The organism is Janthinobacterium sp. GW458P (assembly GCF_002127585.1).
In the GTDB taxonomy this organism is placed as follows: Bacteria; Pseudomonadota; Gammaproteobacteria; order Burkholderiales; family Burkholderiaceae_D; genus Janthinobacterium.
This window is the reverse complement of the sequence record NZ_NEGZ01000018.1, coordinates 1-56332: the sequence shown is the minus strand read 5'-3', so window position 1 is coordinate 56332 and position 56332 is coordinate 1. Positions and strand designations below refer to the sequence as shown.

General features: G+C 64.4%; 54 protein-coding genes (1 of these 54 cut by a window edge). 32 read left to right on the top strand and 22 right to left on the bottom strand.

Features of this window, described 5'->3' with window-relative positions; genetic code table 11:
- The 5 genes from CBW50_RS12740 to CBW50_RS12720 all read right to left on the bottom strand — a co-directional run.
- Positions 1-1898 carry the 5' portion of a S9 family peptidase gene (locus CBW50_RS12740; RefSeq protein WP_226935444.1) on the bottom strand. The gene continues 79 nt to the left of window position 1, outside the view, so only the first 1898 of its 1977 coding nucleotides appear in the window; it begins with the start codon at positions 1896-1898; its stop codon lies beyond the left edge, outside the window.
- A gap of 161 nt (positions 1899-2059) precedes the next feature.
- Positions 2060-4108, bottom strand: a complete 2049-nt coding sequence (locus CBW50_RS12735; RefSeq protein WP_086145899.1) for a sodium:solute symporter family protein — start codon at positions 4106-4108, stop codon at positions 2060-2062.
- Positions 4105-4419 (bottom strand): DUF4212 domain-containing protein, encoded by a 315-nt coding sequence (locus CBW50_RS12730; RefSeq protein ID WP_086145898.1) that lies wholly within the window; start codon positions 4417-4419, stop codon positions 4105-4107. The genes CBW50_RS12735 and CBW50_RS12730 overlap by 4 nt, the downstream gene beginning before the upstream one ends.
- Positions 4412-5950, bottom strand: coding sequence for a sensor histidine kinase (locus CBW50_RS12725; protein WP_253251932.1), 1539 nt, complete (start codon positions 5948-5950; stop codon positions 4412-4414). Before CBW50_RS12725 ends, CBW50_RS12730 begins: the two co-directional genes overlap by 8 nt.
- Entirely contained in the window at positions 5947-6687 is a 741-nt protein-coding gene (locus CBW50_RS12720; protein WP_086145897.1) for a response regulator transcription factor, read from the bottom strand. Before CBW50_RS12720 ends, CBW50_RS12725 begins: the two co-directional genes overlap by 4 nt.
- Before the next feature lie 241 nt (positions 6688-6928).
- Between CBW50_RS12720 and recA the strand changes: the two genes are divergently transcribed.
- From recA to CBW50_RS12685, 7 genes are all read left to right on the top strand, one after another.
- Complete coding sequence (gene recA, locus CBW50_RS12715; RefSeq protein WP_086145896.1) at positions 6929-8032, top strand: recombinase RecA; 1104 nt, start codon at positions 6929-6931, stop codon at positions 8030-8032.
- A 136-nt stretch (positions 8033-8168) separates the two neighbouring features.
- Positions 8169-8624, top strand: a complete 456-nt coding sequence (gene recX / locus CBW50_RS12710; RefSeq protein WP_086145895.1) for a recombination regulator RecX — start codon at positions 8169-8171, stop codon at positions 8622-8624.
- A gap of 223 nt (positions 8625-8847) precedes the next feature.
- The gene (locus CBW50_RS12705; protein WP_086145894.1) at positions 8848-10386 is read left to right on the top strand and encodes a class I SAM-dependent methyltransferase; all 1539 of its coding nucleotides are present in this window, start codon (positions 8848-8850) and stop codon (positions 10384-10386) included.
- Between the two features lie 267 nt (positions 10387-10653).
- Complete coding sequence (locus tag CBW50_RS12700; protein ID WP_086145893.1) at positions 10654-11214, top strand: DUF2889 domain-containing protein; 561 nt, start codon at positions 10654-10656, stop codon at positions 11212-11214.
- A gap of 75 nt (positions 11215-11289) precedes the next feature.
- A complete protein-coding gene (gene sucC, locus CBW50_RS12695) occupies positions 11290-12459 on the top strand; it encodes an ADP-forming succinate--CoA ligase subunit beta (protein ID WP_086145892.1) in 1170 nt (389 codons plus the stop codon).
- A gap of 13 nt (positions 12460-12472) precedes the next feature.
- On the top strand, positions 12473-13354 hold the full coding sequence (gene sucD / locus CBW50_RS12690) for a succinate--CoA ligase subunit alpha (RefSeq protein ID WP_034746085.1): 882 nt from the start codon (positions 12473-12475) through the stop codon (positions 13352-13354).
- A 211-nt stretch (positions 13355-13565) separates the two neighbouring features.
- On the top strand, positions 13566-14030 hold the full coding sequence (locus tag CBW50_RS12685) for a pilin (protein ID WP_086145891.1): 465 nt from the start codon (positions 13566-13568) through the stop codon (positions 14028-14030).
- Between the two features lie 15 nt (positions 14031-14045).
- Here the strand turns inward: CBW50_RS12685 and CBW50_RS12680 are convergent, their stop codons facing one another.
- Positions 14046-14768, bottom strand: a complete 723-nt coding sequence (locus CBW50_RS12680) for a flagellar brake protein (protein WP_086145890.1) — start codon at positions 14766-14768, stop codon at positions 14046-14048.
- 163 nt (positions 14769-14931) lie between these two features.
- Between CBW50_RS12680 and CBW50_RS12675 the strand changes: the two genes are divergently transcribed.
- Positions 14932-15309, top strand: coding sequence for a DUF6713 family protein (locus CBW50_RS12675; RefSeq protein ID WP_086145889.1), 378 nt, complete (start codon positions 14932-14934; stop codon positions 15307-15309).
- 18 nt (positions 15310-15327) lie between these two features.
- Here the strand turns inward: CBW50_RS12675 and moaC are convergent, their stop codons facing one another.
- The gene (gene moaC / locus CBW50_RS12670; RefSeq protein ID WP_086145922.1) at positions 15328-15834 is read right to left on the bottom strand and encodes a cyclic pyranopterin monophosphate synthase MoaC; all 507 of its coding nucleotides are present in this window, start codon (positions 15832-15834) and stop codon (positions 15328-15330) included.
- Positions 15835-16141: 307 nt separating this feature from the next.
- Here moaC and CBW50_RS12665 point away from each other — a divergent pair, with 307 nt between their 5' ends.
- Entirely contained in the window at positions 16142-17611 is a 1470-nt protein-coding gene (locus tag CBW50_RS12665) for a M48 family metalloprotease (protein ID WP_253251933.1), read from the top strand.
- Between the two features lie 3 nt (positions 17612-17614).
- On the opposite strand, the gene CBW50_RS12660 is transcribed toward CBW50_RS12665, so the two are convergent.
- The 4 genes from CBW50_RS12660 to CBW50_RS12645 form a co-directional block, all read right to left on the bottom strand.
- The gene (locus tag CBW50_RS12660) at positions 17615-18205 is read right to left on the bottom strand and encodes a DUF2946 family protein (protein WP_086145888.1); all 591 of its coding nucleotides are present in this window, start codon (positions 18203-18205) and stop codon (positions 17615-17617) included.
- Positions 18198-19211, bottom strand: coding sequence for a YheT family hydrolase (locus tag CBW50_RS12655; RefSeq protein WP_086145887.1), 1014 nt, complete (start codon positions 19209-19211; stop codon positions 18198-18200). Before CBW50_RS12655 ends, CBW50_RS12660 begins: the two co-directional genes overlap by 8 nt.
- An 11-nt stretch (positions 19212-19222) precedes the next feature.
- Entirely contained in the window at positions 19223-19648 is a 426-nt protein-coding gene (locus CBW50_RS12650) for a nuclear transport factor 2 family protein (protein WP_086145886.1), read from the bottom strand.
- A 78-nt stretch (positions 19649-19726) separates the two neighbouring features.
- Positions 19727-19921 (bottom strand): zinc-finger domain-containing protein, encoded by a 195-nt coding sequence (locus tag CBW50_RS12645; protein ID WP_070220739.1) that lies wholly within the window; start codon positions 19919-19921, stop codon positions 19727-19729.
- A 257-nt stretch (positions 19922-20178) separates the two neighbouring features.
- Here CBW50_RS12645 and CBW50_RS12640 point away from each other — a divergent pair, with 257 nt between their 5' ends.
- From CBW50_RS12640 to CBW50_RS12590, 11 genes are all read left to right on the top strand, one after another.
- Positions 20179-20913: an AzlC family ABC transporter permease gene (locus CBW50_RS12640; RefSeq protein WP_086145885.1), complete on the top strand. Its 735-nt coding sequence runs from the start codon at positions 20179-20181 to the stop codon at positions 20911-20913.
- The gene (locus tag CBW50_RS12635) at positions 20906-21256 is read left to right on the top strand and encodes an AzlD domain-containing protein (protein ID WP_086145884.1); all 351 of its coding nucleotides are present in this window, start codon (positions 20906-20908) and stop codon (positions 21254-21256) included. The genes CBW50_RS12640 and CBW50_RS12635 overlap by 8 nt, the downstream gene beginning before the upstream one ends.
- Positions 21257-21333: 77 nt before the next feature.
- The gene (locus tag CBW50_RS12630) at positions 21334-22545 is read left to right on the top strand and encodes a phosphoglycerate kinase (protein WP_086145883.1); all 1212 of its coding nucleotides are present in this window, start codon (positions 21334-21336) and stop codon (positions 22543-22545) included.
- Positions 22546-22661: 116 nt separating this feature from the next.
- Positions 22662-24110, top strand: coding sequence for a pyruvate kinase (gene pyk / locus CBW50_RS12625; protein WP_086145882.1), 1449 nt, complete (start codon positions 22662-22664; stop codon positions 24108-24110).
- 195 nt (positions 24111-24305) lie between these two features.
- Positions 24306-25370, top strand: a complete 1065-nt coding sequence (gene fba, locus CBW50_RS12620) for a class II fructose-bisphosphate aldolase (RefSeq protein ID WP_086145881.1) — start codon at positions 24306-24308, stop codon at positions 25368-25370.
- A 108-nt stretch (positions 25371-25478) separates the two neighbouring features.
- On the top strand, positions 25479-26372 hold the full coding sequence (locus CBW50_RS12615) for a phosphoribosylaminoimidazolesuccinocarboxamide synthase (RefSeq protein WP_086145880.1): 894 nt from the start codon (positions 25479-25481) through the stop codon (positions 26370-26372).
- Position 26373: 1 nt separating this feature from the next.
- Entirely contained in the window at positions 26374-26871 is a 498-nt protein-coding gene (gene purE, locus CBW50_RS12610) for a 5-(carboxyamino)imidazole ribonucleotide mutase (protein ID WP_070311667.1), read from the top strand.
- Between the two features lie 15 nt (positions 26872-26886).
- Positions 26887-28086, top strand: coding sequence for a 5-(carboxyamino)imidazole ribonucleotide synthase (locus CBW50_RS12605; protein ID WP_086145879.1), 1200 nt, complete (start codon positions 26887-26889; stop codon positions 28084-28086).
- Positions 28083-29102: an L-threonylcarbamoyladenylate synthase gene (locus CBW50_RS12600; RefSeq protein ID WP_086145878.1), complete on the top strand. Its 1020-nt coding sequence runs from the start codon at positions 28083-28085 to the stop codon at positions 29100-29102. Before CBW50_RS12605 ends, CBW50_RS12600 begins: the two co-directional genes overlap by 4 nt.
- 244 nt (positions 29103-29346) lie before the next feature.
- Positions 29347-30738, top strand: a complete 1392-nt coding sequence (locus tag CBW50_RS12595; protein WP_086145877.1) for an SGNH/GDSL hydrolase family protein — start codon at positions 29347-29349, stop codon at positions 30736-30738.
- 99 nt (positions 30739-30837) lie between these two features.
- Positions 30838-31524, top strand: a complete 687-nt coding sequence (locus tag CBW50_RS12590) for an OmpW family protein (RefSeq protein WP_172404749.1) — start codon at positions 30838-30840, stop codon at positions 31522-31524.
- A 42-nt stretch (positions 31525-31566) separates the two neighbouring features.
- On the opposite strand, the gene CBW50_RS12585 is transcribed toward CBW50_RS12590, so the two are convergent.
- On the bottom strand, positions 31567-32073 hold the full coding sequence (locus tag CBW50_RS12585; RefSeq protein ID WP_086145876.1) for a flavin reductase family protein: 507 nt from the start codon (positions 32071-32073) through the stop codon (positions 31567-31569).
- A gap of 176 nt (positions 32074-32249) precedes the next feature.
- On the opposite strand from CBW50_RS12585, the gene msrA reads away from it, so the two are divergent.
- A complete protein-coding gene (msrA, locus tag CBW50_RS12580) occupies positions 32250-32783 on the top strand; it encodes a peptide-methionine (S)-S-oxide reductase MsrA (RefSeq protein ID WP_086145875.1) in 534 nt (177 codons plus the stop codon).
- 34 nt (positions 32784-32817) lie between these two features.
- Here the strand turns inward: msrA and CBW50_RS12575 are convergent, their stop codons facing one another.
- The gene (locus CBW50_RS12575) at positions 32818-34053 is read right to left on the bottom strand and encodes a cyclopropane-fatty-acyl-phospholipid synthase family protein (RefSeq protein ID WP_086145919.1); all 1236 of its coding nucleotides are present in this window, start codon (positions 34051-34053) and stop codon (positions 32818-32820) included.
- Between the two features lie 127 nt (positions 34054-34180).
- The gene (gene pdxH / locus CBW50_RS12570; RefSeq protein ID WP_086145874.1) at positions 34181-35389 is read right to left on the bottom strand and encodes a pyridoxamine 5'-phosphate oxidase; all 1209 of its coding nucleotides are present in this window, start codon (positions 35387-35389) and stop codon (positions 34181-34183) included.
- A gap of 113 nt (positions 35390-35502) precedes the next feature.
- Here pdxH and tcdA point away from each other — a divergent pair, with 113 nt between their 5' ends.
- Positions 35503-36351: a tRNA cyclic N6-threonylcarbamoyladenosine(37) synthase TcdA gene (gene tcdA / locus CBW50_RS12565; RefSeq protein ID WP_226935443.1), complete on the top strand. Its 849-nt coding sequence runs from the start codon at positions 35503-35505 to the stop codon at positions 36349-36351.
- Here tcdA and thpR read toward each other — a convergent pair.
- Entirely contained in the window at positions 36348-36866 is a 519-nt protein-coding gene (thpR, locus tag CBW50_RS12560) for an RNA 2',3'-cyclic phosphodiesterase (RefSeq protein ID WP_157792349.1), read from the bottom strand. The genes tcdA and thpR overlap by 4 nt on opposite strands.
- Positions 36867-36961: 95 nt before the next feature.
- On the opposite strand from thpR, the gene CBW50_RS12555 reads away from it, so the two are divergent.
- Positions 36962-37426 (top strand): FKBP-type peptidyl-prolyl cis-trans isomerase, encoded by a 465-nt coding sequence (locus CBW50_RS12555; protein ID WP_086145871.1) that lies wholly within the window; start codon positions 36962-36964, stop codon positions 37424-37426.
- A 96-nt stretch (positions 37427-37522) separates the two neighbouring features.
- Positions 37523-38455: a cysteine synthase A gene (cysK, locus tag CBW50_RS12550; protein WP_086145870.1), complete on the top strand. Its 933-nt coding sequence runs from the start codon at positions 37523-37525 to the stop codon at positions 38453-38455.
- A gap of 158 nt (positions 38456-38613) precedes the next feature.
- Here the strand turns inward: cysK and CBW50_RS12545 are convergent, their stop codons facing one another.
- Positions 38614-39894, bottom strand: a complete 1281-nt coding sequence (locus tag CBW50_RS12545) for an SGNH/GDSL hydrolase family protein (protein ID WP_086145869.1) — start codon at positions 39892-39894, stop codon at positions 38614-38616.
- Between the two features lie 99 nt (positions 39895-39993).
- Between CBW50_RS12545 and CBW50_RS12540 the strand changes: the two genes are divergently transcribed.
- Both CBW50_RS12540 and CBW50_RS12535 read left to right on the top strand, forming a co-directional pair.
- On the top strand, positions 39994-40899 hold the full coding sequence (locus tag CBW50_RS12540) for a LysR family transcriptional regulator (protein ID WP_086145868.1): 906 nt from the start codon (positions 39994-39996) through the stop codon (positions 40897-40899).
- An 89-nt stretch (positions 40900-40988) separates the two neighbouring features.
- Positions 40989-41390: a DUF2809 domain-containing protein gene (locus tag CBW50_RS12535; RefSeq protein WP_086145867.1), complete on the top strand. Its 402-nt coding sequence runs from the start codon at positions 40989-40991 to the stop codon at positions 41388-41390.
- Between the two features lie 165 nt (positions 41391-41555).
- Here the strand turns inward: CBW50_RS12535 and CBW50_RS12530 are convergent, their stop codons facing one another.
- From CBW50_RS12530 to CBW50_RS12520, 3 genes are all read right to left on the bottom strand, one after another.
- Positions 41556-44369 (bottom strand): pitrilysin family protein, encoded by a 2814-nt coding sequence (locus tag CBW50_RS12530; RefSeq protein WP_086145866.1) that lies wholly within the window; start codon positions 44367-44369, stop codon positions 41556-41558.
- A 79-nt stretch (positions 44370-44448) separates the two neighbouring features.
- Positions 44449-44814 carry a hypothetical protein gene (locus tag CBW50_RS12525; RefSeq protein WP_086145865.1) on the bottom strand — a complete coding sequence of 122 codons (366 nt, stop codon included), beginning with the start codon at positions 44812-44814 and terminating at the stop codon, positions 44449-44451.
- Positions 44815-45543: a hypothetical protein gene (locus tag CBW50_RS12520; RefSeq protein ID WP_086145864.1), complete on the bottom strand. Its 729-nt coding sequence runs from the start codon at positions 45541-45543 to the stop codon at positions 44815-44817. It abuts the gene before it with no gap.
- Positions 45544-45755: 212 nt separating this feature from the next.
- On the opposite strand from CBW50_RS12520, the gene CBW50_RS12515 reads away from it, so the two are divergent.
- On the top strand, positions 45756-47525 hold the full coding sequence (locus CBW50_RS12515; protein ID WP_253251931.1) for a diguanylate cyclase: 1770 nt from the start codon (positions 45756-45758) through the stop codon (positions 47523-47525).
- Here CBW50_RS12515 and CBW50_RS12510 read toward each other — a convergent pair.
- Complete coding sequence (locus CBW50_RS12510) at positions 47518-48000, bottom strand: CinA family protein (RefSeq protein ID WP_086145863.1); 483 nt, start codon at positions 47998-48000, stop codon at positions 47518-47520. The two genes, CBW50_RS12515 and CBW50_RS12510, sit on opposite strands and share 8 nt — an antisense overlap.
- 220 nt (positions 48001-48220) lie before the next feature.
- Here CBW50_RS12510 and CBW50_RS12505 point away from each other — a divergent pair, with 220 nt between their 5' ends.
- Genes CBW50_RS12505 through CBW50_RS12495 form a run of 3 tightly spaced genes read left to right on the top strand, consistent with a single transcriptional unit; the run spans position 48221 to position 53438 of the window.
- Complete coding sequence (locus tag CBW50_RS12505; RefSeq protein ID WP_157792350.1) at positions 48221-48838, top strand: YfiR family protein; 618 nt, start codon at positions 48221-48223, stop codon at positions 48836-48838.
- Positions 48838-50868 (top strand): ATP-binding protein, encoded by a 2031-nt coding sequence (locus CBW50_RS12500; protein ID WP_086145861.1) that lies wholly within the window; start codon positions 48838-48840, stop codon positions 50866-50868. The genes CBW50_RS12505 and CBW50_RS12500 overlap by 1 nt, the downstream gene beginning before the upstream one ends.
- Positions 50865-53438: an EAL domain-containing protein gene (locus tag CBW50_RS12495; RefSeq protein ID WP_086145860.1), complete on the top strand. Its 2574-nt coding sequence runs from the start codon at positions 50865-50867 to the stop codon at positions 53436-53438. The genes CBW50_RS12500 and CBW50_RS12495 overlap by 4 nt, the downstream gene beginning before the upstream one ends.
- Positions 53439-53441: 3 nt before the next feature.
- Here CBW50_RS12495 and thiL read toward each other — a convergent pair whose 3' ends face one another.
- Positions 53442-54422: a thiamine-phosphate kinase gene (gene thiL, locus CBW50_RS12490; protein ID WP_086145859.1), complete on the bottom strand. Its 981-nt coding sequence runs from the start codon at positions 54420-54422 to the stop codon at positions 53442-53444.
- Positions 54423-54511: 89 nt separating this feature from the next.
- On the opposite strand from thiL, the gene CBW50_RS12485 reads away from it, so the two are divergent.
- Positions 54512-55105 (top strand): hypothetical protein, encoded by a 594-nt coding sequence (locus CBW50_RS12485; RefSeq protein ID WP_086145858.1) that lies wholly within the window; start codon positions 54512-54514, stop codon positions 55103-55105.
- Here CBW50_RS12485 and CBW50_RS12480 read toward each other — a convergent pair.
- Positions 55102-55623, bottom strand: a complete 522-nt coding sequence (locus tag CBW50_RS12480) for a MarR family winged helix-turn-helix transcriptional regulator (RefSeq protein ID WP_086145857.1) — start codon at positions 55621-55623, stop codon at positions 55102-55104. The two genes, CBW50_RS12485 and CBW50_RS12480, sit on opposite strands and share 4 nt — an antisense overlap.
- A gap of 122 nt (positions 55624-55745) precedes the next feature.
- Between CBW50_RS12480 and CBW50_RS12475 the strand changes: the two genes are divergently transcribed.
- The coding region (locus tag CBW50_RS12475) for an MFS transporter (RefSeq protein WP_139842492.1) at positions 55746-56332 on the top strand (587 nt) is incomplete at its 3' end.

Below are 56332 nucleotides of genomic sequence, written 5' to 3'. Positions count from 1 at the left end.
GGCAAGGCCCAGCCGTGGCCTTCCGTGGCGTATTCGACCCATTCCACCTGCGCGTTGGTCTTGCGCACGGCATCGTAGAACTGGCGGCCATGGGGCAGCGGCACGCGCTGGTCGGCGCTGCCATAGGCCAGCAGCAAGGGTTGCGTGATGCGCGCCGCCTGCTGCAGCGGCGAGGTGGCCCGGAACTGGGCCGCATCCTTGACGGGGTCGCCGATCAGCACGGGCATGCCGTATCGGCGGTAGTGTTCGGACACGTCCGAGTAGCCGCCCCAGCTGCCATTGCGCAGCAGCTCGATGTCGGTGACGCCGGCCCAGTCGATGCCGCAGCGGAACAGGTCCGGATCGTTGATCAGGCCCATCAATGCGGCATAGCCGCCGTAGCTGGCGCCGGCGATGCAGATGCGTTGCGGGTCGGCGAGGCCTGCGGCAATCGCCCAGCGCGCGCCATCGGCGATGTCGTCCTGCATTTTCAACCCCCATTGCTTCCAGCCTGCCTGGAAGTGATGCTGGCCATAGCCCGTGCTGCCGCGGTATTCCGGTTCCAGCACGACATAGCCGCGCGAGGCCAGGAATTGGCTCTCGGCATTCCAGTTCCAGCTGCCGCGCATCCAGGGACCGCCATGCACGAGCACCACCATGGGACGTTTTTTTGCCCCGCCATTGGGGATGGTCAGCCAGGCGGGAATGTCGAGGCCATCGCGGGCCTTGTAATGACGCAAGTCCTTGTTCGCCATTTGCGACGGCAAGATGGCGGGACGTGCGCTGCCCAGCACGCTCAAGCTGCCCGTCTCGCTGTTGAACAGACGATAAGTGATCGGCATGGTGTCGGAAACGCTGCGTACCAGGATGAATGGCGTGGCCGAACGCCAGCCGGTGGACAGGCTGTTGACGCTCGTGGGCAACAAGGCATTCACCTGCTTTTGCATGGCCTGCATTTTTTCATCGAACCACTGCGTGGTTTGCGCATCGGTTTCATAGCGCAGACCCAGCAGGCGGCCGCTGCCGCCCAGCATTTCCACCTGCACGTCGAAGTCGGGCGAGGCGGCCAGGGGCGCGTCATCGAAACGGTTTTTTTCCAGGTCGTAGCGGTACAGGGCCAGCTTGTCGCCGCCATGGCGGGCATGCACGTACAGCGCGCCATCCGGCGCGAAGAAGGCGGGCGTGAACGCATCCTTGCCACCGCTGTAGGCGTCGAAGCGGGCCAGCGTGCGCCACGGCGCTTCGGCGCTGTCGCGGTAATGGATTTCTTCCTGGGCGCCGTTGCGTACCTGTGCGACGCGCAGCTGGCCCTGCTTGTCGAACAGCCAGTTGCGCGTGCCGGGCGGCTGCGCGATGGTTTTGACGATGCCGGTACTCGTATTGAGGCGCAGCAACGCCAAGTCATTGACTTCGCCAGGGCGCGTAAATTCGGGTTGGGTGACAAACACGTCGTCCGATTGCTGGTCGCCAATACTTTCAAGCAGGAACGTATTCCATGGCAGCAACAAGATGGCACGCTTGTTTTGCCGTACATCGGTGCGCGTGACCAGTTGCCGGTAATTGCTGCCGTCTGCGTTGACGGCGTACAAACCGGGGCCGTAGCGCAGCGCGCCCTGCGCCAGTTGCCGGTCCGCCAGGTCGAAGACCAGGCGCTGATCATTTACCCAGCGAAAGTCATTCACGTCGGCATCGCTGAAAAACGCCACCACCTTGACCTGCATGCTCGCCAGGTCCAGCACGGCCAGACGCACGCGTTGCCCGCCAGGCGCCACGCGCACGGCCAGGCGGCGGCCGTCGGGAGAAAGGATGGCGCCGCTGAAGGAACTATTCTCGAAAAAACTTTCGATGGGAATCCGTGTGCCCGCTGCGGCCGCTGGCGCGGCATCGGTCGCCCATGCGGCTGGCGCCGCGGTCAACATGCTCAATGATGCGAGTAGTACAACTGCCCAATGTCTGCTAAACATGTTTCCCTTGTGGAAATTATCTTAATGCAACATATTATCATTAAAGTAATATCGGTCAACGTGTCTCGCAGTGGCGCGGGAGACTGAACGAGCGTTTGCCGGAGGTTATGCGCCCCTCACTCCGGCGCGCGGATATGGTCGACCAGTCCCGTGCTGCGCCGTCCCGGCGCCGGCGTCAGCCAGCTGGCCAGCACGGCGGCGGCCAGGCCGGCCGGCACGCCGAAGATGCCGGCGGAAATCGGTGCAATATGAAACCATTGTCCGCTCGCATTGCCTCCCAGCATGGTGCTCGTGTGCAGCATGTAGTACAGGCAGACGCCAAAGCCCGTGAACATGCCGGCCAGCGCGCCCTGGTAATTGGCGCGTTTCCAGAATACGCCCAGCACCAGGGGCGGGAAGAGGGTCGAGGCGGCCAGCGAAAAGGCCACGCCCACGAGCGAGAGGATGTCGGCCGGCTTTTGCGAGGCGGCATATGCGGCGATGAAGGCCACGGCCAGCAGCAGCAATTTTGAAATCGTCACGCGCTTCTGCGTCGAGGCCGTGGGATCGACCACCTTGTAATAAATGTCGTGCGACAGGGCGTTGGAGATGGCCAGCAGCAAGCCGTCCGCCGTCGACAGGGCGGCGGCCAGGCCGCCGGCCGCCACCAGGCCGGAAATCACGTAGGGCAGGCCGGCGATCTCGGGCGTGGCCAGCACCAGCACGTCGGCGTCGATGGAAATTTCCGCCAGTTGCACGATGCCGTCGCGGTTCACGTCGACGATGCTGATCAGGGGGCTGAGCTTGTCCACATTGGCCCAGTACGACACCCACGTGGGCAGGTTCGCGTATTGCGTGCCCACCAGCGCAGAATAAATATCGTACTTGACCAGTACGGCCAGTGCGGGAATGGTGAGGTAGATCAACAGGATGAAAAACAGGGTCCAGAACACGGAGACGCGCGTGTCATGCACCGAGGGCGTGGTGTACGATCGCATCAGGATGTGGGGCAGGGCGGCCGTGCCCAGCATCATGCAAAACACGAGGGCGAGGAAGTTGTTGCGCTTGATGTCGGATTGCGCGCGGTCGGCCGCGGGGAAGGGCAGTGCATGCGGCGTGATCGGTTCGGCGCGCTTCTGGTTGTGCGCCTGCGCGGCTTGCCACAGCATGTGCGCTTCATCGGGACTTTTCGGATAGGCGATCAGGGTGCGTTCCGCATTGCGGATGTCGAACAGCGAGGCATTGCGCTGGCGCAAGCCATCGAGCTGGCGCTGGGCGGCCAGGTGGCCTTGCTCCCAGGACGCGGGCAAGGCGTCGATGCGCGCCTGATAGCTTTGCGCGCGCTGGCGGAAGATAGTGCGCACTTCGTTTTCTTTCGGGTCCGCTTCCAGCACGTGTTCGCGTGCGCTCAGCTGCGGCAGCACCTTGCCATAGGCGATTTGCGGCACGGGATTGTCCGCATGCTTGACGGACAGCCACATGGCGGGAATCAGGAAGGCGACGAGGATGATGATGTATTGCGCCACCTGCGTCCACGTGATGGCGCGCATGCCGCCAAGAAAGGAGCACACGAGGATGCTGGCCAGGCCCAGGAAGATGCCGACGGAAAAATCCACGCCCGTGAAGCGCGAGGCGATCAGGCCGACGGCGTAGATTTGCGCCACCACGTAGGTGAACGAGACGATGATGGTGGCGGCCACGGCCACCACGCGCACGCTGGCGCCGCGGCCGTCCGCGCCGCTGCCGTAGCGGGCGGCGAGGAAATCGGGAATCGTGTACTGGCCGAAGCGGCGCAGGTAGGGCGCGATCAATAGCGCCACCAGGCAATAGCCGCCCGTCCAGCCCATGATGAAGGCCAGGCCGTCGAAGCCGTTCAGGTACAGGCCGCCCGCCAGGCTGATGAAGCTGGCCGCCGAGATCCAGTCGGCGGCCGTGGCCATGCCGTTGAACATGGCCGGCACGCGCCGCCCCGCCACGTAGTATTCGGTGACGTTCGAGGTGCGGCTGATGACGCCGATGGTGGCGTACAGGCTGATGGTGGCGAACATGAACAGGTAGCCGATCCAGGCGCGCGGCATGCCTTCCTGTTCCAGCACCGTCAGGGCCAGCAGGAAGGCGGCGAAACCGCCGGCAAACAGCAGGTAGTAGCGGCACAGGCGCGCAAAGAACGTGCGCTGGCCGCTCATGCTTGCTCCTCGGCATGAAAAGCCCGGTCCAGGCGCCGCATGCGCCACGCATACACGGCGATGATGGCCAGGTACACCAGCGAGGCGCCCTGGGCCGCCATGTAGAAGGGCAGGGGCCAGCCGAACAGGTTCAGGTGCAGCAGCTCGCGCGCGTAAAACACGGTCAGAAAGCCCGTCAGCAGCCAGATGGTCAGGAGGATGGCCGTCAGGCGCCGCGTTTTTTTCCAGTGTGCATCGCGGCGCTGCTGCAGTTCGGGGCTGGGCGCTTGCGACGGCCGCGAAGGCGCGGCAGGAGGGCTGGGCTTATCCATACGTGATGTCATCCTCTTCGGGCGGGTCCGGCAGCAGCAGGGCGACGCTCAGGCGCAGCAAGGTGCCCGGCAGCTTCGGCGAGTGCGCGCGCGGATTGTGAAAAATGTCGACTTCAGCGCCGTGCTGCTGGGCAATTTCGCGCACGATGGCCAGGCCCAGTCCGCTGCCGTCGACATTGCTGCCCAGAATGCGGTAAAAGCGCTCGAATACGTGGGCCCGCTCGGCCGGCGCAATGCCGGGGCCCGTGTCCTCGACTTCCAGGATGGCCAGCTCCAGGGTGCTGCGCACGCGCACGGTCACGCTGCCACCGGCCGGCGTGTAGCGCAGGGCGTTGTCGATCAGGTTGCTCAGCAGTTCGCGCAGCATGATGGCGTTGCCGGAAATCATGATCGAATACGCGGGCTGCTCGAAGCCCAGGTCGATATGTTGCGCAAACGACGCTTGCACCCAGTCCTGCACCACGCCGCGCGCCAGCTCGCTCAGTTCGATCGGTTCGAATGCCGTGCCCGCCTGCGGCTGGTTTTCCGCGCGCGCCAGGGCCAGCAGTTGGTTCACCAGCCGCGTGGCCGCTTCGGAACTCTTGGCCAGCTGCAGCAGCGAACGGTGGATTTCGTCGTGGTCGGTCTGGCGCAAGGCCAGCTCGGACTGCATGCGCATGCCGGCCAGCGGCGTTTTCATCTGGTGCGCCGCATCGGCGATGAAGCGCTTCTGCATGTCGATCGACAACGACAGCCGCGCCAGCATTTCGTTGAGCGAACCGACCAGCGGCGTGATTTCCTCGGGCACCTGGCCCGACTCGATGGGGGAGAGGTCGTCGGGCGGCCGCGCGCGTATGCGTTCCTGCAATTGCGCCAGCGGCGACAGGCCGCGCGCCAGGGCAAACCAGACCAGGGCCAGGATCACGGGCAGGATGATGAACTGCGGCAAAATCACGCCCTTGATGATTTCATTGGCCAGTTGCGCGCGCTTTTCCAGCGTCTCGGCCACCTGCACCAGCGCGCGGCGCGGCTCGTCGTCGGTGCTGGACGGCATGTCGAGATAGGTGAACGCCACGCGCACGGGCGTGCCGTGGATGGTGTCGTTGCGGAACAGCACCGTGCCGCTGCGGTATTTGTCGGGGTCCTGCGGCGGCGGCAGGTCGCGGTCGCCGTCGAGGTATTCGCCACGCCCCCCCACCACCAGGTAATACAGGGTGTCGACGTCGTCGCCGCGCAGGAAATCGCGGCCCTGCTTGCCGCCAGTGTTTTCCGGCAGGCGGCGCAGCACTTGGCCGTCGGCCTGTTTTACCTGCTGCGTCAGCACGGTGACGCTGTCTTCCAGCGCATGGTCGAAGGGCTGGTTGGCGATGCTCTTGGCCACCAGATAGGTGATGGCGATGCTCATCGGCCACAGCAGCAGCAGGGGCGCCAGCATCCAGTCGAGGATTTCGCCGAACAGCGAATGCTCGATGGTGTCATCCTGCTCCGTGGTGGGCGGCTCGAACCAGTCGTCTTCCGCCGCCTCGTCCGCGGGCGCCTCGCGCGCCTTCACTCGCTGGCGGGCGTGTTGGCGGGATTGCCCGCGTTGCCAGCCTCAGCCGCTTCGGCGTGCAGGCGCGCCTCCGAGAATTTTTCCAGGCAGTAACCGAGGCCCCGCACGGTGGCGATGCGCACGCCGCCCACTTCGATTTTCTTGCGCAGGCGGTGGACATACACTTCGATGGCGTTGTTCGACACTTCCTCGCCCCATTCGCACAGATGGTCGACCAGTTGCTCCTTGGATACGAGGCGGCCCGTGCGACCGAGCAGGATTTCCAGCAAGCCCAGTTCGCGCGCCGACAGGTCGAGCATCTGGTCGTTGATGTAGGCGCTGCGGCCCACCTGGTCATAGCTGAGCGGCCCGTGCTTGATGATGGTGGCGCCGCCACCGGCGCCGCGGCGCGTCAGGGCGCGCACTCTTGCCTCCAGTTCCGACAGGGCGAACGGCTTGGCCATATAATCATCGGCGCCGAGGTCGAGGCCATTCACGCGTTGCTCGATGGAATCGGCGGCCGTCAGGATCAGTACGGGCAGCAGCGAGGCGCGCGCGCGCAGGCGGCGCAGCACTTCCAGCCCGGACATTTTCGGCAAGCCCAGGTCGAGGATCAGCAAGTCGAATTCCTGGGTGGACAGGGCCGTATCGGCTTCCTGCCCGTTTTTGACGCAGTCGATGGCATAGCCCGACTGGCGCAGCGAACGGGTCAGGCCATCGGCCAGTACGCTGTCATCTTCGGCAAGTAAAATACGCATGGTGAGACTTCCTCGGCTTGCGGCATAGAAGCTTGTATTGTGTTTCATTTTCCGCAAGGTGGCGAGTTTTTGTGAAAAACCAGGCTTGTATTGATCTGTTTCAAAACAAATCCACGTTCCGCTTGCATTGATCACTGTTTTTTTATACAGTACTGTCTGTGTAAAGAATTTAACCCACTGGCGCCATCGCAGGCTGCAGGATTCCAGTCAATCCGCAACTGTAGAACGGCTGAAAGAACATATGGACGATAAAAAAGCTGTAGTACCCGCATCGGAAAAAGCCAAGGCGCTCGCCGCCGCACTGGCGCAGATCGAGAAGCAGTTTGGCAAAGGTTCGGTCATGCGCATGGATGCCAGCGCACCGATCGAAGAAGTGCAAGTCGTGTCGACCGGTTCGCTCGGCCTCGATATCGCGCTGGGCGTGGGCGGCTTGCCGCGCGGCCGCGTGGTGGAGATCTACGGTCCGGAATCGTCGGGTAAAACCACGCTGACCCTGCAAACCATTGCTGAAATGCAAAAACTGGGCGGCACCTGCGCCTTTATCGATGCCGAGCACGCGCTCGACGTCGGTTACGCGCAAAAGCTGGGCGTGAACCTGCATGAATTGCTGATCTCGCAACCGGACACGGGCGAGCAGGCACTGGAAATCTGCGACGCCCTCGTGCGTTCGGGCAGCGTCGACCTCGTCGTCATCGACTCCGTGGCCGCGCTGACGCCACGCGCCGAGATCGAAGGCGACATGGGCGACTCCCTGCCGGGCCTGCAAGCCCGTCTGATGTCGCAGGCGCTGCGCAAGCTGACCGGTTCCATCAACCGCACGAATACCCTGGTCATCTTCATCAACCAGATCCGCATGAAGATCGGCGTGATGTTCGGCAGCCCTGAAACGACCACGGGCGGCAATGCCCTGAAATTCTACGCTTCCGTGCGCCTGGACATCCGCCGCACCGGCTCGATCAAGTCCGGCGATGAAGTGATCGGCAACGAAACCAAGGTCAAGGTCGTCAAGAACAAGATCGCGCCGCCGTTCAAGGAAGCGCACTTCGACATCCTGTACGGCGCCGGCACCTCGCGCGAAGGCGAAATCCTGGACCTGGGCTCGGACGCCAAGATCGTGGAAAAATCCGGTTCGTGGTACAGCTACAACGGCGAACGCATCGGCCAGGGCAAGGACAACGCCCGCGCCTTCCTGCAAGAGCGTCCGGCGCTGGCCCGCGAGATCGAAAACAAGGTCCGCGCTTCGCTGGGCGTGCGCGAACTGCCGCCGCTGGCCGCTGACAAGCCGGAAAAAGCGGATAAAGCCGCCGACAAGGCTGCCAAGGCGGAAGCCAAGGCCGCCGAGTAAGCTGCCGTCAGCCACCATTCGCGCTTGCGGATGGCGGCTGGGCAAGGTGTGACCATGATCGCCGTCCCGCGCTGTTGCGCCGGGCGGCGATTGTGTTTGGGTGATGTGATCGTGGAATGAAAGACAAGGTGGGTGTATGGCCGCAGTACAACTAAGCCTGAAAGGCAGGGCGCTACGCTTTTTGTCGATGCGCGAACACAGCCGCATGGAATTGCGGCGCAAGCTGCAGCGGCATGCGCAGGAGGGCGACGATGTGGAAGCCTTGCTCGACAGCCTGGAAAAGGCCAACTGGCTGTCGCAGGAGCGCTTTTCCGAGTCGCTGATCCACCGCCGCGCAGCCCGCTTCGGCAACAGCCGCATCATGGCGGAACTGCAAAGCCACGGCATAGGCGGCGAAGCGCTGCAGGAACTCAAGGCGGGCCTGGCTGAAGGGGAAGTTGCGCGCGCCTGCGAGGTATGGCGCCGCAAGTTTGGCCAGGTGGCGCAGGATGCGGAGCAGCGCAACAAGCAGATGCGCTTCCTGATGCAGCGCGGCTTTTCCCAGCGCGCCGTGCAGGTGGCCCTGAAGGGGCTGGATCCCGAGGAAGAATAAGATATTCCGGGCATGTCGTTCCGGCCTGGCCGGCAAGGCGCGCGGGCCGGGCGGCCTTGGATTGCCGGCGGGCCGCCGAGCTGCCGCCGTCGCCGCCTTGTCTTCGCGAACCGCGCTGGCAAACATCGCCTGCTCCCGGTTTGCGCCCCGGTGGCGATCGGTTATTCTTGCGGCTGAACGATGCGCAATGGGTGCACCGCCACTGATCGTGACAGGACGCGAAATGAGCAACTGGAATAACGGCTATATGGCTGAAATCGCCTATACCTATGGCTATTATGAAGAATTGAATCCCTTGCGCCTGCGCCTGCCGCTGCTGGCCGCCGGTCTGGCCCTGCCGGGCAGTGGCACGGCCTGCGAGCTGGGCTTTGGCCAGGGCGTCAGCGCCAACATCCATGCCGCGGCATCGGCCACGCGCTGGTATGGCAATGACTTTAATCCGGCACAGGCCGCATTTGCCCAGGAGCTGGCCAGCGCCGCCGGCGCCGGCGCGCATTTCACGGACGAGTCGTTCGCGCAGTTTTGCCGCCGCGAGGACTTGCCGGATTTCGACTTTATCTGCCTGCATGGTATCTGGAGCTGGGTGTCGGCGGAAAACCGTGCACTGATCGTGGACTTCCTGCAGCGCAAGCTGAAAGTGGGCGGTGTCGCCTTCATCAGCTATAACACCCAGCCTGGCTGGGCCGCGATGATGCCGATGCGCGATTTGCTGGCCGAGCATAGCCGCGTCATGGGAGCCCCAGGCCAGGGCGTGCTGGCGCGCATCGATGGCGCACTCGATTTCGTCGACAGGATGATCGCCACGCAACCGCGTTACCTGAAGGCCAATCCCCTGCTGGCGGACCGCTTCGAGAAGCTGAAGGCGATGGACCGCAATTATCTTGCACACGAGTATTTCAATGCGGACTGGCAGCCGATGGCCTTTTCCAGGGTGGCAGCCATGTTGAGCGAAGCCAAGCTGGAGTTCGCCGCTTCCGCCACCTATACCGATCTTGTCGACATGCTCAACATGACGGCCGGGCACCAGCAATTCCTGGCCGATATTCCCGATCCCATCCTCCGCGAAACGACGCGGGCTTTCCTGGTCAACCAGCAATTTCGCAAGGATTACTGGGTCAAGGGCGCGCGCACGCTGACGCCGTTCGCCCAGGCCACGGCCTTGCGGGCCGTGCGCGTGATGCTGGCCGTGCCGCGCGACGAGGTGGTGCTGAGCGTGCATGGCGTGCTGGGCGACGCCGATATGGACGCGCGCGTGTATGCGCCCGTGCTCGATGCCATGGCTGACCATCGCGTGTGCACGATCGGCGAGCTGGAGCAGCAACTGGCTGGCACCGACGCCAATCTGGCTGCCTTGCTGCAGATCATGTTGATTTTGATCAGCAAGGGCAGCGTGCTTGCCGTGCAGGACGCGGCCGACATTGCCGTGGCGCGGCCGCAGACGGCACGTCTGAACGCGCATTTGCTGGAGCAGGCGCTGGCAAGAACCGACTTGAGCAGCCTTGCCAGTCCCATGACGGGGAGCGGCGTGTTTGTATCTCATTTACAACAGCTGTTCTTGTGGGCGAAAATGCAAGGATGGCAAGTGCCGCAAGAATGGGTGCGCGAGACGTGGCCCGTGCTGATCCGCCTGAACCAGCTGCTGACGCGGGACGGGCAGCCCTTGTTGACGGAAGAAGAGAATCTGGCGGAACTGTTGCAGCATGCCCGCCATTTTGCCGCGCGCACCATGCCTGTTTTGCGGGCGCTGGGCGTGACGGACTGACGCAGCGCGCCACCTGGCCTGCGCGGGCACCCGGTGTTATTTGCATCGTGAATGATGGTCATTGATCTTTTAACTTGCATCAATAATCCGATGCGGGCGAGCAGATCAATAAAAATTATGTTGCGGCGCAACTAGCGCCCTGTGTGCTACACTTTTAGGGTTTTTGCGGCGCCGCAGGTGCGGTTGCCGTTCGTAGAAGCTGCGAACGGCGTGCTTTATGCACATGGCTGCTTACTAAATTATGGCCGCGCAAGCGGCATCGGTCTTATGCCCCTGTCAACTCCCGTATCCCGGCGCGCCCTACGGCACTCCCGCGTTATCGACGTCCAAGCGTATATGCGCGACGACGGCCTGTGGGATATTGACGCCCGTATCACCGATATCAAAAGCTATGACGCGACCCTGGCCTCCGGCCCGCGTCCCGCCGGCGCCCCTCTGCATGACCTCCACCTGCGCATTACCGTCGATCGCGAGCTGACCATTGTCGAGGCCGAAGCTGCCTCCGATGCCGTGCCCTATCCCGGTTTTTGCGATACCATCGGCCCCGCCTACAGGGCGCTGATCGGTTTGAATTTATTGAAGAATTTCCGCCGCGACTTGAAACAGCGCCTGGCGGGAATCGCCGGCTGTACCCATTTGACCGAACTGGCGCAAGTCTTGCCGACTGCGACGGTTCAGGCATTTGCCGGCGATGTCTGGTCGACCCGTGACGGCGAGAATGCTGATTTGTCGCATGAAAAGCCGTTTCAACTCGACAAGTGTCACGCCCTGCGCACCGATGGCGGGGCGGTTGCACAGTATTACCCGCGCTGGGTAGCCAAAGCGTGACCCCGGCGCTGTTTTTCCTGTTTTTTTGCACCACTAACCGTATTTTTACAAATCAGTATCAGAAGGGAAGCCAGCATGAAAATCCATGAGTATCAAGCCAAAGAAATCCTCCGGCAGCACGGAGTGACGGTACCACGCGGTATTCCGTGCATGTCCGTCGACGAAGCCGTCAAGGCTGCGGAAACCCTGGGCGGCCCGGTGTGGGTCGTCAAGGCGCAGATCCACGCAGGTGGCCGCGGCAAGGGCGGCGGCGTGAAAGTGGCAAAATCGATGGAACAGGTCAAGGAATACGCTGACCAGATCATGGGCATGCAGCTGATCACGCACCAGACCAGCGCCGAAGGCCAGAAAGTCAACCGCCTGCTGGTGGAAGAAGGCGCCGACATCAAACAGGAACTGTACGTTTCGCTGGTCACCGACCGCGTTACCCAGAAAATCGTCCTGATGGCGTCGTCCGAAGGCGGCATGGACATCGAAGAAGTGGCCGAGAGCCACCCAGAGAAGATCCACCACGTCACCATCGATCCGGGCGTTGGCCTGACCGATGCCCAGGCAGACGACATCGCCGCCAAAATCGGCGTGCCTGCCGGCTCCATCGCCGACGCCCGCGCCAACCTGCAAGGCCTGTACAAAGCCTACTGGGAAACCGACTGCTCGCTGGCCGAGATCAACCCGCTGATCGTCACCGGCAGCGGCAAAGTCATCGCCCTGGACGCCAAGTTCAACTTCGACCCGAACGCCCTGTTCCGTCATCCGGAAATCGTCGCCCTGCGCGATCTGGACGAAGAAGATCCAGCTGAAATCGAAGCGTCGAAATTCGACCTGGCCTACATCTCGCTCGACGGCAACATCGGCTGCCTGGTGAACGGCGCCGGCCTGGCCATGGCCACCATGGACACGATTAAACTGTTCGGCGGCGAGCCAGCCAACTTCCTGGACGTCGGCGGCGGCGCCACGGCAGAAAAAGTGACCGAAGCGTTCAAGATCATGCTGAAAAACCCAGGCCTGAAAGCCATCCTGGTGAACATTTTCGGCGGCATCATGCGTTGCGACGTGATCGCCGAAGGCGTCATCGCCGCGGTCAAGGCCGTCTCGCTGAACGTACCGCTGGTCGTGCGCATGAAGGGCACCAACGAAGACCTGGGCAAAAAGATGCTGGCCGATTCCGGTCTGCCTATCATCGCAGCCGACACCATGGAAGATGCAGCCAAGAGCGTCGTTGCCGCTGCTGCCGGTCAAGCTTAATTAAGGAATCAACATGTCCATTCTGATCAATAAAGATACCAAAGTTGTTACCCAAGGGATCACCGGCAAGACCGGCCAGTTCCACACCCGCGGTTGCCGCGACTACGCGAACGGCAAAGCTGCCTTCGTGGCAGGCGTGAACCCGAAGAAAGCCGGCGAAGACTTCGAAGGCATTCCTATTTTCGCTAACGTTACCGAAGCGAAAAAAGAAACCGGCGCCAACGTGTCCGTGATCTACGTGCCGCCAGCAGGCGCGGCCGCAGCGATCTGGGAAGCGGTCGAAGCTGAAATGGATCTGGCCATTTGCATCACCGAAGGCATTCCTGTCCGCGACATGATGGCCCTGAAAGACCGCATGGCCAAAGCCAACAGCAAAACCCTGCTGCTGGGCCCTAACTGCCCAGGCCTGATCACGCCAGACGAAATCAAGATCGGCATCATGCCAGGTCACATCCACAAGAAGGGCCGTATCGGCGTTGTTTCCCGTTCGGGCACCCTGACCTATGAAGCAGTGGGTCAGCTGACCGCACTGGGCCTGGGCCAATCGTCGGCAGTCGGCATCGGCGGCGACCCGATCAACGGTCTGAAGCACATCGACATCATGAAGATGTTCAATGACGATCCGGATACCGACGCGGTCATCATGATCGGCGAAATCGGCGGTCCTGACGAAGCCAACGCGGCTTATTGGATCAAAGACAACATGAAAAAACCGGTCGTCGGCTTCATCGCCGGCGTGACGGCTCCTCCAGGCAAGCGCATGGGCCACGCCGGCGCGCTGATCTCGGGCGGCGCCGACACGGCACAAGCCAAGCTGGAAATCATGGAAGCTTGCGGCATCACCGTGACCAAGAATCCGTCGGAAATGGCGCGTCTGCTGAAAGCCATGCTGTAATTTCAGCCAGGTCTTGATGCAGCACAAAAAAGGAGCTTCGGCTCCTTTTTTTGTGCGCGCGACGGATTCCATGCCTGGCCCGACGGGCCTGGTCTGAACCGGCCATAAAGTGTCGCTTTTCTTTCCACTTGCACCGCCGCTGCCCGGGCGCGCTGCTGGCATGGCGCTTGCACCGTTCCTGGCGTGAGCAATTGCACCATGGGAGGAGACGATGCGCGCACAGAGCGGATTTACCCTGATAGAACTGATGATCGTGGTGGCCATCGCCGGCATCCTGGCGGCCGTGGCGATTCCCCAGTATGGCGACTACACGATGCGGGCCAAGGTCAGCAACGTGCTGGCCGCCGCCGCGCCCCTGAAGACGGCCGTGGCCCTGTGCGTGCAGGAAAACGGCGGCGAGGCGGCCGCCTGCAGCACGCCCACCGAAAGCGTGCCAAGCGCCATACCCGCGTTCAGCCCCACGCGCGAAGTGGCCAGCGCCAAGGTGGACAAGGGCGATATCGTGCTGACCCTGGCAGCCGACCTGGGCAAGGGCATCGGTGGACAAAGCGTGACCATGACCATGAAGCCGGGCACGAGCAGCCTGACCTGGTTCAACAGCACCACCGTGACGAACCCGGTGGCCAAGGAGGCCATCACCAGGAACAATATTCCCCAGGCGAGCACGCCCCTGTGAGAGGCCGCCGCCGCGTCAGACGATCTTTTGCCGGTCCGCGATCAGCGCTTCATAGGTGAGGTTTTGCAGCAAGGTGTAGTGCGTTGGTTCCAGGTCGATGAATTGCACGCCATATGTATAGATTTCGCTTGCCTCGGCGGCATTGCCATTGGACGGCTTGCCCACGCTGACGTTCTGGATGCGCGCGCGCGTGTTGACGCGCATCTGGTGCTTGTTCGGCTGCACCAGCAGGGTAAAGCTGAGCGCCACGCCGTCGTCGTCGGGCGTGAGCATGGCGGGCGCCTCGATCAGCGCTCCGGAAACGCTGAGGTTGACGATAAACACGGGCACGGCCGCCACGTCGCGGTAGCTCAGCTGCGCCGGAATGTCCACCTTGACGCGCATGGCCGTGCGCAGGCTGGTGCCCTGGATGGCGTCGGGAAAGCTCAGGTGGACATAATTGAGCGGGCGGCCAAAGATGCGCAGCACGCTGCAGGCGAACGCGCAGACGGTGACGCCGGAAAACACGCGGATGGTCAGCTTGTCGCCCTCGTTGAGCACGATGGAAGCGCCATTTTCCATGGGAATCTTGACGATCAGGTACTCATCCTTCACATAGCCGATCAGGGTCGAGAAGTGCTGGATGGGTTTGATCGTGCGGTGCGTGATGAACTGGATGCGTCCGCCCACCTGCAGATTCATCGCCTCGAACTCGAAGTCCTGGAGCTTGCTTTCGGCGGCGGGCTTGTTGCTTGTCATGCGATGCTCATCTCAATGTTGTCGGATAGCAGTATGCATGAATTCTTGATGAAAAAGCATTTACATCAATAAAATTCGGATGGGCAGGAAAAAAAATCCTGCGATGCTGGTGTCGGGCCTTTCACGCTTTACAATTGCGTCAATATTAACGAATGTAAATCTTATGTCGCGCAGCTACTTCTGGACGATGTTGGCATTGATCCTGCACCAGGTCGACGCAGCCTACTGGCGGGAATGGGRAATGTTYCATGTGCCGGGCGGCATACAGGGTTTCCTGGTATTCAATCTGGCGGCGATTGCCGTGGTACTGGTGGGCTACCGGCATGTGCTGCTGGGCACCCGGCAGGCGTTCCGCTATGCGGCGGTGTGCGCCGCGCTGGGCGCAGGCACTTTCCTCATCCACGCCGGCTTCGCGCTGGCGGGACTGGAGCAGTTCCACCTGCCCCTGTCGATCGCCATTCTCGTGCTGTGCCTGGCGTGCGCCGCGTGGCTGTTGGGCGACTTGCGCCGCGTCAAGGCGACGCGGCCGGTGCCCGCCTGAGGCGGCGGCGCAGTCGCCTTACACTTCGGCGTGCCAATCGCCGGACTTGCCGCCATGCTTTTCCAGCACGCGCACGTTGGTCATGACCATGCCCCGGTCGACGGCCTTGCACATGTCGTAGATCGTCAGCAAGCCGATTTGCACGGAAGTGAGCGCTTCCATTTCCACGCCCGTCTTGCCCGTCGTGTCGACCTGGGCGCGGCAGTGCACGCTGTTGGCCGCTGCATCGACTTCGAAATCGACGGTGACGCGCGTGAGGGCCAGCGGGTGGCACAGGGGGATCAGGTCGCTGGTGCGCTTGGCGCCCATGATGGCGGCGATGCGGGCGATGCCCAGCACGTCGCCCTTTTTCGCATTGCCGGAAATGATCAAGGCCAGGGTGGCCGGCTGCATGCGGATGGTGCCGGCGGCCACGGCGCTGCGGCGCGTGTCTTCCTTGCTGCCCACGTCGACCATATGGGCCTGGCCCGTGGCGTCGAAATGGGTCAGTTCCCCGGCGGGGGCTTGCGTGTCTGCTGTTGTCATGGCGTCAAAATAGGGTCGGGAAATGGGGCGCGGCATGCCGGAATGTCCAGCCGTGCCACAAGCATATCGCATGCCTGTCGCGCGGAAACGGCGCCGCGAACAAGGTATGATAGCACCCGTGAATTCAAAAACTACCCTCCAGACCGTACTTGAAAACGCCGCTGCGGCATTGCCGCGCCAGCCATGGCGCGCGTCCGTGCTGGCCGCGCTGTGCTTCGCTGCGCCATGTGCGCTGGCGCAAACCTATACATCCGCGCCGGCTGCCGGCGCTGCCGCCAAACCGGCCGGCAGCTGGACGCCGCCGGCCGTGCCGCCGGCGCCGAACCTGCCGAACCTGGGCGATACCTCGCGCGAAGACCTGTCGCCGGCGATGGAGCGCAAGATCGGCGAGGAAATCATGCGCGGCATCCGCGGCGACCGCGACTATCTCGACGACGCGCCCCTGCTCGAATACCTGAATACCTTCGGCAACGCCCTCGTGGCGGCGCGCCCCAGCGTGCGCGGCGAAACGAATTACGATTATTTCTTCTTTGCCGTGCGCGATCCCCAGTTGAACGCATTTGCCTTGCCCGGCGGCTTCATCGGCGTGCACTCGGCGCTGGTGCTGGCGGCGCAAACGGAGGCGGAACTGGCGTCCGTGCTGTCGCACGAGATCGGCCATGTGGCGCAGCGCCATATCGCCCGCATGCTGGGCCAGCAGCGCCAGGACGCCCTCATGCCGCTGGCGGCCATGCTGCTCGCGGCGCTGGCCTCGCGCGCCGGCGGCGACGTGGCCATGGGCGTGTTTGCCGCCGGTCAGGGCCTGGCCATCCAGCGCCAGCTCAATTTCGGCCGCGACGCCGAGCGCGAAGCCGACCGCATCGGCTTCCAGATCATGGGCGAAGCCGGCTTCGACACCACCGGCATGGTGGCCTTCTTCGGCCGCATGCAGGCGGCCAGCCGTTCGTACAGCGACCTGATGCCCGCCTACCTGCAGACCCACCCGCTGACGACGGAGCGCATCGCCGACATCCAGGCGCGCATCCGCGAGCAGCCGTACAAGCAGCGCCCGGACAGCTTGAATTTCCACCTGGCAAGGGCGCGGGCCCGCGTGCTGCAGGATGAAAGCGTGCAGGGCCTGTTGAATGCGAAAGCCGTGTTCAAGACGCAGCTGGAACAGCAAAGCCGCTTCCAGGTGACGGCCGCCCATTACGGCTTGTCCTTTGTCGCCGTCAAGCAGGGCAAGCCGTTTGATGCGCAAAAGGAGCTCGATGCGGCCAACGCGGCCCTGCACCAGCCGGCCGGGCCGAATGTGTTTACCTCGGGCGGCACGCAGGCCCCCAATTCGCTGCTGGCGGCGATGGCGCTGGAAGTGCTGCTGATGCCGGAGCAGAAGCCGGCGGTGGCGCAGCAAGCCTTGAAGGCGGCCGATGCGGCACGCCAGCAGTTTCCCCTGTCGCGCGGTATTGCCCGCCAGTATGCAGAAGCATTGATCGCGGACAAGAAGCTCGACCAGGCCACGCTGTACCTGCGCGACCAGGTGCAGCTCTACAAGGAAGAGCCGGAACTGTATGATTTACTGGCGAAAGCCTATGCGGACCTGGGCAAGATGACCTTGCAGCATATCGCGCTGGCTGAATCGTATGTGCTGCAGGGCGCCACCATGGCCGCGCTGGACCAGCTGACGATCGCCCGCAAATCCACGGACGCGACCTTTTACGACCAGGCCGTCATCGATGCGCGCGAACGGGAACTGCAGGAAAAGCGCCGCGAACAGCTCAAGGACCAGAAGGGCTAGCTCCTATTCGGCTTGTGGCGCGCGCTGGAAGCCGAAGGTGCGCGGCACGGCGTCGTAGCGCAACGGCTGAACGGCAATTTCCTTGCCGGCGTGCAATAAGGTCAGGCTTCCTTGTCCCGCTTCCAGCCAGGCCAGCAGGGCGTCGTCGCCGGCAAGCTGGCCATCGAGGCGCAGCCATGCCAGCACCTGCGTCATGTCGCGGTCATCGACCTGCGCCACGATATGATCGTTGCGCAAGATCAAGGCGCCGTTGTCGCACAGATACGCTGCCTCGATGGCCGCCAGCGGCGCGCCCGTCTGCAAGACAAAACCGTGCCGCGGATCGCTGCGCGCGATATACGGCGCCGCTTCCAGGTTCAGGTAGACGCGTTGCGGGCCGTTCTGGAAAAACCAGCAACCGCGTTCGTCATGGCCGTAATTGCGGTTGATAAAGCCCAACAGGGCCGCGTGGGCGATCTTCTCGCCAGGCAGTTGCTGCTGCTGCGCCTGCTGATCGCGCATGCGCCAGTGGCCGCGCGCGTCCAGGCCCAGCCAGCCGTAGCAGTGGGGCACGTTCGGCCATTTGGCCAGGGCCTGCTTGACGAGATCATCCATGTAAGGCGTTTTCCGGTGAAGTGCGCAAACCGTCAGCGTGACAGCTTTGCGGCGCAGACGGCGCCGCGCTGCCGCCTTCAAAAAAGGACAGCAGCCGTTGCGGCAGCCAGTCTATGCTGCCAGGCAACTTTCCGGCGGCAAAGCCGACGTGGCCGCCGTGGCGCGGATACTCGAGCGTGACCTGCGGCGCGGCGCTGCGCGGCAGGTAGCGTCCGGGCAGGAAGGGGTCGTTTTGCGCATTCAGGACCAGGGTCGGCACGGTGATGTCGCGCAAGACGTGCTTGGCGCTGGCGCGGTGCCAGTAATCGTCGGCGTCGCGGTAGCCGTGCAGCGGCGCCGTGACGACGTTGTCGAACGCGTGCAGGTCGCGCGCGGCCAGCATGGCCTCGCGCGCAAACAGGCCGGGGAACTGCTCCAGCTTGGCCAGGCATTTCGGTTTCAGGGTGTTCAGGAACATGCGCGTGTACAGGCGGTTGGCGCCCGACGACAGGGCCTTGCCGCCTTGCGCCAGGTCAAGCGGGGCGGACACGGCCGCGGCCGCGTCGACGATCTCCGCCTGGTGCTGCGACTGGCCCAGCCAGCACAGCAGGGCGTTGCCGCCCAGCGACACGCCGGCCGCGTAAAATTTTCCCGTGGCGCGCGGGCGCAAGCGGCGCAGCACCCAGTCCACTTCCTGCGCGTCGCCCGAATGGTAAAAACGGGGCGCCAGGTTCGGCTCGCCCGAGCAGCCGCGAAAATGCGGCACGGCGCCGGACCAGCCGCGCGCCGCCACCTCGGCCATCAGGGCGCGCGCGTAATGGCTGTTCGACGAACCTTCCAGGCCGTGGAACAGCACCACGAAGGGCTGGCCCGGCTGGCCGTCGACCAGGTCGACGTCGACGAAGTCGCCATCGGGCGCCTGCCAGCGTTCGCGGCGCAAGGGCACGTCCGGCCTGGCGAGGCACAGGGCCGGATAAATCGTTTGCAAGTGGCCGCCGGGCAGCCAGAATGGGGCGTTGTAAGTCATGCGGGAAGGGCTTAGTGCAGGATCTGCGTCCCCGTGCTGTCGGCCGGCGCGCCGCCGGGCGCGATGGACGCGTGGTGCAGCACGATGCGCCAGCCGCGCGGGGTCTTCACGTACACATTCGTCGCCAGCAGGTGCGCCGGTCCGCTCTCGTCGCTGGTGATGCCTTCGATGACCGTATGCACGGAACTCATCAGATTGTGCGTTTCATGCAGATGCGTGGGCACGATGTGCAGGCCGCCGCCGGACAGGATGGTTTCCCACGAGGCGCGGATGGCGGCATGGCCGATCAGGCGCGCGCCGCCCGGGTGGATGCAGACGATTTCCTCGTCGTCGGCCCACAGCGCCATCAGCGCTTCGAGGTCGGCGCGGTGCAAGGCGTCGTAGAACGCCGCTTCGACTTCGGCGGCGCTGCCATTGAGTTCCTTCAGACGTTTCATGACGACTCCGGGCTGTATCGGTACCACTCAGGTTGATGCAAATAAAAACGGCGCGCTGGTGGCGCGCCGCTGGGCAGTTTAATGATGGCCGGCGCTGGCGCCTTCCTTCAGCGTGTACGCCGTGCCGCAGTACGGGCACTTGGCGATGCCGTCCTTGTTGAATTCCAGAAACACGCGCGGATGCGACGACCACAGCGGCATGGCCGGGTTAGGGCAGTGGGCAGGCAGGTCTTTACCGTCGAGTTCGACCGCTGGCTGGGTGGTTTTTGTCATCTTGTCATGCTCCGTGAGGCTGTATGGAAGGAAGTCGGCTGCTGCCAAAACCACGATTTTAACGGATTCAGGCAGACAGCAAAAATCATGGCTAAAATGGCGGCTTGCTCACCTTCAGCCGCGGCGCGGATTTTTGCGAAAAGACGGCACCTGCGGCGCCTTGAGACTGGATTTGCCTTGTCGGTATTACCGTTGCGCCCCTGCGCCTTGCGCACCATTGTTGTGCAGTTGCCACACTCAGCCTGGCGGAGCGCCGCGTGAGCGCCGTGCTGGCCGCCAGGGATGACGCCCTGCTGCAAGACGCCTGGCGCGCCGGCCTGAAACTGGGCGCGCCCAGCCTGCTGGGCATCGCCGCCTGGGGCATGGTGGTGGGCGTGGCCATGGTGAAAAGCGGCCTGACGGTGGCGCAGGCGGGCGCCATGACCCTGTTTGTCTTTGCCGGCTCGGCCCAGCTCGCATCCTTGCCCCTGCTGGCCGCGCAGGCGCCCGTGTGGGTGATCTTCGCCACGGCCCTCGTCGTCAATTTGCGTTTTGTTATCTTTTCCGTGCTGCTGGCCCCCCATTTTGCGCATCTGCCGTGGCGCCAGCGCTTTGCGCTCGGCTATGTCTCCGGCGATATCACGGTGGGCCTGTTCCTGCAGCGCTACCCGCATGAAACGCCGGACCCGGCCAAGCTGCCCTTCCTCAAGGGCCTGATTTACCCGAACTGGCTGGCCTGGCAGAGCGGTTCCTTCATCGGCATCGTGCTGGGCGCCGTCGTGCCGGCCGAGTGGGGGCTGGGCTTTGCCGGCACCCTGGCCATCCTGTGCGTGACGATACCGCTGATCCTCGGCCGCGCCGCCCTGTGCGGCGTGCTGGTGGCGGGCACGGTGGCCGTGCTGGCCTTCGGCCTGCCCTATAAACTGGGCTTGCTGGTGGCCGTTCTGGCCGGCATGCTGGCGGCCATGGCCGTGGAAGAATTGACCGAGAAATGGAACAAGCGCCATGTTTGACGGATGGGACTGGGGCAGGGCCGACGTGTGGATCGCCATCGCCGTGCTGGTGGTGGCCACGGCCGCCACGCGCAGCACCTTCTGGCTGGTCGGCCATCACATCAGCATTCCGCGCCGCATCAACGAAATGCTGCGCTTTGCGCCGGCCTGCGCGCTGGCGGCCATCATCGCGCCCGACATGCTGATGGAGGGGCAGCAGCTGCACTTTGAATTATCTAATTTGAAACTCTTGTCAGGTATTGCCGCCACGATCTTTTTCGTGATTCGCCGCAATATGTTGCAAACCATCATCTTTGGCATGCTGGTTTTCACGGGCTTGCGACTGTTGCATGTTTTTCAGTAAAGCAGGACAAATCGGCGATTTGCTCTGGTCATTGCGGTAAAATAGCGCACTTCCTTCCACTCGTCATCTGGATCGCCATGTCAGCTGTTCTCAACTTCATCCGTCTGCAAGATTTGATCGCCCAAAATGCACTGCAAGGCAAGCGCGTGTTTATCCGCGCCGACCTGAACGTCCCGCAAGATGACAGTGGCAAGATCACCGAAGACACGCGCATCCGCGCTTCGGTGCCGGCCATCCGCGCCGCCCTCGACGCCGGCGCCGCCGTCATGGTGACGTCGCACCTGGGCCGTCCGACGGAAGGCGAGTTCAAGCCGGCCGACAGCCTGGCGCCCGTGGCGGCGCGCCTGTCCGAGCTGCTGGGCCAGGAAGTTGCATTGAAACAAAACTGGGTCGATGGCGCCGGCCTGGAAAACCTGGCCGCCGGCCAGGTGGTCCTGCTGGAAAACGTGCGCGTGAACAAGGGCGAAAAGAAAAACAGCGATGAGCTGGCGCAAAAAATGGCCACATTGTGCGATATCTATGTCAACGACGCGTTCGGCACGGCGCACCGCGCCGAGGCGTCCACGCACGGCATCGCCAAATTCGCCCCTGTCGCCTGCGCCGGCCCGCTGCTGGCCGCCGAACTCGATGCGCTGGGCAAGGCCTTGCACGCGCCGGCCCGCCCCCTGCTGGCCATCGTTGCCGGCTCGAAAGTATCGAGCAAGCTGACCATTTTGAAAGCCCTGTCCGACAAGGTCGATAACCTGATCGTCGGCGGCGGCATCGCCAACACCTTCATGAAGGCGGTCGGCTTGAACGTGGGCAAGTCGCTGGTGGAAGCGGAACTCGTCGACGAAGCGAAAGCCATCATCGAGATCATGGCCAAGCGCGGCGCGCAAGTGCCGATTCCCGTCGATGTCGTGTGCGCCAAGGAGTTTTCGCCGACGGCCGCCGCCACTGTCAAGGACGTGGCCGACGTGGCGGACGACGACATGATCCTCGATATCGGCCCGAAAACGGCCGCCCTGCTGGCTGGCCAGATCGCCGCCGCCGGCACCATCGTGTGGAACGGTCCCGTTGGCGTGTTCGAGTTCGACCAGTTCGGCAACGGCACCAAGACGCTGGCCTTGGCCATTGCCGAGTCGAAAGCATTCTCGATCGCCGGCGGTGGCGACACCCTGGCGGCGATTGCCAAATACGACATTACCGATCAAATCAGCTATATCTCGACGGGCGGCGGCGCGTTCCTGGAGTTCCTGGAAGGCAAGACTTTGCCTGCCGTGGAAATTCTCATGCAGCGTGCTGGCTGATATAGCCTGACTGTCGTGCCACCAAGCGCAGCCTGACCGCTGCGCTTTTACCTTGCCGGGCGGCGCAGCCGCCAGGTCTTGCTCAGCTAGCGTCTTGTTGGCGCACAAGGAATCCTATGCCACGTGGTACTAAAATCGTAGCAACAATCGGCCCCGCCTCCACCGACTTCGATATCCTGGTCAAAATGATACGCGCGGGCGTCGACGTGGTGCGCTTGAATTTTTCCCACGGCAAGGCGCAGGACCATATCGACCGCGCGGCCCTGGTACGGCTGGCGGCACTTGAATGCGGCCGCGAAGTGGCCATCATGGCCGACATGCAGGGGCCGAAGATTCGCGTCGGCAAGTTTGAAAACACCCGCATCCAGCTGGAAGCGGGCGAGCGCTTCATTCTCGACGCCAAGTGGGGCGAAAACGGCGAGCTGGGCAACCAGGAGCGGGTCGGCCTCGACTACAAGGCCTTGCCGCGCGACCTGCACAAGGGCGACGTGCTGCTGCTGAACGACGGCCTCATCGTGCTGATCGTCGAGCGCATCCACGGCAGCGAAATCCACACCACCGTCAAGATCGGCGGCGAGTTGTCGAACAACAAGGGCATCAACCGCCAGGGCGGCGGCCTGTCCGCGCCCGCGCTGACGGCCAAGGATATGGAAGATATCAAGACGGCCATGAGTTTCCAGGCCGACTATCTGGCGATTTCCTTCCCGAAATGCGCGACCGACATGGAAATGGCGCGCCAGCTGGCCAATATCGCCGGCGAACCGTACCACCACAAGCCGATGATGATCGCCAAGATCGAGCGCGCGGAAGCCATTCCTGCCCTGCAAGAGATTTTGGATGCCTCGGACGGCATCATGGTGGCGCGCGGCGACCTGGCCGTGGAAGTGGGCAATGCGGCCGTGCCGGCCTTGCAGAAACGCATGATCAAGATGGCGCGCGCGTCGAACAAGCTTGCCATTACGGCAACACAGATGATGGAATCGATGATCGTCAACGCCGTGCCGACGCGCGCGGAAGTGTCGGACGTGGCCAATGCCGTGCTCGATGGCACGGACGCCGTCATGACGTCGGCCGAGACGGCTTCGGGCAAATACCCGATCGAGACGGTGGAAATGATGGCCGCCATCTGCGTCGAGGCGGAGCAGTCCGAATACAACAAGCTCGACGCCGATTTCCTCAACGTCACGTTTACCCGCATCGACCAGTCGATCGCCTATGGCGCCCTGTTCACGGCCCATCACCTGCGCGTGAAAGCCATCGTGGCGCTGACGGAATCGGGCTCCACCGCCTTGTGGATGAGCCGCCACAGTATCGATACGCCGATCTACGCGCTCACGCCAAGTGTGACGACTTTGCGCAAAGCCGCGCTGTACCGCAATGTTCGGGCGTATCATCTGATGCAGAACGCCCCCAGCGCGCAAGTGCTGAAACAGGCGGAAGAGCTGCTGGTGTCGCAGGGCATCGTCCGCAAGGGCGACATGATCGTCGTCACCTGGGGCGAGCCGATGGGCCAGGTGGGCGGCACGAATGCGCTGAAAATTGTCAAAGTAGGCGAATTCGACTAAGAACGCCCACAACCAGTCCGGGCGTTGTTGCATTGCTTGTTTGTACCCGATGGACCAGTCGTACTGCCTCCGGCAACGCGCCTGGCCCTGAGCAGCTTGTTGGACGTTCTGATTTAATTGAAAGAATTCAGGCGCCGCCGCGGTCATCGACCGCGAAGCGCCGCAACGGTTTCTATTGTTATCTGGAGTATTACCATGTCTCTCGTATCCATGCGTCAACTGCTGGACCATGCCGCCGAAAACGGTTATGGCATTCCTGCCTTCAACGTCAACAACCTGGAACAAGTGCAAGCCATCATGGCTGCCGCCGATGCGCTCAACAGCCCGGTGATCATGCAGGCGTCGGCCGGCGCGCGCAAGTACGCCGGTGAAGCTTTCCTGCGCCACCTGATCGACGCGGCCGTCGAAGCGTATCCGCACATTCCCGTCGTCATGCACCAGGACCACGGCCAGTCGCCGGCCGTCTGCATGGCCGCCATCCGCTCGGGTTTTACGTCCGTGATGATGGACGGTTCGCTGGAAGCGGACGGCAAGTCGGTCGCCTCCTACGAATACAACGTGGAAGTGTCGCGTGAAGTGGTGAAATTCTCGCACGCCATCGGCGTGACGGTGGAAGCGGAACTGGGCGTGCTCGGTTCGCTGGAAACCATGAAGGGCGACAAGGAAGACGGCCACGGCGCCGACGGCACCATGACGCGCGAACAACTGCTGACGGACGTGGCGCAGGCGGCCGATTTCGTGCAGCGCACCCAGTGCGACGCCCTGGCGATCGCCATCGGCACCTCGCACGGCGCCTACAAGTTCACGCGCAAGCCGACGGGCGACATCCTCGCCATCGACCGCATCAAGGAAATCCACGCGCGCATCCCGAACACCCACCTGGTGATGCACGGTTCTTCGTCGGTGCCGCAGGAATTGCTGGCCATCATCCGCGAATTCGGCGGCGACATGAAGGAAACCTACGGCGTGCCCGTCGAGGAAATCCAGGAAGGCATCCGTCACGGCGTGCGCAAGATCAACATCGACACCGACATCCGCCTGGCGATGACGGCCGCGATCCGCAAGTATCTGTTTGAAAATCCGTCGAAATTCGACCCGCGCGACTTCCTCAAGCCAGCCCGCGCCGCCGCCGAGCAGATCGTGCGCGCGCGCATGCAGGCCTTCGGCTGCGAAGGCCAGGCCTCGAAGATCAAGGTCATCACGATGGAAAAAATGGCCGAGCGCTACAAGGCCGGCGAGCTGTCGCAAATTGTGAAGTAAAATTCTGTCTGGAACGGGCCGGAAGCCGTATCTCCGTGCCCGATTTTCTCGACCGGCGGGCGCCTTCCCTGCCTGCCGGTTTCGTTTCATCCAACTATTCCCCCCGCTATGAACAGCCTCTATCAGACTTCCATCCACTCCCTGCCATTGCTGGGCCACGGCAAGGTCCGCGACAACTACGCCGTCGGCGACGACAAGATCCTGATCGTCACCACGGACCGCCTGTCGGCCTTCGATGTCGTCATGAACGAGCCTATCCCCGGCAAGGGCAAGGTCCTCAACCAGATGAGCGACTTCTGGTTCGAGAAACTCGGCCATATCGTGCCGAACCACCTGACCGGCGTGGCGCCGGAATCCGTGGTGGCGCCCGAGGAAGTGGAGCAAGTGCAAGGCCGCGCCGTCGTGGCCAAGCGCCTGAAACCGATCATGGTCGAGGCGGTCGTGCGCGGCTATATCATCGGTTCGGGCTGGAAAGATTACCAGGATACGGGCAGCATCTGCGGCATCAAGCTGCCGGCGGGCCTGCAACAGGCGGCAAAGCTGCCGGAACCGATTTTTACGCCGGCGGCCAAGGCCGAACTGGGCGAGCATGACGAAAACATCAGCTTTGCTGAAATGGAACAGCGCATCGGCGCGGAACTGGCCGCCAAGATGCGCGACGTGGCCATTGCCCTGTACAAGACGGCCGCCGAGTACGCGGCCACGCGCGGCATCATCATCGCCGACACCAAATTCGAATTCGGCCTGGACGACAACGGCGTCATGCATCTGATGGATGAAGTGCTGACGGCCGACTCCTCGCGCTTCTGGCCGGCGGACTCGTATCAGCCTGGCATCTCGCCGCCGTCGTTCGACAAGCAATTCGTGCGCGACTACCTGGAAACATTGACCTGGGGCAAGACCGCACCGGCGCCCGCGCTGCCGGCCGACGTCATCGAAAAAACACAGGCCAAGTACTTCGAAGCCATCGAACGCCTGACGGGCGAGAAGCTGAAGGCCTGAGATGACTGAGCACAATAAGCCGCTGGTCGGCGTCATCATGGGGTCGTCCTCGGACTGGGACGTGATGCAGAATGCAGTTGCCATCCTGAAACAGTTTGGCGTGCCGTATGAGGCGCAAGTCATTTCCGCGCACCGCATGCCCGACGAAATGTATGCGTACGCGAAAAGCGCGCGCGCGCGCGGCTTGCGCGCCATCATCGCCGGCGCCGGCGGCGCCGCCCACCTGCCTGGCATGGTGGCGGCGATGACCATCGTGCCCGTGCTGGGCGTGCCCGTGCCGTCGAAATACCTGCGCGGCGAAGATTCCATGCTGTCCATCCTGCAAATGCCCAAGGGCGTGCCGGTGGCCACCTTCGCCATCGGCGAAGCGGGCGCGGCGAATGCGGCGCTGACGGCGGTGGCGATGCTTGCCGCCAATGACGACGCCCTGGCCGAGCAGCTGGAAGCCTTCCGTGCCACGCAAACGGCCGCCGCCAAGGCCATGGTCTTGCCTGAATAATGTGTTTGAAAAATAATGAATAGTAAATCGACTTCCCCATTGCTGCCCGCCGCCAACCCACCGGCGTGGCTGGGCGTGATGGGCGGCGGCCAGCTCGGCCGCATGTTTGCCCAGGCCGCCCAGAGCATGGGCTACCAGGTTGCCGTACTGGAACCATCGGACGCCTGCCCCGCGGGGCAGGTGGCGCAGCGCCTGGTCCATGCCGGCTACGGCGACCTTGACGGCCTCGACGCCCTGGCCGCGCAATGCCTGGCCGTCACCACGGAATTCGAGAACGTGCCGGCCGACAGCCTGTCGCGCCTGGCCGAACGCGTGTTCGTGGCGCCCAACGCCCACGGCGTGTCCGTGGCGCAGGACCGCATCGCGGAAAAACGTTTCTTTGTCGACTGCGCGCCGAAATCGGGCGTGCTGCCGGCGCCGCACATGGTCATCGCCACGCAGCTGGACATTGACGGCATCGCCGACGACTTGCTGCCCGGCATCCTGAAAACCGTGCGCATGGGTTATGACGGCAAGGGCCAGTACCGCGTGCGCACGCGCGACGAGGTGCGCGCCGCGTTCGCGGAAATGGGCGAAGTAACTTGCCTGTTGGAAAAGATGCTGCCGCTGGCGTATGAAGTGTCCGTGCTGACGGCGCGCGGCGTGGACGGTGCATCGGTCGTGTATCCGATCGCCGAGAACGTGCACCGCGACGGCGTCTTGTTTACCACCACGGTGCCGGGCCCGAACGTGTCCGACGACTGCGCCGCCAGGGCGCAGCGGGCGGCGCAGGCCATGGTTGCCGAACTCGGCTATGTCGGCGTGCTGTGCATCGAATTTTTCGTGCTGGAAGATGGCAGCCTGGTGGTCAATGAAATGGCGCCGCGGCCGCACAACAGCGGCCATTACACGATGGACGCCTGCGTCACCAGCCAGTTCGCGCAGCAGGTGCGGGCCATGGCGCGACTGCCGCTGGGCGAGGTGCACCAGCATTCGCCGGCCGTGATGCTCAACATCCTCGGCGACGCCTGGTTCGACAGCGACGAGACCGACACGCCGCGCGAACCGGCCTGGGACCGCATCCTGGCCCTGCCGGGCGCGTGTTTGCACCTGTACGGCAAGGACGAGCCGCGCCGCGGGCGCAAGATGGGCCATTTGACCTTCATCGCGGCCACCCTGCAGGAGGCGCAGCAGCGCCTGCGCGACGCTTGCCTGATCCTGGGAATCGCACCGTGAGCGTGGCCGCACATGACCTGGCGGCGGCCGCCGCCGTACTGGAAGCGGGCGGCCTCGTCGCTTTCCCGACGGAAACTGTGTACGGCCTGGGCGCCGATGCGGAAAACCCGGCCGCCGTGGCGCGCATCTACGAAGCCAAGGGCCGTCCATCGGACCACCCGGTGATCGTGCATGTGGCGCCCGGCGCCGATCTGGCGCACTGGTCCGATGATCTCCCGCCCGAGGCGCAGCAGCTGGTGGCCGCCTTCTGGCCCGGTCCGCTGACGCTGATCGTCAGGCGCGCCGCGCACATTCCCGACGCCGTCTCCGGCGGCCAGGATACGGTGGGCTTGCGCTGCCCTTCGCATCCGGTGGCTATCGCCTTGCTACGCGCCTTCAAGGGCGGCAAGGGCGGCCTGGCGGCGCCGTCGGCGAACAAATTCGGCAACGTCAGCCCCACCACGGCGCAGCACGTGCGCGATGAATTCTCGGCGGAACTCGCCAGCGGCTTGCTGGGCCTGGTGCTCGACGGCGGGCAGAGCGCTGTCGGCATCGAATCGACCATCGTCGACCTGTCGCGCCTGGCCACGCATGGTCCCGTGCTGTTGCGCCCCGGCCATATCAGCAGCGAGCAGATCGCCGCCGTCATCGGCCGCGCACCGGCCGTGGCGGACGCGGCCGCGCCGCGCGCCTCGGGCACGCTGGAATCGCACTACGCGCCGCACACGCCTGTTGCGATGCAGCACAGCGACGACGTAAGCGCCACCTTGAACCGCCTGCTCAATGACGGGCGCCGCGTGGCCCTGATCCATTACTCGGACATGCCGCCGGCCAGCGCCAGCGTGCGTCTGGCGGCGACCCCGGAAAACTACGCCCATGCGCTGTATGCCTCGCTGCGCACGATGGACCAGGTCGGCGCCGAGCTGATACTCGTCGAAGCGCCGCCCACCGGCCCCGCGTGGCTGGGCGTCAACGACCGTTTGCGGCGCGCCGCCTTCGGCTCAAGTGGCATCTTGCAGCAATTCCTGTCCGCATAATCGAAAGCCCCGCAAGGGGCTTTTTCTTGATGCAGCGCAATAGAGATGCTTGCCACGAAACATCCATCATCCCCCATAATTAAGGCCATTTCCCTGGCGTGACAGGAGGGTGGCCGTTGTTGTTATTTAGTTGATTTTGCAAGCATAATTTCTATACAAGTCTAATGAACGATGGCATATTAGTTAGGTAGCGAATAGCACGCCCGTTCGTTTAGAAACCAGAAAAAAGACCCGAGGAGACAAAATGCATCAAACCAAATTCGCGCTTGCCGTGCTGACTGCGGCTGTCCTGGCAGGTTGTGGCGGCTCCAGCGGCGGCGATCAAACCCTGAAAGTCAAATACACGGCGCAGGTGTCGTTCGGCGACAGCCTGTCCGATGTCGGTTCGTATGCCGTGGGCACGGTGCTGGCGAAAGGTGGCGGCAAGTTCACCATCAATGGCGACAATACCAAGATCAATCCTGAACTGACGGGCAAGAACTGGACCGAGCACCTGGCCGCGCAATTCGGCCTGGCCGCGCCATGCGCCGCCGAGACTGGCCTGGAAGGCAATGCGGCGAAGGGCTTGTCCGTGCCGCGCGTCAAGCATCCGGGCTGCTTCGGCTACGCCATGGGCGGTTCGCGCGTGACCAATCCCGTCGGTCCGAACAACAAGCTGACGGGCAGCGAGCTGGGCGCCCTGACCGTGCCCGTGGTGACGCAGATCGCGAATCACCTGGCCGTGTCCGGCGGCAAGTTCAGCGGCACGGAAGCTGTCTTCGTGATGGCCGGCGGTAACGACGTGCTGTTCCAGCTGGGCGCATTGCAGGCCGGCGCGACGGCGGCCGGCAAGGCGGCGGGCGCCGATGCGGGCGCCAAGGCTTTTGCCACCAATTTGACCCTGGCCCTGGCCGCCGGCGCACCCAATCCCACCACGGCGGCCGCCTCCATCGGCGCCGCCATCCAGACGGCCAGCGCGGCGCCTGGCGCCACCTCGGCGACCATCGTCGGTGCCGCCGTGCAAGCTGCTGTCGTCGCGGGCAATACGGCCGTTGCCTCGTCCACCGTATATGGCCCGCTGGTCACCAAGGCGCAAGCCGATGCGACGGTCACCGGCAATGCTGCCGGCGCCAAGGCCGGCGCCGATTACGCGGCGGCCCAGGGACCGTTGCTGGTCGCCGCCATGAAACAGGCGGGCATCGAACTGGTGGCGCTGGTGAAGGACCAGATCATCGCCAAGGGCGCCAACTATGTGATCGTCAACAATCTGCCGGACGTGGCCGGCACGCCATCGGGCCTGAGCAAGGATGCCAATACCAAGACGCTCATCAATGCCATGGTCAGCGCCTTCAATGGCGAACTCAGCTCGGGCTTGACGGGCAATGGGAAAGTCCTGCTGGTCGACGTGTTTGCCGTCAGCCACGACCAGGGCGTCAATCCCGGCCCGTATGGCTTGACCAACGTCAGCGAGACGGCATGCGACTTGAGTGCGCCAGGCAATATCCTGGGCAGCTCCCTCGTGTGCAATGGCACGAACCTGAAGACCGGCGACGTCAGCCATTACTCGTATGCCGACGATGTGCATCCTACGCCGTTCAACAACCTGTTGCTGGCCCGCTACGTGGCCAAGGACATGGTCGTGCGGGGCTGGCTGTAAGGGATGGCCGCGCCAGCGGCGCCACGTTGGCGTGGCTGGCGCAGGCAGCGACAAGATTCGATAGCGGAACACTCCGCACATAATGAAACAGGAGACAAGATGAAGAATCGTTTGAATACCGCTGTGCGCGTGCTGGCCGCAGCTGCCGCGATGGCCATGGCGACGGGCGCTTCGGCGCAAAGCGCAGGCACCTGGATGGCCAAGGTCGGTCTCAACAAGATCACGCCGCACGTGGAAAGCGGCGACATTTCCGCGCCGGCCTTGCCGGGCACCAAGGCTGACGTCAAGGCGGACACCAAGCCCATTCTGACGTTTGCTTACATGATTACGGACAATATTTCCGCTGAAATGATCCTCGGCGTGCCGTACAAGCATGACCTGATGGGCGACGGCTCCATCAAGGGCACGGGCAAACTGGGCACGGCGGAAGCCTTGCCGCCGACGGCCTTCATCCAGTACCGTTTCTTCCAGCCCAATGCGATGATCCGTCCCTACGTGGGCGCGGGCCTGACGTATGCCTATTTCCAGAAGGAAACTGGTTCGGGCCAGATGACGGCCCTGCTTGATCCGGGTGGATCGCCCGTCACCTACCGCATGGACAACAAGCTGGCCGGCAGCCTGGTGGTCGGCAGCACCGTGTCCATCAACGAGCGCTGGTTTGCCGACGTGGCCGTGGTCAAGACCTACCTGAAGACCCGGGCCAAGTTCTCGACGGGCCAGACGCAGGACATCAAGCTCGACCCGCTCGCCGTGAGTGTCAGCATCGGGTATAAATTTACCCTGTAAAACAAAAAATCCGCCTCGGCGGATTTTTTTTCGTCCAGTAACTCAGGCCGGCGGTATATTGAACTGACCATTGTGGAAGATCAAGGGCGCTTGCGATGCAAACGCGCATTGTTCCACTTCACCGACGAAAATGACGTGGTCGCCTTCCGGGTAGCGGCTGCGGTTATGGCATTCGAACCAGGCCGACACGCCTTTCAGGATGGGCTGGCCCGTGCGCGACAGTTCGTACTCGACGTCGTCGAAGGGATTCGGCGTGCGGCGTGAAAAGCGCGTCGCCAGCTCCGCCTGGTCGGCGCCCAGCACATTGATGACGTAATGCGAGTTGCCGCTGAAGATGGGCATGCTGTTGGCCACCGTGCCCAGGCTCCACAGCACCAGCGGCGGCGACAGCGAGACGGAATTGAAGGAACTGGCCGTGAGGCCGCGGAAACTGCCATCGGCCAGGCGCGTGGTAATCACCGTCACGCCGGTGGCAAACTGCGACAAGGCCTGACGGAAATGTTTCGTATCGAATTCTTGCGCTGGCGCGCGGGGAGAGCGTGTGTTCATGGGAGACCTGTCTATTTGCTGCCATTATGCCAAAAATCGGCCATCCCAGCGCAATCCTGGCCGGCGTGGCCTTATGTGCGGTGCGCCACGCGCCGTTGCGGACGGCGCTGCAGACCGTGGCGCTTTGCGTTACAGTGGTGAAATGATAAGTCGCAGTAGCGTTGCAGGAGGGCATCATGAATGGACAGACGGAAGTGGCGGTATTCGGCGGCGGCTGTTTTTGGTGCCTGGCCGCCGTGTACGCGGAGGCGCGCGGCGTGATGCGCGTCGAGTCCGGCTACACGGGCGGCAGCGTGCCCCATCCCGCGTATGAACAGATTTGCACGGGCGCGACGGGGCATGCCGAAGTGGTGCGCCTGGAATTCGATCCCGCCATCATCAGCTACCATGATTTGCTGGAAATCTTCTTTACGCTGCACGACCCCACCACCTTGAACCGGCAAGGCAACGATGTCGGCACGCAATACCGCTCCGTCATCTATTACCAGTCGGCCGAGCAGGAAAAAGTGGCGCGCAAGGTGCTGGCCGAGATGGCCGGCGTGTGGGATGCGCCCATCGTCACGGAACTGGCGCCGGCCCAGCCTTATTATCCGGCCGAGGCTTACCACCAGAATTATTTCGAGCAGCATCCGCTGCAGGGCTATTGCGCCTTCGTGGTGGCGCCCAAGGTGGAAAAGTTCCGCGCCATGTATGCGAGCCGCCTGAAATGAAACGCCCGGCGCCATGCCGGGCGCGTTCCGCCGTTCACGCCGTCAGCACGGGCGCCGGCTTCACGGCCGGCTCATACATGTAGTTGCGCGACCACGGCAAGGCCGAGGAGCGCCGTCCGGCCTTCACGCAGACGATCTGGTACAGGCTGATCAAGTCCTGCTCGAAGGCATAGGCGCAGCCTGCCAGGTAGACATGCCAGATGCGGAAGCGCCGCTCGCCCGCCAGCGGGCGGATCTGCTCGGCATGGGTTTCGAAATTCTCCGTCCACAGGGCGCAGGTGCGCGCATAGTGGCGGCGCAGGTTTTCCACGTCCAGCACCTCCAGCCCGCCTTGCTGCATGGTTTTCAGCACATTGCCGATATGCGCCAGTTCGCCGTGCGGAAATACATATTTTTCGATGAATTCGCCGCCCCCGTACGGCGTTTCGCCATTCTCGGGGTCGGTCGAGGTGATGCCGTGGTTCATCGCCAGCCCGTCCGGCGCCAGCAGCTTGTTGATGATGCCGAAATACTCGGGCAAATGCTTCAAGCCCACGTGCTCGAACATGCCCACGCTGGTGATGCGGTCGAACTGGCCCGTCACGTCGCGGTAGTCCTGCAGGCGGATGTCGATCAGGTGGGCCAGTCCGGCCGCCGCCACGCGCTCGCGCGCCAGCGCATACTGGTTTTCCGACAGGGTCACGCCCACGCAGCGGGCGCCATATTGCTGTGCGGCACGCATGACGAGCGCGCCCCAGCCGCAGCCGATGTCGAGCAGGGTTTGCCCTGGCTGCAGCCGGATTTTCTTCAGGATATGGTCGATCTTCTTGACCTGCGCCTGCGCCAGGGTTTCATCGCCGTGCTCAAAGTAGGCGCAGGAATACACGAGGGCGGGGTCGAGGAATTGCTCGTAGAAGGCATTCGACACGTCGTAGTGGTAGCGGATGGCCTCGGCATCCTTGCTCTTGTCGTGCGTAAAGCTGCGCACGATGCGGGCCAGCTTGCCTTCCGGTTTCAAGGTGTTGCGGGCCAGCGCATTGCAGATGGAAATCATGTCCATCGCCGTGCCCTTGACCTCGATATTGCCTTCCACATAAGCCGAGCCCAGGTTGGCCAGCGAGGGGTTCAGCAGATAGCGGGCCGAGGCGACGGTCGGCAGGCGGATGGTGACCCTGGGCGCTTCGCTGGACAGGTCGACGTGCTGGCCATTCCATAATTCTATGCGCAGCGGCAAGGCGGTCTTGCTGCGGATGCCGGCGATCCAGGACTTGAGTTGGTTTTGTACAAACAAAATGGCCTCCAATGAAGCGGCCCCGGCTGCGGCCGCAAATTGAGAAACAATGTCATTTAGTAACTTCTACCCTCATAGCCTACACCTATATTGCACAGCTTGCTTTGCGCCGCCTTGACTGTCCTGCTTACGGTTGCAAACGTTGCATGCTCCATTGCCCGTCAGCACCGCGCGTATATACGATGCGGTCATGGAAGCGCGAACGGCGTCCCTGCCAGAATTCGATGCGTTCCGGTTGCAAACGGTAGCCGCCCCAGTGTGCCGGGCGCGGCGGCTGTGCGTCGCCGACGGCGGCGGCCACGGCTTCGTAATGGCTTTCCAGCGCGGCGCGGCTGGCGATGGGAGCGCTTTGCTGTGAAGCAATAGCGGACAGCCGGCTTTGCAGGGGGCGCACATTGAAATACTCGTCGCTCTCGGCCGCCGTGGTTTTCACCACCGTGCCTTCGATGCGCACTTGCCGCTCCAGCTCGCGCCAGAAGAACAGCAGGGCCGCGTGCGGGTTGTGTTCGAGCTGCTGGCCCTTGTCGCTGTGGTAATTCGTGTACCAGGTAAAGCCGCGCTCGTCGAATTGCTTGATCAGCACGATGCGCGAGCTGGGCTTGCCGTCGGGGCTGACGGTGGACAAGTCCATGGCGTTCGGCTCCATCACCTGGGCGCGGACGGCTTCGGCAAACCATTTCTGGAACTGGGCCACGGGATCGGCCAGCACATCCGTCTCGCTCAGGCTGGACTGGACGTAATCGGTGCGCATGGCGGCCAGCAAGGCGGCTGCGTCCGGCACTTCAGGCGCTTCGGACGCGTCCGGCGCGATGCCGCGGCGGCGCTGCATGGCCGTGCCCAGCTGTTCCATCTGCTGCGCGCTGAACAGGCGCTTGGCCATGGGCGCCAGCTGGCCTTCTTCCTTGGCCATGTGGGCCTGGTAGGCGGCCACGTAGTCGCGCACGCCATGCGCCGACAGCTGCACGCCCGTGCCGGCCGCGATGGCGTCCAGTTCCGGGCGCAGGGTCAGCCAGGCCTGGTCCATGCGCTGGTGGTCGGCCAGGATCTCGGGCACCAGCGTGACCAGCAGGGCCGCATCCTCGCCCGTGGCGGTCGCTTGCAGCATGGGCATCAGGTCTTGTTCTTCATCGTCATGGTGCAGATGGGCGGCTTTATTGAAATATTGCAACACCGCCTTGGCCGCCTGTTGCGCGTCCGCCGTGTTGCCGTGCTGCGCCAGGTGGGCCAGCAGGTTTTGCAGCGTGCCCAGCTGCTTGCGGATCTTGTCGTGGCAATGCTTGAGGACGGCGATAGGCTGGTCAAAGCCGGGAACGGAGTCGAACAGGGGAGTGGTCATGGCGAGTTCTCGTGGTGGACGGTGTGGGGGCGCGGCGACAGTCAGGCCTTGTCGCTGTGTCAATCCGGCTATTTTAGAATATCCGCCAGCGCAGTGTCCGTTAAAATGGCGGCATGCATACCTCCACCAATGAACTAATTTCCATGGACTTGACCGAGATCGATTTTGAGCGCCGTTTCGGCGGCATCGCCCGCCTGTACGGCGCCCCGGCGCTGGCACGCTTCCGCGCCGCCCACGTGTGCGTGATCGGCGTGGGCGGCGTCGGTTCCTGGATCGTCGAAGCGCTGGCGCGCAGCGCCGTCGGCCGCCTGACCCTGATCGACCTCGATAATGTTGCCGAATCGAACATCAACCGCCAGATCCAGGCCATGAGCGACACCATCGGCAAGGCCAAGATCACGGCCCTGGCCGAACGCATCGAACTGATCAACCCCTTGTGCCAGGTCACGCAGATCGAGGATTTCATTGCTCCCGATAACCTGGAGCAATTGCTGGGCGGGCGCGACTTCGATTACCTGGTCGACGCCATCGACAATGCCAAGGCCAAGGCGGCCGTGATTGCGTATTGCCGCGCGCGCAATCTGCCGATGCTGACCATCGGCAGCGCGGGCGGGCAGACGGACCCGACCTTGATCGCCGTGCGCGACCTGGCGAAGACGGAGCAGGAACCGCTGCTCAAGCGCGTGCGCAAACTGTTGCGCACCGAATATGGCTTTCCTCGTGGCATCAAAAACAAATTCAATGTCGACGCCGTGTTTTCCATGGAACCGTTGAGCACGCCCGAGAGTGCGGAAGCGTGCGCCATTGATGGCACGTCCGCCGGCGTGACGGGCCTCAATTGCGCCGGCTTCGGCTCCAGCGTGGTGGTGACGGCCAGCTTCGGCATGGTGGCGGCCGCCCATGCGCTGAAAAGCTTGCGCCAGGACAAACTGGCCGCCGAGCCAGTGGCGGCCGCCGCCTAAGCCAGTTTGCGGCGCGCCACGATGCGGTAGTCGCCGCTGCTTTTCAGCGATTCCACCAGCACCAGTTCGTCCGCCTGCCAGGCGATGGGGGCGAAATCCCCGCTCGCCGGTGGCGGCGCCTGGCGCGCCAGGGTCACGTGCGGCGTAAAGCGGTCGTGCGCGAAGCGGGGCGCCAGTCCCTGTTGCGCCAGCGCATGCATGCAGGCCGCGCGCAAGTCCAGCAGGGCCGGCGACGGTTGCGCCAGGGCGGCCCAGGCCAGCGCCAGCTTGCTAAAGTGGCTGGCGTGGTCGAACAGCAAGGGCATGGGACGCGCCGGCAATTGTGCCAGGATAGCCAGCAGGGCGGGCAGCTCGCCGGCCGGGCGCTGGCCCAGGAAGGCCAGGGTCAGGTGCAGCTTTTCCGCGCGCACGGGCTTGCCGTCCAGCAACGCCTGCCAGGCGGCGAAGGCCGCGCGCGTGGCCGCGTCGGGCCACAGTGCGTAAAACAGGCGGGGGCTATGGATATCGGGCGACAAGTTTTTCCTATCGTTGCGGCGGTTTGCTATTATTGGCGTTCCCTGCCCACTCGCATTGGCAGAGATCTCACCGAAACTCACTGAAAGAATACATCATGACGCGTAGCTCCGTTTTGTTTGCCCTGATCTGCTCCGTCGCCGCGTCGCTGGCGCAGGCACAGGCGCCAGCGCCTGTTCCCGCCTCGGCCGTCTCGCTGAGCCCCGGCCCTGCGGCCGATAAATTGATCTTGATCGACAACAAGGTCGGCACGGGCAAGGAAGCGTCCGCCGGCAATACCGTGGTCGTGCACTACACGGGCTGGCTGTACCGTCCGCTGGCGAAAGATTCGCGCGGCAAGAAATTCGACAGCTCCGTGGGCCGCGGCCCGTTCGACTTCCCGCTGGGCAAGGGCATGGTCATCAAGGGCTGGGACCAGGGCGTGGCCGGCATGAAAGTGGGCGGCAAGCGCACCCTGATCATTCCAGGCGAACTGGCCTATGGTCCGCGCGGCGCCGGCAATGGCGACATTCCGCCGAACTCGGCACTGATCTTCGACGTGGAATTGCTGGACGTGAAGTAATTGTTCAGTTTGGCGGCGGCGCATGCTTGCGCCGTCGCCATCGGCGTGCTGAAACGCGGTAGACTGGGGTTTCTTGAAATAGCGGAGAGTCCTTCCATGAACATCGCCAACGACGTCACTGAACTGATCGGCAACACTCCCCTGGTGCGCATCAACCGCATCGCCGCCGGCAGTGTGGCCACCATCCTGGCCAAACTCGAATTCTACAATCCCGCGCACAGCGTCAAGGACCGCATCGGCCTGTCCATGATCGTCGCCGCTGAAGCGGCGGGCAAGATCCATCCCGACACCGTCATCGTCGAGCCCACCAGCGGCAACACGGGCATCGCGCTGGCCATGGTCTGTGCCGCGCGCGGCTATCGCTGCACCCTCGTCATGCCTGACACCATGAGCCGCGAACGCCGCATCCTGCTGCGCGCCTATGGCGCCGAGCTGGTGCTCACGCCCGGCAGCGAAGGCATGCTGGGCGCCATCCGCAAGGCCGAGGAACTGGTGGCGGCCGATCCGCGCTATTTGATGTTGCAACAATTCAACAATCCCGCCAATCCCGCCATCCACCGCGCCACGACGGCCGAGGAAATCTGGCGCGATACGGACGGGCAAGTGGACATCATCGTCGCCGGCGTGGGCACGGGCGGCACCATCACGGGCGTGGGCGAAGTGCTGAAGGAACGCAAGCCGGGCCTGCAAGTGATCGCCGTGGAGCCGGAAGCGTCGCCGATGTTGTCGAAAGGCACGAAAGGGCCGCACCCGATCCAGGGCATCGGCGCCGGTTTCGTGCCGCAAATCCTCAACACGGCCATCTACGACGAAATCATCTGCGTCAAGAATGACGACGCGTTTGCCACGGCGCGCCTGGCCGCCAGCGACGAAGGCTTGCTGGTCGGCATTTCGTCGGGCGCCGCCCTGTGGGCCGCCCTGCAGGTGGCGCGCCGTCCGGAAAACGCGGGCAAGACCATCGTCACCATCATCCCGTCGTTCGGCGAGCGCTACCTGAGCACGGCCTTGTACGCGGGCCTGGGCGACTAGGAACGCCGAACCAAACCTACTGCGCGTCGTAATTTGCGGCCTGCGATGCTCACTGGCTCGGCGCCCCCGTACCTTCGTACAGTTGCGCTTCTCGAGCCAGCGGGGGCGCCGAGCCTTCCTTCCGCTCGCTACGGTTTTGTTCGGCGTTGTAAAGCCAGTTACGGCTGCCGCGCTGGCAACAGTAAGGGCACGTCGATCGCCTCGGCCAGCGCCCGGTTGCCCGCGTCGCCCGGGTGCAGATGGTCGCCCGAGTCGTAGGCGGGCAGCAGGCGCAGCGGGTATGCCGGGTCGCGCGCCCAGGCGTCGAAGTCGAGCACGGCGTCAAACAGGCCGCTGCCGCGTATCCACGCGTTCAGTTGCTGGCGCAGGGCATCCTTTTCCTTTTGATAATAGTTGCTCAGGGGCGTGCCGGGCAGGGCGCCTGCGAACGGCGTCACAGTGGCGCCGATGACGCGCACGCCGCGGCTGCGCGCCTGGGCCACCAGCTGCGCATAGCCTGCCCTTAATTCCTCCAGGGTGGGTCTTTGTGCCTGTGGCGCAAACGCCGTGCCGGGCCAGCTGATGTCATTGATCCCCAACAAGACGACCACCGTGCGCACGCCTGGCTGCGCCAGCACGTCGCGCTCGAAGCGGGCCAGGGCGTTCTCTCCCATGCCGTCGGACAACAGCCGTCCACCGGAAATGCCCGCATTGATCACGGCCACGCCGTGCGGCGCCAGGCGTTCGGCCAGGAAATCGGGCCAGCGCGCATCCATCCCCAGGCTGGCGCTGGCGCCATCGGTGATCGAATCGCCGAGGATGGCCACGGCTTGCGCCCCCGGCGCCGCGGCCACCTCGATGGCGCTGAGCAAGATGCGCGCCGTGGTGGTCTGCACGCCCGTTTGCGCCTCGTCAATACTCACTGCCCGCGTCTGGTCCTGCGGCGCGATCCATGCCGTCTCGCGCCCATCCCAGTGAAACGTGGCAGTCGGGCTGGGCTGCGGCAGGTGCACGCTCACCGTCAGCCGGGCCAGGTCCGGCACGGACAGGTCGACGGGGTCGCTGACGAGCGGCGCGCCCGGCGCGATGCTGGCCGAGGGCTGGCCGGCAAAGGTCAGCGTGCGCAGGCTGCCCGCCTCGATGGCCGAAGCGGAAGCTGCCAGGGCCACGGTGGCCGCGCCGATGCGCAGCGGCACCTTGCCATACGCGTTCGACAGCACGATGCGCACGCGCGGCCCGCCCACGCTGATGCGCGCCACCTGGCGCACGGTTTGTCCGTGCAGCACGGCGGGCACGTTGCTGGGGAACAGGAAGCCGTCGCCCCACACGGCTTGCGGGCTGGCTGTCCAGCTGGCCAGCCAAGTGGAGACGGAGGCTGGTGCAGGTTCGGCCGCCTGGGCGGCGGAAGTGTTCAGGGCCAACGCCAGCAGGGCGGCGGGGAGGGAGAAATATCGTTGCATGGCGGCTCGCTTCATCAAGGGGAATGGGCGCATGATGCAAGCAAAGCCATTTATGCACTAGACTATCTCATTGAAGAACATTTATGAGTTGAATTCACAATGGCCAGACTCGATGTGAACCGCTCCGGCGAGCTGGAAGTGTTTGTGCGCGTGGTCGAGCTGGGCGGTTTTTCCGCCGCCGCGCGCGCCTGCGGCATGACGCCGTCGGCCGTCAGCAAGCTCGTGTCCCGGCTGGAAGAGCGCCTGGGCGCGCGCCTGCTGAACCGCTCCACGCGCCAGCTGCAGCTGACGGCCGAAGGCTGCGGCCTGTATGAGCGGGGCAGGCAGGTGCTGGCGGCGCTGGACGAGGCGGAGCGCTGCGCCGGCGTGCAGGATGTGCCGCGCGGCAAGATACGAGTCAATGCGAACGTGCCGTTCGGCCAGCATTTTTTGCTGCCGCTGGCGCCGCTGTTCCTGGAACGCTATCCCGAGGTGACGCTCGACATCGTGCTCACGGATGAAGTCGTCGATATCCTCGAACAGCGCACGGACGTGGCCGTGCGGGCCGGGCCCCTGAAGAGTTCCAACTTGTTGGCGCGCAAGCTGGGCCAGACGCGCATGGCGATCGTGGCGGCACCTGCCTACCTGGCGCGGCGCGGCACGCCGCGGGCGGCGGCCGAGCTGGCGTCACACAACTTGCTCGACGCCAATTACGCGCGCGCCCGCTCGGGCTGGCCGCTGCGCCTGCCAGGCGGCGACCTCGTCGTGCCTGTTATTGGCAATGCCCAGGCCAGCGATGGCGAAGCCTTGCGGCAACTGGCGCTGGCAGGGCTGGGACTGGCGCGCCTGGCCGCCTTCCAGGTGCGCGCCGATATCGCGGCGGGCCGTTTGCAGGCCGTGCTGGAAGAATTCAATCCCGGCGACACCGAAGAAGTGCACGCCGTCTTCGTGGGGCAGGGCGGGCATGTGCCGCTGCGCGTGCGCGTTTTCCTCGACTTCCTGGCGCAGCACGTCGACCTGGCTTGATGCGATAGGCTGCAGGCGGACACGGCCGCGCAGTACAATACCGGACGGGCCGCAATGGTTCGGCCCGTATTGTGCCTTTGAATGGAAATATGTTCCTGGTAAAACCTGAACGCCGCCGCCTGCTGCAGGTGGGCGCAACCGTGGCTGTCATCGCGCTGGGCCTGGCCTCGCGCGCCTATCCACAATTCCTTCCCGCCGCGCTGGGCAAGTATCCGGGCGACGCCCTGTGGGCCATGATGATCGTCTTTGCGCTGGGTATCGTCGCCACGCGCATGCGCACGTGGCAGCTGGCGCTGACTGCGCTGCTGATCTGCTTTGCCGTCGAATTCGGCCAGCTGGTCCAGACGCCCTGGCTCGTCGCGTTGCGCGCGCATCCGCTGGGGCATCTGGCGCTCGGTTCCACCTTTGGTTGGATCGATTTGATCGCCTACACGGCGGGCGTGGCGATCGCGGCGCTGGTGGACAAAGCGGCGCTGTTCAAGCGCCGCTAAGTAATGCTCGGGAAATTATTGTGAATTTATGACGAACAGAACCGGATGCTGTGCAAGGCGCCCGCAGCTAGCAGTGCGAGCACTGCTAGCTGCGGGCAACACCGCACAGCGCCGGTTATGGAAGTCAGAAAACACAATAATTTATTGGGGCTTACTTGGCCCCGGCTATTTGACGTTCCCTTCCGCATCGCGCAGTTCCACGGGCGCCAGTTTGAGCTTGCTCAACTGCGGCGCGATCTTCGCCTTGTCGCCCACGCCGATGACGATCAGCTTTTCCGGCTGCAGGTATTTTTTCGCCACCTGCTGCACCTGCTTGTCCGTCACGCTGGCAAAGCGCTGCGGCAAGGTTGCGTAGTAGTCGAGGCCCAGGCCGTAGACATACGTGTTGGCCATGCTGGCGCTGATGCTGGCATTCGTCTCGAACTGGCCCGGCAAGGACAGCACCTGGGAATTGCGCGCATTCGACAATTCCCTGGCCGTCAACGGCCTGGCGATCATGGCGCGGATTTCCTTGAAGGTTTCCGATACGGCCGGGCCCGTCACGTCCGTGCGCACGCCGGCCGCGATGGAGAACGGCCCCGGCTGGCTGCGGTACTGGAATTGCGAGCGCACGCCATAGGTGTAGCCCTTCTCCTCGCGCAGGTTATTGCTCAACCGGCTAGTAAACAAGCCGCCCAGCGCCGCGTTCATCACTTGCAGCGGCGCATAGTCGGGCGTCGCCCGGGCCGCGGCGATGGTCGACAGGCGCACGGCCGTCTGCGGCGCGCCCGGCTTGTCGACCAGGATCAGCCTGGCTTTCGTCGTGGCCGGCGCCGCCGTCACGGATGGCGCCACCGCGCCCGCCTTCCAGCTGCCGAACTTCGCTTCCGCCAGCGCCTTCAATTCCGCCGCGCCGATATCGCCCGAGACGATCAGCGCTGCATTGTTGGGCACGTAATGCTGCTGCCAGAACGCTTGCAGGTCGGCGCGGCTGGTGGCTTTCAGGGCCGTTTCCGTGCCCAGCTGGATGGTGCCGTACGGATGTTGCGGGCCATACAGGGCGGCCGCTTCCACGCGGGCCGCCACGGCGCCCGCGTTTTCGCGCTGCTGCGCCAGTTCGCCGATGCGGCTGGCGCGCTGGCGCTCCACCTCTTCTTGCGGGAATTGCGGGTGCTGCACCACGTCGGCCAGCACGTCGAGCGCTTGCGGGAACGTGGTTTTCAGCGCCGTCAGCTGGGCGAACGAGGCATCCGCGCCGGAACCCGTGCCGAGAAAGGCGCCCAGTTGCGCCACGTCATCGGCAATCTGCGGCGCGCTGCGCGTGGCCGTGCCCTCTTGCAGCAATTGCGCCGTAAAGCTGGACAAGCCTGGCTGCGCCAGCGGATTGGCGCCCGAACCGCTCTTGATGACCAGCTGGCTGGAGACGAGCGGCACGGCCGGGTTGTAATTGTGGATCACCGTCAAGCCATTGCTCAGGGTGAAGGACGTCGCTTGCGGTAAAACAATCTTCGGCGCGGGACCGGCCTTCGGCACGGCGTTGCGCCACGGCTCGTCCGCATTGATGGCCGTGCCTGGCGCCGGTTTCACCTTGCCCGGCGCCGGCGTCGCCACTTCCGGCCCCAGGTCCGGCTTGCCCGGCACGCCATACACGACCACGCGCGCCTGGTTTTTCAGGTAGGTGTCGACGGCGCGCTGCACGCCGGCCGCCGTCACCTGGCGGTAGCGCTCGATATCCTTGCCCAGGTAGCCGGGGTCGCCCAGGTACTGGTTGTACTGGTTCATCATGTTGGCGTTGCCGCCCACTTTTTCCACCTGGCTCAGCATGGCTGTCTCGATGCTGTTGCGGGCCCGCTCGATTTCCTTCTCGCTGGGTCCCTTGGCGCGCAATTGCTCCAGTTCCGCCTGCATGGCTTGCTCGATTTCCTCGGGCTGGTGGCCGGGGCGGGCCGTCACGTCGATGGTGAACACGGAGGTGAGGGCGTTCGAGCTCTGGCTGGCGCCCACGTCCTGCGCGATCTGCTTGTCGTACACCAGGGATTTATACAGGCGGCTGGACTTGCCGCCGGCGAGGATTTGCGCGGCCATCGACAGTTCCGCATCGTCAGGGGCGTAGGCGGACGGCGTCAGCCAGGCCATGAAGACGCGCGGCAGCTCGACCCGGTCCTGCACCACCAGGCGGCGTTCCTGCGTGATGGGCGGCGTCACGACATCGGGTTTCGGCACGGCGGGGCCGCTCTTGAAGCTGCCAAAATACTTGTTGACCAGTTCCTTGGTCTTCGCCTTGTCGATGTCGCCCGCGATCACCAGGCTGGCGTTGTTGGGGCCATAGTATTTGGTGAAGAATTCCTTGATGTCGGCCAGTTTCGCGTTCTGGATGTCCGCATGCGAACCGATGACGCTGGCGTAATACGGGTGGTTCTTCGGAAACAGCTGGTGGTACAGGGCTTCCTGCACGATGCCGTAGGGCGCGTTTTCCACGCTCTGGCGGCGCTCGTTGCGCACCACGTCCTGCTGGTTCGTCAGCGCCGTCTGGTCGAGCACGTCAAGCAGGTAGCCCATGCGGTCGGAATGGGCCCACAGGGCCAGTTCCAGCTGGTTCGACGGCACCGTGTCGAAATAATTGGTGCGGTCGAAATCCGTGCTGCCGTTCGAATCCGTGGCGCCCGCCCCTTCCAGCAGCTGGTCGGCCATGCCGCGCGGCACGTGCTTGGTGGCGGCAAACATCATGTGTTCGAACAAATGCGCAAAGCCCGTCAGGCCCGGCGCTTCATTCGCCGGCCCCACGTGGTACCAGATGTTGACGGCCGTGACGGGCAATTTATGGTCTTCCACGAGAATCACGTCGAGGCCGTTCGGCAAGGTGTATTTTTCGTAGGCAACATTTGGCACGGCCGTCGCGGCCGTCGCGGCAGCGGCGCCGGCGGCGTGGGCGAGCGTGAGCGGGGCGCCGTACAGCGACAGCATCAGGGCGGGAATGGCCAGCAGTTTGATCGGTTTCATGCATGCTTCCAGGCTAGGGTGGGGAAAGACGCTGCGGCCCGCTCGTGGCTGGCGCAGCGCGACGGTGCTACGGTCGGTGCTACGGTTGATACAGCAGGGCTGCGCCGCCCAGCACCAGCAGCGCGCAAACGACGGAGACGAGGGCGGCCGCGCCCAGCAAACGCCATTCGCGCGGCGTAAAGCCGGCCGGCCCGGCCGGCGATGGCGCGGGTACTTGCGGCACGGGCCGGGCCATGGCGGGCGCTGCTTCGGCCGGCACGCCGCCCGTGGCGCGCGCCTGCGCGGCCAGCGCCTGGGTGGCCGCGTCCAGCAGGGCCAGCTGGCGTTCGACGGTGTCCGCCAGCACGGCTTCGTTCAGCGCCACGAGGGCGAATATCGGGTCATCGACGTCGACCTTGATGCCCGTCTTGTCGAACACGTGGCTGCGCAGTGTGTGCCGGTCCATCTACCACTGCACCTTGTCGAGCTGTTCGAAGATGTCGCGGTAGACGACCTTGATGCGCTGCTTTTCCATGATGTTGAACTTGTCGTTCTGCAGCACTTCCTGCATCGTCAGGCGCGCCGTGTTCATTTTTTTTACATCGGCGCCGAAGGTGTCCGGGTTGCGCTGGCTCAAGGTGATGCTGCCTTTCACGCGCGCGCGGTTGTCGGCATACGATTGCGATTCGACAAACTGCTTGCCCGACGCCGATTGCAGCAGGCCGAAGTGTTCGTTCTGCCACAGCACCAGCGGCACCTTCGTCGCCTGCGCCGTGGCGACAAAGCCCGTGGCCGTGTCGTGCAGGGTGTCGCCGCCGCCGACGATGGTGTGGATGTACACCTTGCGCCCCGATTCTTCCAGCAGCGAAAAGCAGTCGTTTTCCAGCAAATAGCCCATCAGCGGCGAAAACGTGTTCGCGCCATTGTCGACCACGCAGTTGCCGTCTTCTTCGAGGATGTCGATCATCAGCGCGTCGAAGCGCTTCGGGTCGATGTTGCGCGCATCCGTCATCACGGGCACGTGCTTGACGTTCATCGCCTTGTAGCGCGAGAAGGTGGCGTTTTCCTGGTCGGTGTCATAGCAGCGCAAAGGCGTGCCGTCCTTGCCGCCTATCCACTGCGCCAGCAGGGTCGAGACGAGCGTCTTGCCGATGCCGCCCTTGCCCTGCAGGATGAAATGTACCGTGTTTTGCATTGCGACTACTCCAAGTTGTTGCGTCAGTGACAATCAAAGATCCGTGACAGCGGCGATTGCCGCGTGCGTGGCCGCGACTGGCATTTTTACCACAATCCTTTGCAAAGATGCCATGCGGGACAGCGAATCTGGTTATGATGTTAATCAGGATACCATTGATACAGAGCAAGTTTTGTGCGAAAAATCCACCCCAGCGTGTGTATGAGGATGCAGTGCCGATCTCCAGTCTCGATAAAGCCGACATAGACCGCCTCAATCAGCAGACCCTGTCCTGCCTGGTCGGCAACCGCCGCCAGGCGCGGCGGCTGGCGCAGATGGCGCTGGCGGCGGCGCAACGACAACAGTATGCGCGCGGCAGCGCGTATGCGGAACTCAATCATTGCTGGCTCGCCTATTACGCGGGCGAGGCCGAGCCGCCGTGCGGGCGCTTGCGCGCGTATTTCCAGCAGACGTGCGACCTGGAAGGAGGCATGGAAGTGGCCGCCCTGCAGGGCGCGTACGCGAGCCGGCGCGGCGACTTTGCCGACGCCGAGCAGCATTTCCTGCTGGCACGCAGCCAGGCCGCGCAGATTCCCGACTCGCTGCACAAGTTCATGCTGTACGCGCGCCTGGGCGTCGACGCCCTGAACCGCGGCGACACGCAGGACGGCCCGCGCAATTTTTTGCTGGCGCTCGACATCGCCGAGCGCTTCGGCAGCCCCGCGCACCGCGTCAACAGCCTCTCGAACCTGGCCTCGTCGCAGCACGACCTGGGCAATGACGAAGACGCCATCCCCCTGCTGGTCGAGGCGCTCGACATCATCGGCACGCAAAAGCTCAAATACCAGCAAACCATCGTTTCGGCCAACCTGGCCATGTGTTTATTAGCCACGGGCAAGCCGGCCGAGGCGCTGGCGCTGGTGGAACCGTTTTACGAGTGGCCGGAAGAGGACCTGGCCGTGCGCGCTTTTCTGTTCTGCATCGCCGCCCACGCGGCCATCCTGCTGCAGCGGCCGGCCAGCGCCCTGCAACTGCTGCTGCGCGCCGAGGACTATGCGCGCCGGGGCCAGGACCTGGAAGAGCAGATGCACGCGTGGCTGGTGCGCGGCAAGCTGGACCTGCATGCGGGCCAGACGGCCCAGGCGCTGGCGTCGCTGACGCAGGCGCACAGCCTGCTGAGCTGGACGCGCAATCCGTTTCACCAGCAGCAGATCCTGCGCGGTTTGTCCGATATCAATGCCCAGCTGGGCGAATGGCAGGCCGCATATGGTTTCCTGCAGCAATACCAGGCCGCGTACGAGGCCAGCAGCAAGTCGGCGCGCGCCTCGCGCCTGCTGATGCGCAACCTGGAAAAGGAAATGCACAGCCTGAAGGCCGAGCGCGACAAGGCGCTGGAGCTGCAGGCGGCGCGCGAGACGGAAAACGTCAAGCTCGAACACCTGAACCGCGAACTGGCGCACCAGATCCTGCACGTCAACTCGCTGCAGGACAGCCTGAAGGAGCAGGCCCTGCGCGACCACCTGACGGGCTTGTACAACCGCCGCCATTTCGAAACCTGCCTCAATGCCATCCTGCACGAGGCCGACGCAAACGCGCCCGTGGCCATCGCCATCATCGACCTGGACTTCTTCAAGCGCGTCAACGACACCTACGGACACAACTTCGGCGACGAAGTGCTGATCCAGTTCGCGCGCCTGGTGGAAAGCCAGCTGCGCGGCAGCGACATGTTGTGCCGCTATGGCGGCGAGGAATTCTGCCTGCTGTTGCGCGAAGCCGACAGCGCCATCGCGGCGCACAAGATCGACGATATCGCCGCGCGCTACCGCCAGCTGCTGATCCGGCAGGCGCCGCACAGCTTGACGGGCTGCACCTTTTCGGCCGGCATCGCCGAATACCCGCGCCACGGCGCCGGTCGCCACGAATTGCTGATGCGCGCCGACAGCGCCCTGTATGCGGCGAAACAGGCGGGCCGCGACCGCGCCTGCATCGCCGGCCTTACTTGATAAAGCGCAATAGTCCCTGCAGGGCATGAATGACGGATTGCTCGCGCACGGCTTGCCGGTCGCCCGCAAACACCAGCCGCTGCGTCTGCACGCGCCCGTCCATGGCCCAGCCGAAGCAGACGGTGCCGACGGGCTTGCCGGGCACGCCGCCCGTGGGGCCGGCGATGCCCGTGGTCGAGACGGCCACCTGGGCGTCGCTGTGGGCCAGCGCGCCTTGCGCCATCGCGGCGGCCACTTCCTCGCTGACGGCGCCGTGGGCGGCGATCAGCTCGGCGGGCACGCCCAGCATGCCGCTCTTGGCCCCGTTCGAATAGGTGACGAAGCCCCGCTCGAACCAGGCGCTCGAACCGTTGATGTCCGTGACGGCCTGCGCCACGCCGCCGCCCGTGCACGATTCGGCCGTGGCCAGCAGCAGGCCCCGTGCCTGCAAGGCCTGGCCCACGGCGGTGGAGAGGGTAAAGAGTTCTTTGCTCATCGGTGATTGCGCGCGTGCTGGGGAGGAAGCATGACTGTAGCATGGCCTGCGGTAAAAGAAACTTTCCCCGGTATCAGCGAAAATGCGTACACTCTTTTATACATTTGCTACCAATATGGGCGGCAGGCGGTCTGCCGCTGCGCCACCCTGGTTCGCATCGCCCGAATAGGGACGCGGCATGGCGCCGCGCCTTCGAATGCATTATCTTTACTCGGTTGTCATGGCACTTCTGAACTGGACCTGGCGGCAGCATGCCGGCCCCCTGCGTCGCCCCCTGCGCGGCGCCATCCGCAGCCCCATCCGCTGGGGCTGGCTATTGCTGCTCCTGGGCGTGCTGTGCGCCGGGGCGCGGGCGCAGGTGCCGGCGGACCTGGAGCGCCAGGTCAAGGCCGCGTACCTGTACAAGTTTGCCGGTTTTGTCGAGTGGCCCGATGGCAGTTTCGTCCGGCCCGACGCGCCGCTGGTGATCGGCGTGGCCGGTGCCGATGCGCTGGCCGAGCAGCTCGAACTGAGCGTGGCCGGCCACAGCGTCAACGGGCGCAGCGTGCAGGTCAGGAAGGTGCGGCGCGGCGAGCCGCTGGCGGGGCTGCACGTGCTGTACCTGGGCGCGCTGGAGAAAACGGCGTTGCAGGAAATGCTGGCGGCCAGCCGGGGCCTGGCGCTGCTGACGGTGTCCGATTCGGACGAGGTGTATGCGATGGGCAGCATGATCAATTTTGTGATGGCCGACGACAAGGTGCGCTTCGACGTGGCCCTGAAACCCGTGGCGCAGGCGCATATCCGCATCAGCGCGCGCATGCTGCTGGCCGCCTACCGCGTGCAGACGGGGGGCGCCTGATGATACGACTGCGCTCGATACGCCACAAACTGATGTCGGTGGTCTTGCTGACCACCCTGGTGGCGCTCGTCATTTCGCTGGGCACCATCGTCGTCTACGACTTGCGCGCCTACCACCGCAACCTGGTGGCCGACATCAGCACCCAGGCCGAGCTGCTCGGGCATATGAGCTCGGCCGCGCTGGCCTTCGACGATGAGCGGCTGGCGCTGGAAAACCTCAACCTGATGCGCATCCGCCCGCGCGTGACGGCCGGCGCCCTGTACAAGGCCGACGGCAGCCTGTTTGCCAGCTACCGCGCGAATGAGCGCGTCGGCGTGCTGCCGGCGCAGGTGGGCCAGGAAGGCGTCAGCATCGCGGGCAAATCCGTGGAATTGTTCAAGCCCATCGTCGACAATGGCGAACTGCTGGGCACCGTCTACCTGCGCGCCGACTATGAACTGGCGGGCCGCACGGCCGATTACCTGGCCATCGCCCTGGGCGTGACGGTGCTGGCGCTGCTGGTGGCCTTGCTGCTGCTGCGCCGCCTCGACTACGTGATCACCCAGCCCATCCTCGACATCGCCGACGTGGCGCGCGAGGTGATCGAAACGGGCGACTATTCGCGCCGCGCGCGCAAGCTCAGCGCCGATGAAGTGGCGCAGCTGGTCGATTCCTTCAACAAGATGCTGGCCGAGATCGAATTGCGCACGCAGGCGCTGGAACGCTCGAACGGCGAGCTGGCGCGCGAGGGCGAGCAGCGCGCCCAGGCGCAGCAGGAAGTCATGCGCCTGAACCAGGAGCTGGAAGTGCGCGTGCACGAACGCACGGTGCAGCTGGAAATGACGAACGGCGAACTGGCCATGGCGATGGAAGAGGCGCGCAGCGCCAATTATGCCAAGTCGGCCTTCCTGTCGTCGATGAGCCATGAATTGCGCACGCCGCTCAACGCCATCCTGGGCTTCGCGCAAATCCTCAGCTCCGACCGCCTGCCGTCGACGCTGGAGCAAAAGAAGGAATTTGCCGGCCATATCCTGAAATCGGGACGTCACCTGTTGACCTTGATCAATGAAATCCTCGACCTGGCCAAGGTCGAATCGGGCACGGTCAGCCTGTCGCTGGAACCGGTCGGCCTGCACGCCATCCTGCAGGAGTGCCGCGACATGATCGCGCCGCTGGCCAGCCAGCGCGGCATCGGCATGGCCTTTCCCGCGGCGTGCGCGCTGAACGTGCTGGCCGACCGCACGCGCCTGAAGCAGATTCTGCTCAATTTGCTGTCGAATGCGCTCAAGTACAACCGCGAGCACGGCGACGTGGCCATCGATTGCGCGCCGCGCCCGGGCGGCCTGGTGCGCATCAGCGTGCGCGACACGGGCAGCGGCCTCGACAGCGAGCAGGTCGCGCTGCTGTTCCAGCCCTTCAACCGCCTGGGGCAGGAGGGCGGCACGGAGGAGGGCAGCGGCATCGGCCTGGTGGTCACCAAGCGCCTGGTGGAACTGATGGATGGCAGCATCGGCGTGACCAGCGTGCCCGGCGAGGGCAGCACCTTCTGGATCGAGCTGCGCGCCGCCGAAAGCCTGCCCAGCCTCGCGCCGCCGGGCTTGCCGCGGCCGGACCTGGCCGGGGCGCTGCTCGACAACAGCGCCCCCGTTACCCTGCTGTACGTGGAAGACAATCCCGCCAACCTGACCCTGGTCGAGGAAATCGTCCGCTACTGCCCCCAATTGCAGCTGCTGACGGCCACGGATGGCCGCCTGGGCGTGGAGATGGCGCGCACGCACCTGCCGCAGCTGATCTTGATGGATATCAACCTGCCCAATGTGAACGGCATCGATGCGCTCAAGCTGCTGCGCGCCGATCCGCGCACGGCGCACATCCCCGTCATCGCCCTGACGGCCAACGCCATGCCGGGCGATGTGGAGCGCAGCATGGCGCTGGGCTTCTACCGCTACCTGACCAAGCCGATCAACCTCGAGGAATTCACCGAGGCGATCAATAGCACGCTGGCCTACGTGGCGCAGCAGCGGCGGCAGAAGGGAGCCGGCGTCCCATGATCAGCCAGGCCGACATCTACGCCGCGAAAATCCTCATCGTCGATGACCAGGAAGTCAATCTGCGCCTGCTCGAGCACCTGCTCGGCAGCGGCGGCTACACGGCCCTGTCGAGCACCCTCGACGCGCGCGCCGTGGCGGGGCTGCACCAGCGCCACCAGTATGACCTGATCATCCTCGACCTGGTGATGCCCGCCATGAGCGGCTATGCCGTGATGGATGCGCTGCGCCCGCTGGAACAGGAGGGCTACCTGCCCGTGCTGGTGATCGCCGCCGACCCGGACGCCAAGCTGGCCGCGCTGGAGGCGGGCGCGCGCGATTTCATCAGCAAGCCCTTCGATGCGCTTGAAGTGCTCACGCGCATCCGCAACATGCTCGAAGTGCGGCTGCTGCACCGCGCCGCGCGCCACTACAGCGCCCTGCTCGAACGCACGGTGAGCCAGCGCACGGCCGAACTGCAGCGCTTTCGCGGCGCCATGGACGCCACCACGGACGCCATCTTCCTCGTCGACGTGCTGGGCATGACCCTGGTCGACGTCAACGACGGCGCCTGCCGCCTGCTCGGCTATGCGCGCGCCGAGCTGCTGGCGCTGGCGCCGGGCACCTTGCTGCCATCGCCGCCGGCGCCACCCCTGGCCGCGCTGCCAGGTGGCCCGGCCCACCTGGCGACGGAAGTGACGGAATGCGAACTGGTGCGGCGCGACCTGAGCCTGGTGCCCGTGGAACTGGGCTGGCACTGGTATGCGCAGGCGCCCGTGGCGGGCGGGGGCGCGGGCGGCCTGCTGCTGATCGCCGTTGCGCGCGACATCAGCGAGCGGCGCCAGGCGCAGGAACGCCTGAAGCACCTGGCCCACTACGACGGCTTGACGGGGCTGCCGAACCGCAGCCTGTTTTACCAGACGCTGGCCCAGGCCGTCGAGCTGGCGCAGGAAAAAAGCTGGCGCATCGTGGTGCTGTTCATCGCGCTGGACCGCTTCAAAAGCATCAACGACACCCTGGGCGCGGCGCTGGGCGACGAACTGCTGCGCCAGTTCAGCAACCGCCTGGTCGAATGCGTGCGCCTGCGCGACACGGTGGGCCGCCTGGGCAACGACGAATTTGCGCTGATACTCACCATGAGCCGCAACCAGCAGGAAGCCGTGGCCGTGGCCAACCAGGTGCGCGAAGCCCTGCGCGCGCCGTTCGACCTGCGCGGCCATGCGGCCACCCTGACGGCCAGCATCGGCATCGCCATGTACCCGGACGACGCGCTTGATCCGGAAACGCTGATCAAATACGCGAATACGGCCATGGGCGGCGCCAAGCAGGCGGGCCGCGACGGCTACCGTTTTTTTACGGCCGGCATGAACGTGCAGGTGCTGGCGCGCCTGGACCTGGAACTGGCGCTGCGCCATGCGCTCGAACACGAGCAGTTCATCCTGTACTACCAGCCGAAGGTGGACTTGCGCACGGGCCGCATCAGCGGCGTCGAGGCGCTGCTGCGCTGGCGCCGCCCCGGCTACGGCCTGGTGGCGCCGGCCGAATTCGTGCCGGTGCTGGAAGACACGGGCCTGATCGTGCGCGTGGGCGCCTGGGTGATCCAGGCCGCCTGCCGCCAGATCGCCGCATGGCGCGACAGCGAAGTGGGACCCGTGCACGTGGCCGTCAACGTGTCGAGCCGCCAGTTCGCCGAAGGCGACCTGGAAGGCGAGGTGACGCGCGCGCTGGCGCAGCACCAGCTGGCGCCGGAACTGCTGGAGCTGGAGCTGACGGAAACGGCGCTGATGTCGAATGCCGAGCGCACCATCGTGGTGCTGGGAAAGCTGAAGCAGATCGGCGTGAAGGTGGCCATCGACGATTTCGGCACCGGCTACTCGAGCCTGGCGTATCTGCAGCGCTTCCCCATCGACAAGCTGAAGATCGACATCGCCTTCGTGCGCAACATCACCAGCAACCCGAACGACGCGGCCATCGCGCTGGCCATCATCAGCATGGCGCACAGCCTGAAACTGAGCGTGGTGGCCGAGGGCGTGGAATCGCGCCCGCAGCTCGAATACCTGCGGCGCAACCGCTGCGATGAAATCCAGGGTTTTTATTTCAGCCGCTCGCTGCCGGCGCTGGAGCTGGGGCAGATGATCGTCGCCGGCGCCGGCCTGCCGCCCGGCCACGACCCGGCCGCCCAGCCGGCCCAGACCCTGCTCATCGTCGACGACGACGTCAACGTGCTGTCGTCGCTGCACCGCCTGTTCCGCCCCGAGGGCTACCAGATCCTCACGGCCAGCACGCCGGCCGAAGGCTTTGAAATGCTGGCCCTGCACAGGGTCCACGTCATCGTCTGCGACCAGCGCATGCCCAGCATGAGCGGCACGGAGTTCTTGAGCAAAGTCAAGGAGCTGTACCCGGAAACCATCCGCATCATCCTGTCCGGCTACACGGGCCTCGAAGCCGTGCTCGACTCGATCAACCGGGGCGCCATTTATCGTTTTTACACGAAACCGTGGGACGACACCCAGCTGCGCGACAATATCCGCCTGGCCTTCCAGCACTACTGGATGGTCAACCAGCCGGGGCTGGCGCGCGTGGCCGTGCGCTAGGATTTACTCGCTGAAGTGGTCGAACGACGACAGCTGCAAGTCCAGCGGCTGCCCCTGCGCATCGACCAGCCGCAAGCCTGATTGGGCCTCGATGCGGCCCACGCGCGTGACGGGCGTGCCGCAGCTGAGCGCCAGCGCGGCGATGGCCTCGCGCGACGCCGCCGGCGCCGTGAAGCACAGTTCATAGTCGTCGCCGCCGGCGGCCGTGTAGCGGCGGCGCAGGGCGGCCGCTTGCCGCGCCAGCACGGGGCCGGCCGGCAGGGCGTCGACGTCGAGCGTGGCGCCCACTTGCGACGCTTTCAAGATGTGACCGAGGTCGCCCGCCAGGCCGTCCGAAATGTCGATGGCCGCATGCGCGATGCCCGCTTCGGCCAGCGCGCAGCCGAGCGCCACGCGCGGCGCGGGCGTGTGCATGCGCGCGGCCGCCGTCGCCAGGTCGCTTGGCGCCAGTTCCTGTTCCATGCGGTAGCCGGCCAGGGCCAGGCGCGCGTCGCCCAGGGTGCCGCTGACCCAGATATCGTCGCCCGCCACGGCCGCGCCGCGGCGCAGGGCCTGGCCCGGCGCCAGTTCGCCGAACACGGTGATGCAGATGTTTAAGGGGCCTTTGGTGGTGTCGCCGCCGATCAATTCACAGCCAAATTCATCGGCCAGCGCGAACAGGCCTTCGGCAAAGCCGGCCAGCCAGCTGCGCTCGGCCTGGGGCAGCGCCAGCGCCAGGGTAAATGCCACGGGGCGCGCGCCCATGGCGGCCAGGTCGGACAGGTTCACGGCCAGGCTTTTGTGACCGAGCATGCGGGCGTCGGCGCCGGCAAAGAAGTGCCGGTCCTCGACCAGCATGTCCGAGGAGATGGCGATCTGCTTGCCGGCGCCGGGCGTCATCAGCGCGCAATCGTCGCCGATGCCCAGGGTGGCGCGGCCGGGGCGCTGGCGCACGAAATAGTGTTTGATCAGGTCGAATTCGGAAAGCGCGTCGTGTGGGGCCATGGCGTAGTCTGGTCGTTGAATGATGGTGTGGCCCGGCTATTATAGGCTGGCCTACAATACGGGCCTTTGCCACTGCCGAACATGCCCCTATGCCCCTCCACGATATCCACGCCGTGATGCAATCCTACCTTGACGATGGCTGGCTGCGCGAGCCACAGGCCGTCGGCCTTGCCAGTTTCACGGCGCCGGAACTGTTGGCGCGCGGTTTTTATGAACTATGCGATGGCGGCCAGCTGTGCCTGTATGAGGATGAACGCTGGTTCCGCCGCGCCAGCCGGGCCGTGCAAGCATCGTTCAAGGTGTATCTGCAAGGCGGCCGTTTGCACGCGAATGGACTGGAGCTCGGTTATCAGCTGCGCCTGGCCAGCGTGCTGCGCGCGGCGCGGCGGCCCTTGCCGCCGTATCGCCTGCTGTTGGAGGCGGGGGCGTGCAGCGGCGCGCTGCTGTTCGACAGCGGCCTGGTGCTGCAGTTCGCGGCCAACCTGCACGGTGCGCCCCGCCATTATTTCCTGACCCTTGTCGAGGGGCAGTTGCCTGACCCCGGCGCGGGCGAGCTCGACCTGCGCGCCGCCAGCGAAGGCCACGTCCAGGCCCTGTATGGCCACTGTACGCCGGAAGAATTGCGGCGCCTGGCCCGGCGCGGTCATGCGGCGCTGCGCGAGCTGGCGCAGCTGCTCGCTTAAACCTTCTTCGCCTGCGCCATGCCGTGCAGCAGCTTGGCCAGCAACTGGTCGAGCTGGCGCTGCTCGTCCGCGCTCAGCGGCGACAGCATGGCGCGTTCGTTGTCCACGTGCAGCAGCACCAGTTTTTCAATCAGTTCCAATCCCCCGGGCGTCAGGGCCACCAGCACGCCGCGCCGGTCCGTTGGGTGTTTCCGGCGTTCGATCAGGCCGGCCGCTTCCAGCCGGTCGATGCGGTTGGTCATGCCGCCCGAGGACAGCATGGCCGCCTCGTACAGGGCCGTCGGCGTCAGGCTGTAGGGCGCGCCCGAGCGGCGCAAGGTCGCCAGCACGTCGAATTCGCCCGGCTGCAAGCCGTGCTGCGCAAACAGCGGGTTGAGCCAGTCGCGCGCCATCAGCTGCGCCACCGTGCCCAGCTGGCCCACCAGCTGCATGGCGGCGGTATCCATCTGCGGCAGTTCGCGCTGCCATTGTGCGGCGGCAAATTGCGCGCGCGTGTGTTCTTGCGGGGTATCCGTCATGGCGTATGCATTTATCTCGACATCAAGATAGATTTCTATCTTTATGTTAAGATACTTTTCATCAAGTGATTATGTCACGCATTAAACCATGTGCCTCCCTGCGAGGCAAGGACTACTCTGCCATGCCTGTTGAACGCCCCGTCTCTTCGCCGCTGTCCTCGTCCGCCCTGCTGGTGGCCGCCATCATCCTGCTGGGCCTGAACCTGCGCCCCATCCTGGCCGCCATCGGCCCCTTGCTCGACAGCATCCAGGCCGGCACCGGCATCAGCAATGCCGACGCGGGCTTGCTGACCACCGTGCCCGTGTTCGCCATGGGCCTGTGCGCGCTGGCGGGCGCGCAGCTGCAGCGCCGCCTGGGCGTGGTGCGCGGCATTTCGCTGGGCATCGCCATCATCGCTGCCGCCTGCGCCTTGCGCTGGCCCTTGCATGGCAGCGGCGGGCTGATCGCCACGGCGGCCTTGGGCGGCCTGGGCATTGCGCTGGTGCAAGCCTTGCTGCCGGCCTTCATCAAGCGCCATTTCCCCGAGCGGGCGGGCCAGCTGATGGGCTTTTATACGACGGGCATCATGGGCGGCGCAGCCATTGCCGCCGCCTCCGCTTCACCGCTGGCGCAAAGCTGGGGCTGGAATGCGCTGCTGGCCCTGTGGGCGCTGCCCGCCGTGGCCGCCGCGCTGCTGTGGCGCCGCGCCGCCGCCTCGCGCGTGAACGC

Bases quoted from the DNA above. Each gene is read 5' to 3' on its own strand.
- sucC (WP_086145892.1), top strand. From the start codon at position 11,290: ATGAAAATCCATGAGTATCAAGCCAAAGAAATCCTCCGGCAGCACGGA.
- CBW50_RS12635 (WP_086145884.1), top strand. From the start codon at position 20,906: ATGTTTGACGGATGGGACTGGGGCAGGGCCGACGTGTGGATCGCCATC.
- CBW50_RS12595 (WP_086145877.1), top strand. From the start codon at position 29,347: ATGCATCAAACCAAATTCGCGCTTGCCGTGCTGACTGCGGCTGTCCTG.
- CBW50_RS12685 (WP_086145891.1), top strand. From the start codon at position 13,566: ATGCGCGCACAGAGCGGATTTACCCTGATAGAACTGATGATCGTGGTG.
- CBW50_RS12485 (WP_086145858.1), top strand. From the start codon at position 54,512: ATGCCCCTCCACGATATCCACGCCGTGATGCAATCCTACCTTGACGAT.
- CBW50_RS12655 (WP_086145887.1), bottom strand. From the start codon at position 19,211: ATGACTTACAACGCCCCATTCTGGCTGCCCGGCGGCCACTTGCAAACG.
- CBW50_RS12605 (WP_086145879.1), top strand. From the start codon at position 26,887: ATGAATAGTAAATCGACTTCCCCATTGCTGCCCGCCGCCAACCCACCG.
- CBW50_RS12520 (WP_086145864.1), bottom strand. From the start codon at position 45,543: ATGCAAAACACGGTACATTTCATCCTGCAGGGCAAGGGCGGCATCGGC.
- recX (WP_086145895.1), top strand. From the start codon at position 8,169: ATGGCCGCAGTACAACTAAGCCTGAAAGGCAGGGCGCTACGCTTTTTG.
- pyk (WP_086145882.1), top strand. From the start codon at position 22,662: ATGCCACGTGGTACTAAAATCGTAGCAACAATCGGCCCCGCCTCCACC.
- recA (WP_086145896.1), top strand. From the start codon at position 6,929: ATGGACGATAAAAAAGCTGTAGTACCCGCATCGGAAAAAGCCAAGGCG.
- CBW50_RS12700 (WP_086145893.1), top strand. From the start codon at position 10,654: ATGCCCCTGTCAACTCCCGTATCCCGGCGCGCCCTACGGCACTCCCGC.
- CBW50_RS12585 (WP_086145876.1), bottom strand. From the start codon at position 32,073: ATGAACACACGCTCTCCCCGCGCGCCAGCGCAAGAATTCGATACGAAA.
- CBW50_RS12555 (WP_086145871.1), top strand. From the start codon at position 36,962: ATGACGCGTAGCTCCGTTTTGTTTGCCCTGATCTGCTCCGTCGCCGCG.
- moaC (WP_086145922.1), bottom strand. From the start codon at position 15,834: ATGACAACAGCAGACACGCAAGCCCCCGCCGGGGAACTGACCCATTTC.
- CBW50_RS12510 (WP_086145863.1), bottom strand. From the start codon at position 48,000: ATGAGCAAAGAACTCTTTACCCTCTCCACCGCCGTGGGCCAGGCCTTG.
- thiL (WP_086145859.1), bottom strand. From the start codon at position 54,422: ATGGCCCCACACGACGCGCTTTCCGAATTCGACCTGATCAAACACTAT.
- CBW50_RS12735 (WP_086145899.1), bottom strand. From the start codon at position 4,108: ATGAGCGGCCAGCGCACGTTCTTTGCGCGCCTGTGCCGCTACTACCTG.
- CBW50_RS12680 (WP_086145890.1), bottom strand. From the start codon at position 14,768: ATGACAAGCAACAAGCCCGCCGCCGAAAGCAAGCTCCAGGACTTCGAG.
- CBW50_RS12590 (WP_172404749.1), top strand. From the start codon at position 30,838: ATGAAGAATCGTTTGAATACCGCTGTGCGCGTGCTGGCCGCAGCTGCC.
- CBW50_RS12495 (WP_086145860.1), top strand. From the start codon at position 50,865: ATGATCAGCCAGGCCGACATCTACGCCGCGAAAATCCTCATCGTCGAT.
- CBW50_RS12525 (WP_086145865.1), bottom strand. From the start codon at position 44,814: ATGGACCGGCACACACTGCGCAGCCACGTGTTCGACAAGACGGGCATC.
- CBW50_RS12480 (WP_086145857.1), bottom strand. From the start codon at position 55,623: ATGACGGATACCCCGCAAGAACACACGCGCGCGCAATTTGCCGCCGCA.
- tcdA (WP_226935443.1), top strand. From the start codon at position 35,503: ATGCATACCTCCACCAATGAACTAATTTCCATGGACTTGACCGAGATC.
- CBW50_RS12540 (WP_086145868.1), top strand. From the start codon at position 39,994: ATGGCCAGACTCGATGTGAACCGCTCCGGCGAGCTGGAAGTGTTTGTG.
- sucD (WP_034746085.1), top strand. From the start codon at position 12,473: ATGTCCATTCTGATCAATAAAGATACCAAAGTTGTTACCCAAGGGATC.
- pdxH (WP_086145874.1), bottom strand. From the start codon at position 35,389: ATGACCACTCCCCTGTTCGACTCCGTTCCCGGCTTTGACCAGCCTATC.
- purE (WP_070311667.1), top strand. From the start codon at position 26,374: ATGACTGAGCACAATAAGCCGCTGGTCGGCGTCATCATGGGGTCGTCC.
- CBW50_RS12645 (WP_070220739.1), bottom strand. From the start codon at position 19,921: ATGACAAAAACCACCCAGCCAGCGGTCGAACTCGACGGTAAAGACCTG.
- CBW50_RS12545 (WP_086145869.1), bottom strand. From the start codon at position 39,894: ATGCAACGATATTTCTCCCTCCCCGCCGCCCTGCTGGCGTTGGCCCTG.
- cysK (WP_086145870.1), top strand. From the start codon at position 37,523: ATGAACATCGCCAACGACGTCACTGAACTGATCGGCAACACTCCCCTG.
- CBW50_RS12650 (WP_086145886.1), bottom strand. From the start codon at position 19,648: ATGAAACGTCTGAAGGAACTCAATGGCAGCGCCGCCGAAGTCGAAGCG.
- CBW50_RS12630 (WP_086145883.1), top strand. From the start codon at position 21,334: ATGTCAGCTGTTCTCAACTTCATCCGTCTGCAAGATTTGATCGCCCAA.
- msrA (WP_086145875.1), top strand. From the start codon at position 32,250: ATGAATGGACAGACGGAAGTGGCGGTATTCGGCGGCGGCTGTTTTTGG.
- CBW50_RS12530 (WP_086145866.1), bottom strand. From the start codon at position 44,369: ATGAAACCGATCAAACTGCTGGCCATTCCCGCCCTGATGCTGTCGCTG.
- CBW50_RS12730 (WP_086145898.1), bottom strand. From the start codon at position 4,419: ATGGATAAGCCCAGCCCTCCTGCCGCGCCTTCGCGGCCGTCGCAAGCG.
- CBW50_RS12505 (WP_157792350.1), top strand. From the start codon at position 48,221: ATGGCACTTCTGAACTGGACCTGGCGGCAGCATGCCGGCCCCCTGCGT.
- CBW50_RS12500 (WP_086145861.1), top strand. From the start codon at position 48,838: ATGATACGACTGCGCTCGATACGCCACAAACTGATGTCGGTGGTCTTG.
- CBW50_RS12535 (WP_086145867.1), top strand. From the start codon at position 40,989: ATGTTCCTGGTAAAACCTGAACGCCGCCGCCTGCTGCAGGTGGGCGCA.
- CBW50_RS12720 (WP_086145897.1), bottom strand. From the start codon at position 6,687: ATGCGTATTTTACTTGCCGAAGATGACAGCGTACTGGCCGATGGCCTG.
- CBW50_RS12615 (WP_086145880.1), top strand. From the start codon at position 25,479: ATGAACAGCCTCTATCAGACTTCCATCCACTCCCTGCCATTGCTGGGC.
- CBW50_RS12660 (WP_086145888.1), bottom strand. From the start codon at position 18,205: ATGGATGATCTCGTCAAGCAGGCCCTGGCCAAATGGCCGAACGTGCCC.
- CBW50_RS12705 (WP_086145894.1), top strand. From the start codon at position 8,848: ATGAGCAACTGGAATAACGGCTATATGGCTGAAATCGCCTATACCTAT.
- fba (WP_086145881.1), top strand. From the start codon at position 24,306: ATGTCTCTCGTATCCATGCGTCAACTGCTGGACCATGCCGCCGAAAAC.